This window comes from Segatella copri, from assembly GCF_019127135.1.
GTDB lineage: Bacteria > Bacteroidota > Bacteroidia > Bacteroidales > Bacteroidaceae > Prevotella.
Window position 1 is genome coordinate 1 of record NZ_JAHOEA010000032.1, and the last position, 46,640, is coordinate 46,640.

Annotated in this window: 37 protein-coding genes and 2 pseudogenes; 19 read left to right on the forward strand and 20 right to left on the reverse strand. The window is 47.5% G+C overall.

Annotated features, from left to right (window positions below; all coding sequences use genetic code 11):
* Positions 1-328: 328 nt before the first annotated feature.
* The 6 genes from KSW37_RS09460 to dapB form a co-directional block, all read right to left on the reverse strand.
* A complete protein-coding gene (locus tag KSW37_RS09460) occupies positions 329-2,788 on the reverse strand; it encodes a hypothetical protein (RefSeq protein WP_217312931.1) in 2,460 nt (819 codons plus the stop codon).
* A gap of 201 nt (positions 2,789-2,989) precedes the next feature.
* Positions 2,990-4,630, reverse strand: a complete 1,641-nt coding sequence (locus tag KSW37_RS09465) for a hypothetical protein (protein ID WP_217312930.1) — start codon at positions 4,628-4,630, stop codon at positions 2,990-2,992.
* Positions 4,631-5,279: 649 nt separating this feature from the next.
* Complete coding sequence (locus KSW37_RS09470; protein WP_217312929.1) at positions 5,280-5,990, reverse strand: WbqC family protein; 711 nt, start codon at positions 5,988-5,990, stop codon at positions 5,280-5,282.
* A 106-nt stretch (positions 5,991-6,096) separates the two neighbouring features.
* Positions 6,097-6,537 carry a S26 family signal peptidase gene (locus tag KSW37_RS09475; RefSeq protein WP_147350926.1) on the reverse strand — a complete coding sequence of 147 codons (441 nt, stop codon included), beginning with the start codon at positions 6,535-6,537 and terminating at the stop codon, positions 6,097-6,099.
* A 16-nt stretch (positions 6,538-6,553) separates the two neighbouring features.
* Positions 6,554-8,002, reverse strand: coding sequence for a signal peptidase I (lepB, locus tag KSW37_RS09480; RefSeq protein ID WP_217743446.1), 1,449 nt, complete (start codon positions 8,000-8,002; stop codon positions 6,554-6,556).
* A 9-nt stretch (positions 8,003-8,011) separates the two neighbouring features.
* A complete protein-coding gene (dapB, locus tag KSW37_RS09485) occupies positions 8,012-8,773 on the reverse strand; it encodes a 4-hydroxy-tetrahydrodipicolinate reductase (RefSeq protein ID WP_006848940.1) in 762 nt (253 codons plus the stop codon).
* 162 nt (positions 8,774-8,935) lie between these two features.
* Here dapB and KSW37_RS09490 point away from each other — a divergent pair, with 162 nt between their 5' ends.
* From KSW37_RS09490 to dusB, 4 genes are all read left to right on the forward strand, one after another.
* Positions 8,936-9,340: an acyl-CoA thioesterase gene (locus KSW37_RS09490; RefSeq protein WP_217743447.1), complete on the forward strand. Its 405-nt coding sequence runs from the start codon at positions 8,936-8,938 to the stop codon at positions 9,338-9,340.
* A 247-nt stretch (positions 9,341-9,587) separates the two neighbouring features.
* The gene (locus KSW37_RS09495) at positions 9,588-10,880 is read left to right on the forward strand and encodes a DUF2851 family protein (protein WP_118191777.1); all 1,293 of its coding nucleotides are present in this window, start codon (positions 9,588-9,590) and stop codon (positions 10,878-10,880) included.
* A 108-nt stretch (positions 10,881-10,988) separates the two neighbouring features.
* On the forward strand, positions 10,989-12,119 hold the full coding sequence (gene dprA / locus KSW37_RS09500) for a DNA-processing protein DprA (protein WP_217312926.1): 1,131 nt from the start codon (positions 10,989-10,991) through the stop codon (positions 12,117-12,119).
* A gap of 92 nt (positions 12,120-12,211) precedes the next feature.
* A complete protein-coding gene (gene dusB / locus KSW37_RS09505) occupies positions 12,212-13,201 on the forward strand; it encodes a tRNA dihydrouridine synthase DusB (protein WP_118065879.1) in 990 nt (329 codons plus the stop codon).
* A 156-nt stretch (positions 13,202-13,357) separates the two neighbouring features.
* Here dusB and ybeY read toward each other — a convergent pair whose 3' ends face one another.
* From ybeY to ruvB, 3 genes are read right to left on the reverse strand one after another with little or no spacing between them, the layout of a single operon-like run.
* Positions 13,358-13,792: an rRNA maturation RNase YbeY gene (ybeY, locus tag KSW37_RS09510; protein ID WP_006848933.1), complete on the reverse strand. Its 435-nt coding sequence runs from the start codon at positions 13,790-13,792 to the stop codon at positions 13,358-13,360.
* Between the two features lie 19 nt (positions 13,793-13,811).
* Positions 13,812-14,297, reverse strand: coding sequence for a pantetheine-phosphate adenylyltransferase (gene coaD, locus KSW37_RS09515; protein ID WP_217312925.1), 486 nt, complete (start codon positions 14,295-14,297; stop codon positions 13,812-13,814).
* Positions 14,298-14,349: 52 nt separating this feature from the next.
* A complete protein-coding gene (ruvB, locus tag KSW37_RS09520; RefSeq protein ID WP_117587145.1) occupies positions 14,350-15,384 on the reverse strand; it encodes a Holliday junction branch migration DNA helicase RuvB in 1,035 nt (344 codons plus the stop codon).
* Between the two features lie 3 nt (positions 15,385-15,387).
* Here ruvB and KSW37_RS09525 point away from each other — a divergent pair, with 3 nt between their 5' ends.
* Positions 15,388-15,555, forward strand: a complete 168-nt coding sequence (locus tag KSW37_RS09525) for a hypothetical protein (RefSeq protein WP_006848930.1) — start codon at positions 15,388-15,390, stop codon at positions 15,553-15,555.
* A 102-nt stretch (positions 15,556-15,657) separates the two neighbouring features.
* Positions 15,658-16,629: a bile acid:sodium symporter family protein gene (locus KSW37_RS09530; RefSeq protein ID WP_006848929.1), complete on the forward strand. Its 972-nt coding sequence runs from the start codon at positions 15,658-15,660 to the stop codon at positions 16,627-16,629.
* 236 nt (positions 16,630-16,865) lie between these two features.
* On the opposite strand, the gene KSW37_RS09535 is transcribed toward KSW37_RS09530, so the two are convergent.
* The 5 genes and pseudogenes from KSW37_RS09535 to KSW37_RS09555 all read right to left on the reverse strand — a co-directional run.
* Positions 16,866-18,449: a S41 family peptidase gene (locus KSW37_RS09535; RefSeq protein WP_217312924.1), complete on the reverse strand. Its 1,584-nt coding sequence runs from the start codon at positions 18,447-18,449 to the stop codon at positions 16,866-16,868.
* Between the two features lie 137 nt (positions 18,450-18,586).
* On the reverse strand, positions 18,587-20,476 hold the full coding sequence (locus KSW37_RS09540) for a DNA topoisomerase IV subunit B (protein WP_233400679.1): 1,890 nt from the start codon (positions 20,474-20,476) through the stop codon (positions 18,587-18,589).
* Between the two features lie 219 nt (positions 20,477-20,695).
* On the reverse strand, positions 20,696-21,847 hold the full coding sequence (locus KSW37_RS09545; protein ID WP_217312923.1) for an N-acetyltransferase: 1,152 nt from the start codon (positions 21,845-21,847) through the stop codon (positions 20,696-20,698).
* Positions 21,848-22,049: 202 nt separating this feature from the next.
* Positions 22,050-23,339 carry an acetylxylan esterase gene (locus tag KSW37_RS09550; protein WP_217313020.1) on the reverse strand — a complete coding sequence of 430 codons (1,290 nt, stop codon included), beginning with the start codon at positions 23,337-23,339 and terminating at the stop codon, positions 22,050-22,052.
* A gap of 290 nt (positions 23,340-23,629) precedes the next feature.
* Positions 23,630-23,794: pseudogene (locus KSW37_RS09555) on the reverse strand (IS1380 family transposase); the annotation flags it as partial.
* Between the two features lie 155 nt (positions 23,795-23,949).
* Between KSW37_RS09555 and KSW37_RS09560 the strand changes: the two are divergent.
* A complete protein-coding gene (locus tag KSW37_RS09560) occupies positions 23,950-25,485 on the forward strand; it encodes a carboxylesterase/lipase family protein (RefSeq protein ID WP_254368517.1) in 1,536 nt (511 codons plus the stop codon).
* A gap of 82 nt (positions 25,486-25,567) precedes the next feature.
* Here KSW37_RS09560 and KSW37_RS16005 read toward each other — a convergent pair.
* The 5 genes and pseudogenes from KSW37_RS16005 to KSW37_RS09580 form a co-directional block, all read right to left on the reverse strand.
* A pseudogene (locus tag KSW37_RS16005) lies at positions 25,568-25,667 on the reverse strand (ORF6N domain-containing protein); the annotation flags it as partial.
* A gap of 12 nt (positions 25,668-25,679) precedes the next feature.
* Positions 25,680-27,218 (reverse strand): THUMP-like domain-containing protein, encoded by a 1,539-nt coding sequence (locus KSW37_RS09565; protein ID WP_217312921.1) that lies wholly within the window; start codon positions 27,216-27,218, stop codon positions 25,680-25,682.
* A gap of 712 nt (positions 27,219-27,930) precedes the next feature.
* Positions 27,931-28,689, reverse strand: coding sequence for a succinate dehydrogenase/fumarate reductase iron-sulfur subunit (locus KSW37_RS09570; RefSeq protein WP_022120108.1), 759 nt, complete (start codon positions 28,687-28,689; stop codon positions 27,931-27,933).
* A 15-nt stretch (positions 28,690-28,704) separates the two neighbouring features.
* Positions 28,705-30,687, reverse strand: coding sequence for a fumarate reductase/succinate dehydrogenase flavoprotein subunit (locus KSW37_RS09575; protein WP_153073137.1), 1,983 nt, complete (start codon positions 30,685-30,687; stop codon positions 28,705-28,707).
* 32 nt (positions 30,688-30,719) lie between these two features.
* Positions 30,720-31,403: a fumarate reductase transmemBrane cytochrome b subunit gene (locus KSW37_RS09580; RefSeq protein ID WP_022120110.1), complete on the reverse strand. Its 684-nt coding sequence runs from the start codon at positions 31,401-31,403 to the stop codon at positions 30,720-30,722.
* Between the two features lie 231 nt (positions 31,404-31,634).
* On the opposite strand from KSW37_RS09580, the gene mnmG reads away from it, so the two are divergent.
* The 6 genes from mnmG to deoC all read left to right on the forward strand — a co-directional run bounded on the left by mnmG (position 31,635) and on the right by deoC (position 38,243).
* Positions 31,635-33,506: a tRNA uridine-5-carboxymethylaminomethyl(34) synthesis enzyme MnmG gene (mnmG, locus tag KSW37_RS09585; protein WP_217312920.1), complete on the forward strand. Its 1,872-nt coding sequence runs from the start codon at positions 31,635-31,637 to the stop codon at positions 33,504-33,506.
* Between the two features lie 251 nt (positions 33,507-33,757).
* Positions 33,758-34,288, forward strand: coding sequence for an adenine phosphoribosyltransferase (locus tag KSW37_RS09590; RefSeq protein ID WP_217312919.1), 531 nt, complete (start codon positions 33,758-33,760; stop codon positions 34,286-34,288).
* Between the two features lie 122 nt (positions 34,289-34,410).
* Positions 34,411-36,258 (forward strand): excinuclease ABC subunit UvrC, encoded by a 1,848-nt coding sequence (uvrC, locus tag KSW37_RS09595; protein WP_217312918.1) that lies wholly within the window; start codon positions 34,411-34,413, stop codon positions 36,256-36,258.
* 133 nt (positions 36,259-36,391) lie between these two features.
* Complete coding sequence (dtd, locus tag KSW37_RS09600; protein WP_117695101.1) at positions 36,392-36,844, forward strand: D-aminoacyl-tRNA deacylase; 453 nt, start codon at positions 36,392-36,394, stop codon at positions 36,842-36,844.
* A 49-nt stretch (positions 36,845-36,893) separates the two neighbouring features.
* Positions 36,894-37,253 (forward strand): nucleotide pyrophosphohydrolase, encoded by a 360-nt coding sequence (locus KSW37_RS09605; RefSeq protein ID WP_117729361.1) that lies wholly within the window; start codon positions 36,894-36,896, stop codon positions 37,251-37,253.
* Positions 37,254-37,307: 54 nt separating this feature from the next.
* Positions 37,308-38,243, forward strand: a complete 936-nt coding sequence (gene deoC / locus KSW37_RS09610; protein ID WP_117695096.1) for a deoxyribose-phosphate aldolase — start codon at positions 37,308-37,310, stop codon at positions 38,241-38,243.
* Positions 38,244-38,342: 99 nt separating this feature from the next.
* On the opposite strand, the gene KSW37_RS09615 is transcribed toward deoC, so the two are convergent.
* The gene (locus KSW37_RS09615) at positions 38,343-39,320 is read right to left on the reverse strand and encodes a polyprenyl synthetase family protein (protein WP_119237773.1); all 978 of its coding nucleotides are present in this window, start codon (positions 39,318-39,320) and stop codon (positions 38,343-38,345) included.
* Between the two features lie 107 nt (positions 39,321-39,427).
* Here KSW37_RS09615 and polA point away from each other — a divergent pair, with 107 nt between their 5' ends.
* The 6 genes from polA to KSW37_RS16160 form a co-directional block, all read left to right on the forward strand.
* Positions 39,428-42,190 (forward strand): DNA polymerase I, encoded by a 2,763-nt coding sequence (gene polA, locus KSW37_RS09620; protein WP_217312917.1) that lies wholly within the window; start codon positions 39,428-39,430, stop codon positions 42,188-42,190.
* Positions 42,191-42,551: 361 nt separating this feature from the next.
* Positions 42,552-42,716 (forward strand): rubredoxin, encoded by a 165-nt coding sequence (rd, locus tag KSW37_RS09625; RefSeq protein WP_022120120.1) that lies wholly within the window; start codon positions 42,552-42,554, stop codon positions 42,714-42,716.
* Positions 42,717-42,775: 59 nt separating this feature from the next.
* A complete protein-coding gene (locus KSW37_RS09630; protein ID WP_217312916.1) occupies positions 42,776-43,165 on the forward strand; it encodes a desulfoferrodoxin in 390 nt (129 codons plus the stop codon).
* Between the two features lie 140 nt (positions 43,166-43,305).
* Positions 43,306-44,373, forward strand: a complete 1,068-nt coding sequence (locus KSW37_RS09635) for a hypothetical protein (RefSeq protein WP_254368516.1) — start codon at positions 43,306-43,308, stop codon at positions 44,371-44,373.
* Positions 44,333-46,519, forward strand: a complete 2,187-nt coding sequence (locus KSW37_RS09640; RefSeq protein ID WP_217312915.1) for a hypothetical protein — start codon at positions 44,333-44,335, stop codon at positions 46,517-46,519. Before KSW37_RS09635 ends, KSW37_RS09640 begins: the two co-directional genes overlap by 41 nt.
* Positions 46,520-46,548: 29 nt before the next feature.
* The coding region (locus KSW37_RS16160) for a desulfoferrodoxin family protein (RefSeq protein ID WP_367397548.1) at positions 46,549-46,640 on the forward strand (92 nt) is incomplete at its 3' end.

Below are 46,640 nucleotides of genomic sequence, written 5' to 3' on the forward strand. Positions count from 1 at the left end.
ACAGAAATCTATCAAATATAGCCAATATCTGACTTCATTCTGTCTCAGGACACACTTTCTGGTGCAAAGGTACAACTTTTTGTGTGCGCACACAAACATTTTAGGAGAAATGTTTCAAAAAGCCCTTTTTTCTTGATTAAGGTCAAGGACATTTACATTCCCGTTACGAAAACGGGCTATTTTTAAAGCTTTTGCCCTTTCAGGGCGACAGGCGTACATCCATTATTACCCAGGGCGGTGCCCTGGGCTAGGAGCTTCTGCCCTTTCAGGGCGTGCGGCTAAAGCGTGAGGGACGTGGCATTTCACCACGCCCACTCCTTTTTCGCCGCTACGCAGCCACTCCTGGCGTTCCGTAGTGCCCATACTTGGCGATGAAACGGGCGGTCTTGGTGTAGGTGCCGTCCTCGTTCTTCATGATGAAACCACGCTTCTTCCAGTTGCACAGCAGGATGGCAAGTTTCGTCTTGGTGCCATGAACCTGACAGATGTTCTGAATCTCAGTCTTATCAAAGGTGTCATGAACGAAGAGAAGAAGATTGCTCACGCCCGGAGTATGACAGATAGAACGGCTATCTGCATCTATTGCCTCCTGCATCTGATTGCCGAAGAAACGCATCTTGCACCACAAATCATACTTCACGCTCCATACGATGAAATCCTCCATCGCCTTCTCCCACTTCTCGCCATTCGCCAGATAAAGCACCATTGCGCGGCGGAAACCATTCGCCAGACCACGCTTGGCAAACTCGGCGTAAGGCTTGTTGTAAGCCAACTGAGCCATCTCCATAATCTCATTCTCCAGGCGCTCGATAAGCTGGCGGGCCTTACGGCACTCCTTGAAACCGCTGGCTGCATTCAACTGCTGGATGTAAGGAGAAAGCTGCGACTTAAACTGCACATCATAACTGCCCACCTCCGGACGCGGAGCGAAATCGGGACGGATGATGGTGGCGAGCGACAGGCGGCTCACGGCTCCATCAGCCACCTCACGAACCGAGAAGAACTTCTGCGTAACGGCAATGGTGCTCGAAGCGTTCCAGTTGAAACGGGTCTTTACGCGGGCTGTAACACTCTTGGTGCCTACTCGCTCCTGACCGTCCTCAGAATTGTCCCAGCAGAGACGAATCAGCTGGCTAGGGTCGTTAAACTTCCTGAGCATGTCTACCTCGTCCATCTTGCAGTAGAGATAAGCATCGCCAGCCTTCTGCACATCGTCGAGACGCTGGATGTAGGCAGCGCGGGTAAGGTCGGGCGAAACGATGCGGATGCAGATGTCTTCCGGGCGCACAGGTTTCTTCTTATTGTCGCCCATGGTGTTCACCTCGTCCTTCCAGTCCTGCTCCTTCTGGCGGTTCACCTTATCCATCTGAACCAGGTCTTCGATGATGCAGTCAATTGGTCCGTTGACGAGCGATTTGCCTGACGACATGGCTGCAATGAGCAGATTCATTATCGCCGCCTCGTGCACCTGATTATCGGTGTAGCGGAAGGTTACGCCCTTGAGATGAGCGGCAAGCGGAGGGAAGACCGCCATCGCCACAGCTGGCTTGAAATCGGCTGGCACCTTGCTGGTGAGCAACTTGATGAGCTTAGGCAACCGGGCAGGCATCTGAGGCGGAACATCGGCATAGATTCCCGCCTTCTCGGTGGCCTGCTTGGCAAGATGATTCTTGCGGGCAGTCTCTACAGCCTGCTTTACCAAATCCGGAATCGCAGTAGACTGAGCCACCTTGCAGGCATTCTCTACTGTGGCGAACGCCTTCGCCTCGTCTTCTCCGAAGGTTTCTATTACCTGCTTGATCCAAGCCGCCTCACTATTACAGATGTATCTCAGCAGGCAGGCTTCACGATAAATGAAGTTGTTGCGGTTGCCGTGGACAGGAGCGCCGCCCATCAGCTCTACCAGCGCCTTCACAATCTCCTCGTAAGGAACGCCGTCGTAGGTCTGTTCATACTGCACGGCATTGGCAGCCCTTCTCGCCTTCTCCTCCTCGCTCTCGATGGGTTCGAAGTCTACATCCAGCGGACGTCCGTCAATATCCAGTCCTCTCTTGCGGTAAGCCTCACGGTATTCAGCCACAGCCTCCTTATCCAGGCGCTTGTACCAGTCATTGGCAGTATAAATCTGGCTTGCCGCATCGGTGATGAAGATAATGCGCTCTGGGGTTACGCAGCTAGGGTCTTCGGTGGCGTGGATGAGTTTGCAGAAGGCACTCTGAGCCTCAGCGATGGTCATTCCTACTGGGATGCGGATGTCGATGTGGGCCTTGTTGCGGGCTGAGCGCTCGATGTGGAGCACCTTTCCATTCCAGAGTTCGATGTCTTCGGCTGAGAAGATTTTTTCTCTGAAGAGCTTCTCTGTAGGCTCATCAAACATTCCGTTCAGCAGAAGGGCGTTCTTCACCGCCGGCTCAACCTCCTCAGGATTGTCAATGTCTACGGTTGTCTGGAAGGTGAAGGCCTCTGGGTCAATGAATTTCTGGGCGCGATGGTCTTCGAGGAAGTGGAAGTAGTGAGGTGAGCGGAAAGGCAGCTGCTTCTTGAGGTCAGAAATCTTCCGGTCGAGCTGCTGGTAGGTTTCACCCGCCTTCATCTCCTCCTGCTGGGCGGTGAGGTCACGAATCTGACCAACGAGCTGTGCGAGCCAAGGCTGCTTGGTAAGCTCGGTGTAGTAATCGAGGAGATGGGATGAAATCTGTCCCATGTTCGCTCTGCGGTTAGGGTTCATTGCGATGATTCGGCTGCTGAGCTGCTTGCATTCATCAAAGGTTAATGATTTTTGTGTCATAAATCTATATTTTTTTAGTTGTAAAAGACAGGCTCTTTGCAGAAACCTGCCGCCTTTCATTCAGAAAAGCGGTGCAAAGATAATAAAAAAAAGTGACATATGCAAGAGTTTACTCGAGCAAAAAAGCAGGGGTATAAAGAGGGGTATAAAAAGGTATAAAAGAATAAACAAAGGGTATAAGAGGGGTATATTAATACCCCGCTAGCTACCATCTCTCGTCATCATCTCGTCATCTTTCATGGTGTTCGAGGTTGGCACTTTCTCATCCACCAGTTTCGGCAAGATTTCCCTCAAGTTCACATTCTCCGAACAGGCTGTTGTTCCCAAAATCATCTTGAAAGCATTCACAATATCGCAATAACGATTGAATCTTTCCTTGCTTACCGAGCCCAACTCACCTGAATCAAGTTTCCACCATTCCAGAGCCGCATATTCGAAAGGTGCAGATTTCACCTGCGCAAGATCCTTCCATTTGCAGAGCGGAGCACGCTCCGTATTCTCCGGAGGTAGTTTTTCATACAGGTGGGCCAGATGTTTGCAGAAGGCTGTAGGAGCTCCCATATCGAATAGCCCCCACCCGTTTAAGAGTCGGAACACAGGGAACCAGTCGGATTGCTTTTTCACCAGCAATTCAGGACAGCCGTTTTTCTTATAAACCGCTATCTTCGGAATTACCAAATCAACCAGTTCCATGAATTTTTCTTTCTTCACTTCGTTCGAAGGCTTGGCACCCACCGCCTTCATCGCCTTCAGCGACTCCTCATCGCCGTGCTTGCCCCACTGCTTCACATCGTTCACCCTGCCGTTCATAATCATCAGCACGATGCCCGAGAGCAGCTGGAGCATCTTCTTTCTTGGCACACGCTTATAGAACACCTGACGGAGGAAATCTACCGGGTCGGCCTTGAATGTTGGGTAGAGATTGTGAGGGAAGGCGTGCAGCTGCTGTTCTATTACCGCCAGCTGGTCTTTATAATCATAGGTGCCCGTCTGCTTCTTCTTGATGGCATTCGGGGCCTCTACGAAGAAAGAATAGGCCGCACGCTCGCGGTAAGCCGAACTGGTGATGAATCCCATCTCGGTAAGCAGAACGGCCCGGAGGCGCTGCAGTTCATCATCATCTATCTGCTCCAGCTTATGAAGGATGCGGTTTCTGGCCTGCGTCATTTCGCGGGAATAATCGCTGCGCTGGATTTCGAGGAAACTGCAGAGCCGCTCTCTAGCCTCAGAAAGGCAATCAGAAAGTTCCTCGCGCAGCATCGCCTCAGTTTCTTTATCAAGAGAACTGTTCTCCGCCCCAGAAGAGGTTTTATCGGATACAGAAGAGCTCTTATCCGAAGCGCCTTCAGAGAGCGTATTCCTGAGGCGGATGATGCTGTTGATGACGCCTTCGAGCATCATGGTGCAGTCGCTGAAGCGGGTGAGCTGTTCGATGGGCAGCACAGGACCGGAGTATTGCCAGTCATCATAAATCTTATCATCATATATTTCGCGGCGCGCCTGCTCCATCTCCTCATCAGAAACATCAGAGAGCACCCTCACCATGAGCTGCAATCCAGCCTTATCGCCTTCATTCTTACTGTTGCAGCCTATGCACCGGGTGCGCAGGTTCCGCTCCTTGCGGGCGATGATGAGGGCGCGCACGTCCTCGCCTTCCAGGGCTGAAACATAGCCTATGAGCTGCTGTTTGTCATAAGCTTTCACCGCCAGCATGTCGAAGGTGTTGGCGTCATCGGGTACGAGGCAGATGGTTCTTCCCTCTGCTTCTTTAGCATACTCTACCTCATGGCCTTTCACGTCATTATGGGTGAGTCCTACGATATGGAATGTGAGATTCTTCATTTTATGGTGTTATTATTGTTTTTACGTTTGTTTGCAGTCAGGTTACAAAAGTAAGTTTTTTCGGTGAAACCACCAAGTATTCTTGTTTAAATTTCCTAAAAGAGGGGACGGAGAAGCCGAGGGGGTTAACAGGGTTAACAGTTAACAGCCGTTTTTTGCATGGTCCCCCTCGCGTACCTTATTATATAATAATATATATATACTTATTTTTATATAAGTGTGTGGATGGAAGTATGCATTTTTGGGGTGTTAACTGTTAACCTGTTAACCTTTCCCTCTCAGAACGCTCCTCTCCCATCAGAACGCCCTCCTCTCCCGATGCCTGTTAAAGAAGACTGGCTGAGCCTTGGCAGAAAAAAGCTCAAACTCCCTGCTACAGCCCGTTTTACGGGCTTATATGATGGCTGACACGAGGCATAAATGATGACTGAGGCGAGGCATAAATGATGGCTGGAAAGGGGGCTAAATGATGCCTCACGAGGGGATGGATAATGCATCGCGAGGGAAGAAATATTGCATTGCGACGGAACGGGGAATGCATCGCGATGCAGAAAAAAGGGCTTTAGAGCGGAAAACTATGAGTTGCGGGGCAGAAAACCATGAGTAAGTTTTGTTAACTAAAGAAAAGCAACAAGGCGATACTCTTCTCTTATAGGAAGAATATCGCCTCATTACCTTCATTAAAAAGGAGGTCAAGGATGCTCATATTGGGCTGAAAACCGTATTTCTGCCCGTAAACCTGGTAATAGCGCTTCGACTCGAATTCGGGGTCAGGGAGCGGTTTCTTGGGACGAATTGCATCGCGGAAATCCTTAATTGGAGTGTTGAGTGTTGAATGTTGAATGTTGAATTGGGCTTGCGCCTCAGGGCTATCGAATTGGCTTTCCCTTCGGTCGCCGAACGTTGTTTCTTCACTCTTCACTCTTCGTTCTTCACTTAAAACGTATTCGTCAGTAACGCTTATCTTCGGACGGATGTCGAGGAGCTCTATCATCTTCGCGGTTGTCTCCATGTTGAAATCGAAGAGAAACTCGTATTTCTTCTCGTAGAAGGGGCGGATGTCGTCCTGGTAATACTCGAAGAATGGGCTCTCGCCGTAGGCGGAAAGGAGCGCATTCCAGTGGACGTGGCGCCAGTTGGCGTGGTCGGAGATGCGGATGTCCTTCATCGACAGAGAGATGTCGTGATTGGTGGGGATGGTGAGCGAGAGGGGGCCGTTGGTGGTAGGGATGATCATACGGTTACGATAGGTTTGCTTGATAAAGCTCTCGTGGCGCTCTATCAGGCATTCATCGTAGCGGTTCAGCTTCTGGTACCACTGGATGGGGCCGAAATATGTGGAAGAAAGAAGGGCTTTCAATTTCTGCTTTGTTATGAAGGGTTAATGATGAAGAGGGGGGGGACGAGCGATGGAATCGCTCGGAACGGGGGCAGACGGGGGACAAGCTTCCGAAGGCGCGAGGGAGCTAGAACAGCTTATGGGCTTTGCCTATCATCTGGTGCTTATGAACGAGCTGCTGGCCGGTTGGCGTCTTCAAGAGATAGAAGCGGCAATCCTTGCAGCCGCAGCGCTTGCAGCAGATGGTTGGAATGACAAACTGCACGGTGTCAATGCGCAGCGTATCGCCCGGAAGCTTCTCTATCCTGCCTATGAAATGAGACTCGAAGACGCGCTTGCGGCGCTGGTTCTTGGGCTGGTAAACCACCGTATCGGTGAATACAACCACATCGCCACGCCCGAAATTTTCGCAGTCAATCCTGTTCACTATCACCCGGTTGCCTGCCTTCAGCTGGGGCGGAAGCCCACCCTGAGGCACCGAGAAGATAGTGAAAACATAGGTGCGCACTGCCCAAGCCAGGAGCAGCGACAACACCAATGCTATTAGGAATTTGACGGCAGTCTTCAATTCTTATTTCTTTTTCTTACTTAATATTGTCTACGAAAGTGAAGAGGCGATTCCAACGGATGCCCGAGAAGCCCGGATGATCAGGGCTGTGGCTCCACCAGATGAAGATAGGCTTGCCCACGATGTGGTCCTCAGGCACGAAACCCCAGTAGCGGCTGTCGGCTGAGTTGTGGCGGTTGTCGCCCATCATCCAGTAGTAGTCGAGCTTGAAGGTGTAGCTCTTCGCCTGCTTGCCGTTGATGAAGATGCGGCCAGCGTTGTCTACCTTCAGGTCGTTGCCCTCGTAAACCTTGATGCAGCGCTCGTATACAGGCAGGTTCTTCAGCGTCAGAGCGATGCTCTCGCCCTTCTTCGGAATCCAAACCGGACCGTAATTATCTCTTGTCCAGCCGGTATAGGCGTTGAGCGGATAGAGGTCGCCATAGGTTGCATCCGTATTGATAGAGATGCTCTCTACAAGGTTTCTGTTCGCCTTCAGCGCCATGTAAGCCTTCTTGGTGAGTGGAATCACGCCGCTCTGATTATACATCAGCAGGTCTTCGTTGGTGATTCCCAACTCATCGGCAAGGTCGATTGGGAACTCGCCCTTGAGCTTCATCTTATAAGTATACTGCACGTTGTCAGGCTCCTTATTCGCCTTTCCGTTCAGATAAACGATGCGGTTCTTGATCTGCAGGGTCTGTCCAGGCAAGCCTACGCATCGCTTTACATAGTTCTCGCGGCGGTCGGTAGGACGGCTGATGATGTCGCCATATTCGCCCGGCATACTGCTGATGTAGTTGCGTCCTGTAGCATAAACCTGCTCAAAATAGTGGCGCTGCTGCAATGGGTTCATCGCGCGCACATCCTTTTCCAGTCCGTTTTGCTGCATCAGCTGGTCGCCGATGCTGTAAACCATCTGATAGTAATCATTCGCCTGATAGCGCTCCTCATTGACGAGCGTATCGCCTGCAGGATAGTTGAACACAACGATGTCGTTGAGCTTCACGTTGCCCAATCCCTTCACGCGGCGGTAATCCCAGTGAGGCCACTCAATGTAGCTCTTCACGTTGACCAGCGGCATGGTGTGCTGGGTGAGCGGCATGGTGAGCGGAGTTTCAGGAATGCGAGGACCGTAGCTTACCTTGCTCACGAAGAGATAATCGCCCGTGAGGAGACTCTTTTCGAGAGAGGAAGACGGAATCACATAGTTCTGGAAGAAGAAGAGGTTGATGAAATAAACCGCTACGAGAGCGAACACCAGCGCATCTACCCAGCTCATGATGAAACGGATAGGACCTTCCTCATCCTTCCACCACTGCCAGTGAATCTTCTTGGTGATGTAAACGTCGAAGATGAACGGAACCACAATGAGTCCCAGCCAGCTTTCTACCCAAACCAGAAAGAGAAGATAGAGGGCGAGAACCACTGCGAACTTCACCCACTGTACCTTCATATTGAGTTTTTGTTTCTGTTTATCTATCATAACTTCTGCTTAGAACTTAAACAAATCTGATGTAGTGAGCAAGCCGGAATGGTTGGCTGTGAACTCAGCTGCGAGAACGGCTCCCAGGGCGAAGCCCTTGCGTGAGTGGGCACTGTGCTCAATGGTAATCATATCAGCATCGCTGTCGTACATCACGGCGTGGATTCCTGGAACCTCACCATCGCGTACGCAGTTGATAACCAAATCCTCATCGGTGATGTTTGCATCGCCCTCATCGTGATGGCCATCCTCAGTCCAATAGGTTACGCCACGCTTCCAATCCTTCTTACGGTCGATATTGTCGATGATTTCCTCGGCAAGAGTGATGGCTGTTCCTGATGGCGCATCGAGCTTATGCACGTGGTGGGTTTCCTGCATGCATACAGAGTACTGTGGGAAACCATTCATGATTTTAGCCAGATAGCGGTTTACGGCAGAGAAGATAGCCACACCGATGCTGAAGTTAGAGGCCCAGAAGAGGGTCTGCTTACCGTCGGCGCAGAGCTTTTCCACGTCTTCCTTATGGTCTTTCATCCAACCAGTAGAACCTGAAACCACCTTCACGTTGTGAGAGAAAGCCTTCAGATAGTTGCCGTAGGCGGCAGTAGGGTTGGTAAACTCAATGGCAACATCGGCAGAGCAGAACTCCGGGCTGTCGATGTCTTGAGGGTTATTCACGTCAATCTTACAAACGATTTCGTGGCCACGCTGCAGGGCGATCTCCTCGATCATGTGTCCCATCTTTCCGTAGCCGATCAAAGCAATTTTCATCTTTATCTATTTTTTTATTTGTTCTATTCGGCAAAAATACACATTTTTCTTCGAAAAACCTTGAAAAATCCTTGTTATTATAATAATAAATAGAAAATTTTGGTTATTTTTGCAGTGATTTAAGGCTTTTAGCCTCATTTAGTAACTAAAAAAGAGAAAATTATGAGCAGATATATATTTGAGACGAAGATGGAAGTAAGAGATTATGAGTGCGATATTGAGGGCATCGTGAACAATGCCAACTATCTGCACTACATGGAACATACCCGCCATCTCTTTCTGAAGGAATGCGGCCTCAGCTTTGCCGAAATGCACAACAAGGGCGTGGATGCTGTGGTGGCGAGAATGAACCTGCAATATAAGGTTCCGCTGCAATGCGATGATGAATTCTTCTCGCGTCTGTGGCTGGAGAAGCAGGGCGTGAGATATGTTTTCCATCAGGACATCTTCCGTGCCAAGGACGAGAAACTCTGCCTCAAGGCAACCGTAGAACTCGTCTGCCTCATCAACGGAAAGCTGAGCAACAGCGAGGACTACGACAAGGCATTCGAGAAATACTTTAGTTAAGTTAATAGTTGATAGTTTATAGTTAATAGGGGCATCCTTGCTGACAGGAAGATGATGCACCCCCAACTAAAAGGTTAACAGGTTAACAGTTAACAGCTGTTTTTTGCACCATTCCCTCAATAAACTATTATCTATAAGCTATCAACTATCCCGGGACTTTCACCCCCATGCGTCAAGGATTCCCCACACATCAAGAGGTCAAGCCCTATAAACTATTAACTATAAACTATAAACTAAACATAAGATTATGGAGCAACTCCTTCACTACGTGTGGAAGCACAAGCTCTTCCCACTCACCCCACTCACCACCACCTGGCACCAGGCTGTGGAAGTAATTGACCCCGGACTGCACAACCGCAATGCAGGGCCCGATTTCTTCAATGCCAAAATCAAACTCAACGGTACCCTATGGGTGGGAAACGTGGAGATTCATGACAAGGCAAGCGACTGGTATGTGCACGGACATGATAAGGATGAACGCTACGACAACGTCATCCTGCACGTTTGCGGAACCATCGATGTGGAGGCAAAGAACTCGAAAGGCGAACCCCTCGTGCAGTTGCAGCTCGACATCCCCGAAAACGTATCGAAGCATTATCAGGAACTGCTGAGCATCGACCAGTATCCTCCCTGCTACCAGATCATCCCATCGCTCACCCGCCTCACCGTGCACAGTTGGATGAGCGCCCTGCAAACCGAGCGCTTATCGCAGAAAACCGATGCAATAGAGGCGCGCGTAAAGCAATGTAACGGCGATTGGGAGAACGCCTACTTCGTGACCCTGGCGCGCAACTACGGGTTCGGAATCAACGGCGATGCCTTCGAGCAGTGGGCTTACCATCTGCCGCTGAGAGCCGTAGACCATCATCGCGACGACCTCTTCCAGATAGAAGCCATCTTTCTGGGGCAAGCCGGACTGCTGGAACTGAACACCATTCCCGAAAGATATCAGAAAGATGCGCTGAACGACGGATATTTCTCCCGATTGAGGAACGAATATCTCTATCTCTCGCATAAATTCTCACTGCAGCCGATGGATTACAAGCAGTGGCGCTTCCTGCGCCTGCGCCCGCAGAACTTCCCCCACATCCGCATCTCGCAGTTAGCCAATCTTTATTATAACCGCCGTGCGGGGCTGAGCCAGCTGCTCGGGGCAAGCACGGTGAAGGAGGCGAAGCAGGTGCTCTCAACCAGCGTTACGGAGTATTGGGAAACCCATTATACCTTCGGCAGCACGAGCATCCGGAACGAGAAGCATCTCTCCCCTTTCTCGCTCAATCTTCTCATCATCAACACCGTGGTTCCCATCCTCTTTGCCTACGGCAGGCACCGGGGCGAGGAGAAATACTGCGACCGCGCCTTCGACTTCCTGGAGGAACTGAAGGCCGAGAATAACCACATAGTAAGGATGTGGAAGGAATGCGGTCTGCCGGTAGAGAACGCTGGGGATAGCCAGGCGCTCATACAGCTGAAGAAGGAATACTGCGACAGGAAGGAATGCCTTCGCTGTCGCATCGGTTACGAATACTTGAAGAGATAAAGGGGGACGAGCGATGGAATCGCTCGGAACGGGGGCAAGAGGGAGCTATGCTTGCTGATTGCTGCTGCTTTATTCTTTTTTCATTTATTAATTATTATTTTTAAGATTATGGGTGACCAACAGGAAATATTAAATACTATACTTTTAACAAGGCTCAATTACTTCAGTCTGGCAGGAATGCTGGAGCTATACAGAAAGGTAGGCTCCGCTACGCTCATCCTGGAACACAAGAACAACCTAAGAGACATCCTCCCCGATGCCTCGGATAAACTCGTGAGCGCTATCCAGAACTGCGAAGAAGCCCGAAAACGCGCAGAGGAAGAACTGGAGTACGACATACGCTACGGAATAGAACCCATTCCGATGAACGACGACCGCTATCCGCAACGCCTCAAGGATTGCGATGACGCACCCCTCATCCTCTTCTATAAAGGCAACGCCAACCTCAACCAGCAGCGCGTCATCAACATCGTAGGAACCCGCCACTGCACGCCTTACGGCGAAGACCTCATCCGCCGCTTCATCACCGACCTGAAGCAGCTCTCACCCAACGTGCTCATCATGAGCGGACTTGCCTACGGAGTGGATATCGTGGCGCACCGCCAGGCACTCGCCAACGGCTACGAAACCATAGGTGTGCTGGCGCATGGCTTGGATGATCTCTACCCCCGTCAGCACCGGGAAACGGCGGCAAGAATGATAGAACAGGGCGGACTGCTCACCGAATTTCTTACCCGTACAAACGCGGATAAGATAAACTTCGTGCGCCGCAACCGCATCGTGGCAGGAATGTCGGATGCCTGCATCCTGATAGAGAGCGCAGCTCACGGCGGCGGTCTCATCACCTGCGATATTTCGCAATCCTACGGTAGGGACGTCTTCACCTTCCCGGGCAGGATAGGCGACCACTACAGCGAGGGCTGCAACAACCTCATCCGCAACAACGGTGCCACGCTCATCACCAGTGCCGAGGACTTTGTGAAGGACATGCGCTGGCAGGATGATGCAACCCTGATGCGAGCCAAGCAGCAAGGTATCGAGCGTAGCCTCTTCCCGGAATTATCGCCCGAGGAGCAACTCATCGTAGATGTCCTCTCCAAGACCAACGACCTGCAAGTGAATCTCATCTCCGTAAAGACGAATATCGACATTTCTCGCCTCACTTCCCTCCTCTTCACATTGGAGATGAAGGGAGTCATCAAGACCTTTGCAGGGGGAATGTATCATCTTTTGAAGTAGTATTTTCTTTATTTTCAGAAAAAAGCAGTAACTTTGCAGCCGCAAAAAAGAAGATATACATCATAGGAATAAGAAGATTTCACTCGAAACTCATGAAAATAGGAAATATAGAATTTGGGCCTCAGCCCCTCTTCCTCGCTCCGATGGAAGACGTAACAGATATTGGTTTTCGCATGCTCTGCAAGCGATTCGGAGCCGCCATGGTTTATACTGAGTTCGTATCGGCGGAAGCCTTGGTGAGAAGCATCAAGAGCACCGTCAGTAAACTTACGATAAGCGATGAAGAGCGCCCTGTGGGCATTCAGATTTACGGCAGAACCACCGAGGATATGGTGGAAGCTGCCAAAATCGTAGAACAGGCGAAGCCGGATGTGATTGATATTAACTTCGGTTGCCCGGTAAAGAAGGTTGCCGGAAAGGGTGCAGGAGCCGGAATGCTCCGAAATATCCCATTGATGCTGGATATTACAAGAGAAGTGGTAAAGGCGGTAAACGTGCCCGTAACCGTGAAAACCCGATTGGGATGGGATTGCGAGAACCTCATCATCACCGACCTTGCCGAGCAGCTACAGGATTGCGGAATCCAGGCGCTCACCATCCACGGCAGAACCCGTAGCCAGATGTACACCGGAGAAGCTGACTGGAGCCTCATAGGAGAGGTGAAGAACAATCCCCGCATCCATATTCCTATCATCGGCAACGGCGACATTACGACCCCGGAAGAAGCCAAGCTTGCCTTCGAAAGATACGGCGTAGATGCGGTAATGATTGGTAGAGCCACCTTCGGCAGACCATGGATTTTCAAGGAAATTCGTGATTATCTGGATAATACAGGCGCAACTCCATTAACCGTGGATGAGAAAATTGACCTTCTGGAGGAGCAGCTGCGCATCAACGTGGAGCGCATCGACGAATACAGAGGCATTCTCCACACCCGTCGTCACCTTGCTGCCTCCCCTATCTTCAAAGGCATTCCCGATTTCCGTCAGACGAGAATCGCCATGCTGAGAGCCACGACCGTGGAGGAACTGAAAGAAATATTGAAAGAATGCCGGGAGAGAATCAAGGCAATAGAAATCTAAACTTGCTTGCGGCGGAAGGCAAATCCGCCGAAACCATAAGATAAGTAAAGGGAGACTCCAACGATAATGGTTGAAATCTCCCTTTTTTTATTCGCAGTTAACAGGTTAACAGTTAACAGCTGTTTTTTTATACTTTTCCCTTAAAACTGGAGGATATTACTTCTTCAATATCGAAGCACCTTCGAGCAGGGCTAATGCCTTGTTCTCGTTCTCCTCCATGATTTCTCGCTCTCCAGGGCCTTTGTCATTGATTCCGCAGAGGTGCAGGATGCCATGGATGATGACGCGGTGAAGCTCATCATCGTAGGTCTTGCCAAACTGCTCGGCATTGGTGCGGACCGTATCCAGCGAAATCACGATGTCGCCGTTAATCACATCATCCTCATCATAATCGAAGGTGATGACATCGGTATAGTAATCATGACCCAGATACTCGTTGTTCACTTCGAGAATCTTCTCGTCATCTACAAACATATAGCCAATCTCACCCACCTTGCGGCCATGAGAGGCAGCTACCTTGCGAATCCAGGCACTGGTGTCGCGCTTCTTGATCTTTGGCATTTTCACGCCGTCTACATTGTATGTTATCATACGCTTCTTCCTCCTATTTTTATTTTATTTTTGGTAAAAATTCATCTACTTCTCTTCCGAAGAACCTCAATTCCCTAACCAGCGTTGAGCTGATGCTGCTGTATCTTGGGTCAGAAAACAGCAGGATGGTTTCTACGCCGCCCAACTGCTTATTGATGTCAGCCTGCTCTCTTTCGTACTCGAAATCCTTGGCAGAACGGACGCCACGAACCAGGAACCTGGCTCCCAGGCGATGCGCCAAATCGATGGTGAGATCATCGTAAGAAACCACCTCCAGGCGATAACCCTTAGATGCATCCTCCGCATCCACCAACTCCGAACATTCCTTCGGAAAAACAGCCTTAATATCCTCCACACGCTTCGAGATTTCCTCGCTGGCGTGCTTCAGCTTGCTCACCGCCACTGCAATCACGAGCTTGTCGAACAAGGGCAAGGCACGCTCAGCAATGTTCTGATGTCCTATCGTAAATGGGTCGAATGTACCCGTAAATATTCCGATTCTCATAAATGCCTATTCCTCAAAGGCGTTAGCCCAACTTAACATTTAACATTTAACATTATTCAAACAAATCTCCCTGCATAATATTGCTTGTATACGGATTTCTGCCGAGATGCTCGTAGGCAAGCGGCGTTGCCATTCTGCCTCGTGGCGTACGCTTGATGAAGCCCTCCATGATGAGGAACGGCTCATAAACCTCCTCTACGGTGCCGCCATCCTCGCCTATTGCCGTGGCAATGGTGCTTACGCCTACCGGACCGCCACGGAACTTGTCGATGATGGTGGTGAGAATCTTATTATCAATCTCATCCAAGCCATACTGGTCGATGTTGAGCGCCTTGAGAGCCATCTGGGCAATATCGTAAGTGATGGTTCCGTTGCCCTTTACCTGGGCGAAATCACGCACTCTTCTGAGCAGAGAGTTGGCGATACGAGGGGTTCCGCGCGAACGACGGGAGATTTCCACTGCCGCCTCATCCTCTATCGGCACCTTCAGGAGCATCGCACTTCGCTTGATAATCTTCTGAAGCGTAGCCGGGTCGTAATATTCGAGATGCAGATTGATTCCGAAACGGGCGCGCAGAGGAGCTGTAAGCAGACCGCTTCTCGTTGTCGCTCCCACGAGGGTAAACGGATTCAAGTCTATCTGGATGCTGCGAGCCGAAGGCCCCTTATCTATCATGATGTCGATGCGGTAATCCTCCATCGCCGAATAGAGATACTCCTCTACGACAGGCGAAAGACGGTGGATTTCATCGATAAAGAGCACATCGTTGGGCTCCAGCGAGGTAAGGATTCCCGCCAGATCGCCCGGCTTATCAAGCACAGGACCCGATGTAATCTTGAATCCTACGCCCAGTTCGTTGGCGATGATGTTGCTCAGCGTGGTCTTACCCAATCCCGGCGGACCGTGGAGGAGCGTATGGTCGAGCGGTTCGCCACGATATTTGGCAGCCTCAACAAAGACCTCGAGATTTTCTACCACGCCATTCTGTCCGCTGAAATCAGAAAACTTCAGCGGGCGCAGCGCCTTCTCGAATTCCTTTTCGGCAGGCGAAACCATTTCTTGTCTTATATCAAAATCTTCGTTCATTCTATGACTATTATCGATAATATGGGTGCAAAGTTACACATTTGTTGCGGAATTAAAGAAGAAAAGCCGAATTATTTTGCCCATGATTTTGCACAATCCCAAAAGATTCGTGCAGATTTGCAAGCGTTACCCTATAAAAATGTTATAATTTATCATTTTCTTGCAGAATAATTTGTTTATCCGATAGAAAAGACGTACTTTTGCACTCGATATTGAAAGCGAGGAAAGAAATAAATAAGAGAGAAATATCAGGATTTTAAAAGAAATAGAATTATGCTTAAGTTATTTCAAGGGCTCAGCAAGCTGCTGGCCAATTACACATCTATCTTCGTGATAGGTGTTGCAGTGTTCACATTCTTCTTCCCACATACCTTTGACTGGGTGCGCGGAACTACTCAGACCGTCATTCTCGGCATCATCATGCTCACTATGGGTCTGACCTTGACCACCAACGACTTCAAGATTCTGGCCCAGCGCCCGCTGGATGTCTTCATCGGAGCCTGTGCCCAGTTTATCATCATGCCTGGCGTGGCTTATACCCTGGTTCATGTGTGGCATCTTGATCCAGCCCTGGCACTCGGAATCCTGCTGGTAGGTTGCTGTCCGGGCGGCGTTTCGAGCAACATCATGAGTTATCTGTGTCATGGCGACGTTGCTTTCTCCGTAGGAATGACCTGCGCCTCTACCATTCTTGCACCGGTGATGACTCCGCTGCTGATGAAGATTACGGCAGGCGAGATTATCCATGTAGATGCTGTGGGAATGTTCATCAACATCCTCATCGTAACGATTATTCCTGTAGCCATCGGCTGCGCCCTCAACTATATTTACGGCAAGAAAGACTGCTTCCCTACCATCCAAAGTCTGATGCCGGGCATCAGCGTTACGTGTCTGGCAATCATCGTAGGCGGCGTGATTTCTACGGTTCATGATGACCTCGTAGCCCGCGGCTTATCGCTCTTCCTCTGGACTTTCGCCGTGGTTTTCTGCCACAATACGCTAGGTTACCTTCTGGGTTGGCTTGCCGGCAAATGTGCCGGATTCAATACTGCCAAGAAGCGTACCATCAGTATTGAGGTAGGAATGCAGAACGCCGGTCTTGCCACGGTACTTGCTGGCAACTTCTTCGCAGCCCAGCCTCTCGCCGTATTGCCTTGCGCCATCAGCTGCGCCTGGCACAGCATTTCCGGTACCATCCTTGCCGGAATCTATCTGAAATGGGACCATCTGCATGAGAAGAAGTAAATGAATTCGGAAAAGGATTTATGAATTCTAACAGAAGCAAAGATTGAGCAGCACGCCCTGAAAGGGCAGAAGCTCCTAGCCCAGGGCAGCGCCCTGGGTATAATGGGGATATAACGAAGTCGCCCTGTAAGGGCAAAAGCTTTCAAATACGAAGCTTCTGCCCTTTCAGGGCGTATTGCTTAAAACTCACCTCACGGGGTTAACAGGTTAACAGTTAACAGCCGATTTTTGGATAATTACTTTCCCGTAGTCAGCAGCTGCACGGCGCGCTGAACTATCTCATTGGTCTCGTTCCAAACCTGGAAGTATTGGCTCATATCCCAGATATCTCTTGCTACAAGGGCTTTCAGCTGCAGGGCGAGGTATTTCTTCGTCTGAGTTAATTCAGCCTCATCCTTCGGCTCTATCTTTTCCTTCTTGCCCTCGGCGATAATGCCTTCTATCAGCGAAGAAGGAACCTCGTAGGTGGCTAGGAACTTGTTGAAATCCTTATACTGGCTCTTGAGTTCCTTGCGATGCGCATCGATGAACTTCAGACTCTGGTTGATGACGATGCTCTTGGCAGCCAGCTGACGGTGCATCTTGGTGTACTTGGTTGTATCCAGCGGCACGAAATAATCTGGCATGATTCCACCACCACCATAAACCACACGATGCTTGCGCAAGGTATAATACTTCAGACTGTCTGAAAGATGGATGCTGTCCTGATTGGTGAACTCTCCATGCTTGTAACGCTTGTCCAAATCCATCGCATAATCCAATCTGTCACCTTTCTTGTAAGGCTTCTGGATGCATCTGCCGCTAGGCGTATAGTAATGGGCGATGGTGAGACGAATCTCGCTACCATCATCAAAGGTCAGCGGACGCTGCACCAATCCCTTGCCGAAGGTTCTGCGACCAACCACTACACCACGGTCCTGATCCTGGATGGCTCCGGAAACAATCTCGGCGGCAGAAGCGGTAAACTCGTTGGTGAGCACTACCACCTTGCCTTTGCGCCATCTGCCATTAGCCTGCGCCTTATATTCCTGGCGAGGCGCTGCACGACCACTGGTATAAACGATGAGATCACCCTTCTGCAGGAACTCGTTGGCAATCTGAGCCGCAGCCTGCAAATAACCGCCACCATTATCCTCAAGGTCGAAGATAAGGTCTTTCATTCCCTTCTTTTTCAGCGAATCCATCGCTATTGTAACCTCTTTATGACTGGTAAGGCCGAAACTTCCCAATCGGATGTATCCGATGCCCGGACGAATCATATAAGCCGCATCCATCGTAGTTACCGGAATCTTATCACGCTTTACCTTGAAGATAAGCTTGTCCTTGATGCCACGGCGCACGATGGTAAGGTTCACCGTGGTTCCCTTAGGACCACGAAGGCGCTTCATGATGTCTTCCTTGCTCATCTTGACGCCCGAAATGGCAGTATCGTTTACAGCCACGATGCGGTCACCGGCAATGATTCCCACCTTCTCAGAAGGTCCGTTCGTAACCGGCTGGATAACGAGCAGCGTATCATCAACCATGTTAAACTGCACGCCAATGCCATCAAAGCTGCCGTTCAGCGGCTCGTTCATCGCCTTGGTTTCCTTGGCTGTGGCGTAAGAAGAATGAGGGTCTAGCTTCTCGAGCATGCCTCGGATGGCGTCCTCTACGAGCTTATTCTCATCCACACTATCCACATAGAGATTGGTTATGGCGATTTCAGCCCTTCCCAACTTCTCTATCGGGCTGTTCTTGCCCATCTTGATGCGCAGCTGGGCACTGGCAGAAGTTACTGCCAGGAATGCCATGAGCGCAATAAATAGATATTTCTTCATTTCTTAAAACTTAAAGTTTATGAAAGAGAGAAATCCTTCAAGAGTTAACAGGTTAACAGTTAACAGCGCTTTTTTCAATGGTTACCCCCCGAAAGCACTTGAATTCTTCACTCTTCGTTCTTCACTCTTCACTTCATTTAATCCAGCGGTGCTGAGTCTTCCTCCGGAATATCCTCTTCTATTACCAGGTTTTCGATGATGAAGTTCTGTCGCTCCATCGTATTCTTACCCATATAATATTCCAGCAGCTTCTGAACCTGGTCGGTTTTATGCAGCGTAACCTGCTCCAATCGCATGTCAGGACCGATGAAATGGGCGAATTCATCAGGCGAAATCTCTCCTAAACCTTTGAATCGGGTGATTTCAGGATCAGGGCCCAAATCGCGAATCGCCTGCTGGCGCTCCTCATCGCTGTAACAGTAATGCGTGATGAAATCGCTCTTTTTCTCCTTACTTCCCAGTTTTGCATCGGCGTCAGCCACCGCCTGCTTGTTCTTGATCTTGGTTCGCTTGTTGCGCACACGGAACAATGGGGTTTGAAGCACGTAGACGTGACCCTTCTTGATGAGATCAGGGAAGAACTGTAGGAAGAAGGTAATGATGAGCAGTCGGATGTGCATTCCGTCGACATCCGCATCGGTTGCCACAATCACCTTGTTGTAACGCAAAGAATCCAAGCCATCCTCTATATCGAGAGCCGCCTGAAGCAGGTTGAACTCCTCGTTCTCATAAACCACCTTCTTGGTCAGACCGAAGCTGTTGAGCGGTTTACCACGCAGAGAGAACACCGCCTGGGTGTTCACATCGCGGCTCTTGGTGATGCTTCCGCTGGCAGAATCGCCCTCGGTGATGAAGATGGAACTCTCCTCCTTGCGCTCGTTCTTGGCGTCGCTGAAATGGATGCGGCAGTCGCGGAGCTTGCGGTTGTGGAGATTAGCCTTCTTGGCACGCTCACGGGCGAGTTTGGTAACGCCCGCCATCGCCTTGCGCTCGCGCTCGCTCTCCTTGATCTTGTTCTCCAGAATCTCAGCCACATCCTTGTGGATATGGAGATAGTTGTCTACTTCCTTCTTCAGGAAATCGCCTACATACTTATTGATGGTTTCGCCACCATTCGGAGTCATCGTGGTGCTGCCGAGCTTAATCTTGGTCTGACTCTCGAAGACCGGTTCTTCTACGTTGATGGCAATGGCAGCCACCAATCCGTTTCGGATGTCTACATACTCATACTTGCCGTAGAACTCCTTGATAGTCTTGGCAATATGCTCCTTGAAGGCACTCTGATGCGTACCTCCCTGGGTGGTGTGCTGACCATTGACAAAGGAATAATACTCCTCGCCATACTGGTTGGTATGGGTAAAAGCAATCTCGATGTCCTCGCCTTTCATGTGGACGATATCGTAGAGGCCTTCATTGGTCATATTATCGCTCAGCAAATCCTGCAGACCATGGCGGCTCAAGATGCGGCGGCCATTGTGCATGATGGTGAGTCCGGTGTTCAGATAAGTATAGTTGCGGAGCATCGTTTCCACGAAATCATCGTGGAAAGAATAGTTCTTGAAGAGTGTATTATCCGGCTCGAAGAAGATGAAGGTACCATTCTCGTCCTCGGTATCTTCCGTCGTGTCGCTCTTCAAGATACCTTTCTCGAACTTCAGATGGCGCACCTTGCCGTCGCGGTACGACTTTACCTCGAAGTGGGAACTGAGGGCATTGACCGCCTTCACACCCACACCATTCAGACCAACGCTCTTCTTGAACGCCTTGCTGTCGTACTTACCGCCGGTATTCAGCACGCTTACAGCCTCAACGAGTTTTCCCTGAGGAATACCACGGCCATAGTCGCGCACGCTGACACGCAGATTATCCTCGATATCGATTTCCAGACGGGCACCTGCACCCATCTTGAATTCATCGATAGAGTTGTCTACCACCTCCTTCAAGAGCACATAAATACCATCTTCCGGCAGATTTCCATCTCCCAGACGGCCGATGTACATACCCGGACGGGTACGCACATGCTCCATATCGCTCAAGTGGCGGATGTTATCATCGGTATACTCTACCGGCTGCTGCTCCTGAGGGGCATTGGCAAACTCATCTGCAGCATTCAATTCGCTGTTACTTAAGTTTTTTTCTTCAGACATGTTTTCCTCCTTAGTATTTCTTATTTATTTTCTTATAATATAGCAAATGATGTTGCAACATTCTGTTTGTCAGATCATTGCCAACACAACAATTGCTATTTACTTGATACTCTTAATATAGCAGTTGCGGCGCTTGTGAAGGATTGGATCCAAGACGCCCCATTGTCCCTGCACGGCAGCATTTTCTTCCATTTCTACCTGCGTTTCTCCCCACTCGATTCCATACTTCTGATAGATAGGAATCAGGTCGGCAAAGAGCAGCGCATTGGCACCCTTTGCACGGTATTCCGGCTGGATTCCGATGAGCAGAAGGTCGACAATCTTGGTTTTATGGAACTTGATGGCGCGCAGCAGATGCCACCAGCCAAAAGGAAGCAGCCTGCCCCTATGACACTTCTGCAGGGCTCTGGAAAGGGAAGGCATCGTAATACCGATACCTATCATCTTATGATCCTCGGTAGTCCAGTCTTCTATGGCTGTTACAAAGTTCAGGTCGAGCAAAGCCAGATACATCTTGATGTACTGGTCTATCTGTTTCTGTGAAAGTTCGGAATAACCATAGAGATGCTTGTATGTATCATTGATGAGGTCGAAAATCTTCTGCCCGTATCCACCCTGATAAATATCCTTACGGGTAAGTTTGCGGACATGGAGATTGTATCTTTTCTCTATCATCGCCGCTATCTTGGAATATTTCTCCGGGATGGTATCTGGCACCATCAGTTTATACTCTACATACTTATTATCTACGGTAAAACCCTCCAGAGCCTCGATGTGCTCCGGATAATATGAATAATTATAAATGGTAGGCATGGTGCCTAGCTGGTCAAAGCCCCAGGTAAGCATGCCTTCCGGATCCATATCGGTAAAACCCAGCGGGCCAACAATGTCTTCCATACCCTTCTCCTTACCGTATTTCTCTACAGCATCGAGAAGAGCCTTGGAAACCTCGCGGTCGTCAATGAAATCAATCCAGCCGAAACGGACCGATTTCCTGCCCCATTTGTTGTTTGCCTTATGATTGATAATGGCAGCGACGCGACCTGCAAGCTTGCCGTCCTTATAGGCAAGAAAATACTCAGCCTCGCAGAACTCGAACGCTGCGTTCTTGTCCTTGCTCAGAGTATTCATGTCGTCGCTGAAAAGATTAGGCACATCATATTCGTTGCCTTCGTAGAGGTCGTAATGGAAGTCGATGAACGTCTTCAAGTCCTTCTTTGTTTCGACCTTTTTAATTTCTATTAATGACATGATTTTCAAACTAGTTTGCAATATTATAAATGCAAAAGTAGCAATATTTTGGCAAATTACCAAATATTGCTACTTTTTTTGCAGTTTTTTAGGGGTTAAAAATTAATTACAGCCCCCAAACTAGCCTATATCACCCATTTAGTGGTGGTTTTGGCGGAATATCTTTACCTGATGAGATTGCTCGTTCCGGAAAAGGAATCTCTTACTTGATGAGATGCTCCTTGATCCAGACCATCTGCTGGTAATTGGTCTCGCTGGTAGTCCAGTGCTCATTGATTGGCGTGAGCAAGGCTTCCTTCTCACACTTCAGCGTATTCCATACCGCATAACTGGTTGTCGGCGGACAGGTTATGTCGTTGTAGCCCCAGGTAAGATAGGTTGGAACCGTTACCTTGCGGGCAAAGTTTACCACGTCATAATAAGCCATCGTGTTGAGACAGTCCTTATTCTTCAATATCTCATGATATTTGGTGAAATGAGGATAACCGCCCGTTCTTCCCTTCTCGACGTAGGCAGCCATGTCGCTGAGCGCCGGATGATTGGCAACACACTGGGTTACGCGCTTGTCTAAACCGGCTGCAATAATAGCCAAGGCTCCTCCCTGACTTCCGCCCTGCACAGCCACATTCTTTCCGTCCCACTCTGGGAGAGAGGTTAGGAAATCGATGCAGCGCACCAGTCCCTGATAAACATGGCGCATGTAGTAGCGGTTCTTATCTTCCAGTCCGTTAGACAGATATCCGCCGTTTGCATCGTTGAATCCCCTGCTTATTTCATTGAAGGTTTCGGTAGGGATGCGCGGGTCGAGACCATGAATTTCTATCTCGAAGCGGATGAATCCGTTCTCAGCGTAATATTTATTGCGCATAGGCTCCTTGATGGTCTTGATGCCGGCTCCTGGAGGTGTGAGAACCACAGGATGGCTACCCTGCTTGGCATTCTTGGGATAGAAGAGGTAGCCGTACATCGCATGACCTTTCTTATCTATCTGAAGTTTAACGAGATAACAGTCAATCTTATCTGTACAATATTCCTTGGCGAGTTCCTTGGTATAGCTCATCGGCACGTTCTTCAGTTCGTCCTTTGCCTGCTGCCAGAATGCATCGAAATCCTTAGGCTCCTGGGTATAAGGCTGAATCTTATCTACCGAGAATCCTACTTTGATATGATGCTGATAGGTCTTGCCATCAAGTTTATAGAATAATCTCAAATCGCGGAAGCCCGGTGTCTTTCGGGTTCCCATGTTCACGATGGCGCGCCCATTCTTCAGCTTGAAGCTTCCTTTCTTGTCAGCCTTCAGCATGTCATCGCCTATTTCATAGTTCACCTCGCCGTCACGGGGAATTCCATACTTATAGAAACTTACTTCCACCTTAGCTTGTTCGCCCGTCTTGTAGAGCCAGTCGGCATGGTCAGGCACGGTTAGCCAAAGATAATCACTGCGATAGGGATAGTTCTCCGCCATCACACTTAACACACTCGTCATGTTCATCGCCAGGATAAACAGAAGCGATAAATAGATTGTCCTTAATCTGTTCATAATTTTATAGTTTGTTTTTAAATTATAATATTCAACTATCATATATGAGCGCAAAAGTACAACATTCCATTGAGATAACAAAATGATTTCAAGGATATTTTTGTTCAAGATACCCTCAATAGGCATCTTGAACAAACAAATATCCTTCCCGATAGTTTTAAGCACTGGCGGAAAACTAACATTCTCCAAGGAATCACAATAAGAAAAAGCTCGATCATCTATTCTCTCCAACACTGGCGAGAAGTGCGAAGTGTCGGATGAAGCGAGAGATGCTTCATCAAATGAGTAGTGAAATTATGAGGGTGGAGTCGATTACAGAAGACAATATGGAGTCAAATTACTCCATGACCCGAAAATATTCCTCCAAAAGGAGTGAGTTTCTCAGATTTAATTTGTATCTTTGCCATGTCATATCAGAGTTTTGCTTGTTTTCTTTTCGCAACACTAAGATAAGTAAAAATTCTGACATGGCAAAATCCAGAGTAACTTTTTGTTGCTCAGGCGCTTAAAATATTTAATTGATAATAGTGTTGCGGAATTAATGGAATAACCTGAAATGAAATTGAAAAGACATCTACTGACAGCTGCCCTGACACTCTTTTGCCTATCGGCAGCTAACGCCCAACTGCTAAGAACAACAGTGGAGCAAGGAGAAATTGAAGGTGTGGAACATGAAGGATTCGCCCTATACAAGGGAATCCCATACGCTGAAGCACCAGTGGGCAACCTCAGATGGAAAGCCCCAGTGAGCAAGAAGCCTTGGAAGGGAGTATTCAAAGCAGATAAATGGGGAGACCGTCCACCACAGCCCATCGACCCTAACCAAAATGGTGGAGAGCTGGGCATGAGCGAGGACTGCCTATACCTCAGTGTGGAAACGCCAGCCAAGAGTAAGAATGACAAACTCCCTGTATTTGTGATGATTCATGGAGGAGCCTTTCTTACTGGCTCCTACAGTGGAACTCAGGAAAGCTTTGTCAAGGAAGGCATCATCTATTGCAGCATAGAATACCGCTTGGGAGCCTTGGGATTCATGGCGCATCCAAAGCTGAGTAAGGAATCAGGCAAGAACATATCTGGTAACTATGGCATCCTTGACCAGGTGATGGCCTTAAAATGGATTCACGACAATATCGCTGCCTTCGGTGGAGACCCAGACAAGATTACCATTGCTGGAGAATCTGCCGGTGGTATCTCGGTAAGTATACTATGCGCCTCTCCCCTTGCCAACGGACTCTTCCGAGGAGCCATCAGCGAAAGTGGTAGCTCCTTCTGGCCTGTGGGTGAAAGCAGAAATGGTAACACAGCCATGCTCACCACCAAAGCGGCAGAAGCAGGTGGACTTCTCCTTCAAAAGAAACTCAAGGCTAAGAACTTGAAGCAGCTAAGAAAAGTTCCGGCTATGGACATCGTGAAGAATACCGCCTTTGAGTCCTTTTGGCCGAACGTTGACGGCTACTCCATCACCGATGACCAGTATAAGCTCTATGAAAAGGGAAGCTACAATGATGTAAATGTCATCATAGGAACCAACAGCGACGAAGGAAGTATGTTTAGCCGCCCTGTCAGTGTAAGTGACTATGAGAAAAGAATCCATGAGACATATGGAAGTTGGGCAGATCAGGTTCTCAGTCTCTATCCTGCCAAGACAGAGGAAGAAACCTACTTCGCTCAATCCGACATTTTCCGTGATGGCTCCTTTGCATGGGGAACGTATGCCTGGGCTAACCTGCAGAGCAAGACCGGCAAGGGCAAGGTGTATATGTATTACTTTGACCAAGACTCAGAGAACACCATCGTGAAAAGCCGCAAGGGAGGAGCCAGCCATGTGGCAGAGATGCCATTCATCTATGGCTATAAGTTTGGCTCAGGAAAGATGACCGAGACGGAGCAGCACATGGAGCAAATCATGTCACGCTACTGGATCAACTTTACCAAGACTGGCAATCCAAATGGGAATAGCCTTCCTTTCTGGACTACCTACCAGGAAGGTAAACCAACGGTGATGATTATGAAGGAAGGACTGCATTTGGGTCCTGTTCAAAATCAAAAGCAAATGGACTTCTTCGAGAAGTTCTTCAAGGAAAAAAGAAAATAATACGTCAAGTTCCAAGTGGCATTTCTCCCACTTGGAACTTTTTCATTAAAGAGATAAAACGCCACATTGTTCACCATAAAATGGCGCATAGATACGAATGCTCGCATGATGCGGATGTTTGCTTCAACAGCAGTCGGAGACTTCAAAACTCCACTAAGCATAGCAACTCCTTGCTCTGTGAAAACTTACGTTTTCTAAGCTTTCTCCGTTATTACCAGCACATGGCTTTCGTCGCTCAATGTGGTGGCGAAGATATAGGTTTCGCCACCATCCTTCAGTTTCAATCGCTTGCGCAATTCTGCTACGGAGAGAGGGAAGTTGCGGGTAGCGATGTTCGCCTTGGTGATTCCTGACAGATGACGCTTCAACTCCTTCTTATTGAAAGAAGAGATGGCGATGATGCGGAAACTCCTACCTGGGAAGGCGGCGATAGGTTCACGGCTCACGAAAAGATGACTGTTCTTGGAAAGCATCCTTGCATCATATCGCTCGGAAAGAACACCGAAACAGCCGGCTTTCATCAACGAGGCATTCGGCTCGTAAAGATACTGCATCTCTTCAAGCGTGGATGGGGCAATCTTGACGGAAGAAGCCTCCATATCCGACTCTTCGCAGACGAAGGACTGGGCATCATTGACACAATAAATACGGAGATTCCCGGCATGTTTTACTTCTCCAGCTGCTCCATCTGCCGATGAAGCCTCCATTTTGCCCATATTTCGCGCTGAGAGCACTAACAGGAGTTCCTTGCACTCATTGTTCACGGAGATAATATGAACCTCTTGTACGCAGTTTAATTCGCTTACCGCGCGATGCCAGTCAAGCATCGGAGAGAGTTTGATGATGACGTAATCTGCCTTCGAAAGCATTTCTTCCTGCAAAAGGGTTACATCGGGCGTGCAATCTTTCAAAGATACAACTTTGTTGCCAGCATCGTCTCTACGGGCAGGATCTATGAAGATCAGCTTAAGACCAAGGTTGGTCTTAAGTAATGACTGAGACTGATCTTCAGTTATGCCTAAAGATTCTGATGCTGCAGCCTCTTTCTTTGAAACAAAAGAATGCAGCACCTCTATTCCGTCTCCATTCTTCACGATGGCGTTCTTCAAGCCCAACCGCCCGAAGTTTTCCTTCGCTGCTTCACAGAGATGAGCCTGACGCTCCACATACATCGACTTCACGCCCAATCGGGAAGCGATGTAAGAGAAGTCTACTCCGAAACCGCCGGTCAGGTCAACAAACCCGGTTTCTTCAGAAAAATCTCCTTCATGAGGTTCTTCTTTTATTTCATTAACATTTCTGTCTGCTTCTGTTAATATCTGTTGCTTTTTGCAAGTGGCTTCATTTTTGGCGAATTCTGAATCAACCGCCCCTTTGCCCGCAAATTCGCAATTTTCTGAAAGATGAAGATTTGAGGCGTTTTCACTCTCCTTCTCCTTTTCTTCTACGTTTTCGGATGATGAAGGAGACAAACCGAGCAGTCGCGCAGCGAGTTCAGCCTTATAAAGTGCCGTTTGCTCTGACGAACATTGCTCCATCGAAATATGAGGGGGATAGATGATGCCATCGATGCTTGCCCAACGGGGCAGTTTTACACGAGCCATCTTTCGCCCGCGAATCTGGTCGAGAGCGAAAGGCATATCTACCTCAGGATACTTGCTGCCGAGGAAAGCCAACTGGCGAACATCATCGTCCTGATGCTGGCGGATAAAATCGAGCGTTGCTTGGTTCATTATTTCTGTTGAGTGATTCGTCATTAAATTACTTATTCTTAATAACCGCAAAATTACGATATTCTGATGAGATTACAAAATATTTCTCAGAATATCTGATAATTTATGTCGGGATGCACCGAAAACAGGATGCTCTCGGCTATAATCTACCCTTTTTCCTGGCTATATGATTCTAACAGCAGGCATAAATAAATACATAACTATCGGAGATAGAACAACTGCCTAGGAAGAACAGCCGGCTAGTAGAAGGCAAACAGAAAGCTGGCAGAAGGCAAACAGCCGACTAGCGCAACAGAGGCTAGTCGGCTGTTCCTGTATAACAGTTTGCCAAACATCCTTTCTCTTATTTCAAGAGAAGCATGGTTGGCAGGAATATCGCACTCTACTCTTCACTCTTCACCTTTTCCGTATAAACAACTGAAACACAATATATTACATGGGTGAAAAGATATTCTGCACTCTTCACCCACTCTTCACCACTCTTCACCCTTTACGATATTGGGCAAGGTATAAACGCGGAACCGCTTAGCTGTCAACAGCCTAAAAAGGTGAAGGGCGGGTGAAGAGTAAAAAAGCACTCTTCACCCGCCCAACTTCCTATTCTTCAACCACTTACACACAAAAGGAGAAGAGTGAAGAGTTGTTGGGAAAATTCTCTCGCATCCGTAAAGATGCAGAGAGAAAATTCCGGTGTCTCAAAAGAAACGATGGATTAGTCAGCCAACTTAGCCTTCAAGAACTCACGGTTCAAGCGGGCGATGTTAGCGATAGACTCGTTCTTAGGACAAACAGCCTCGCAAGCACGAGTGTTTGTACAGTTACCGAATCCAAGCTCATCCATGCGTGCAATCATCTTCTTAGCACGGGCAGCAGCCTCTACACGACCCTGTGGGAGAAGTGCCAGCTGGCTAACCTTTGAGCTGACGAAGAGCATAGCAGAACCATTCTTACATGCAGCAACACAAGCACCGCAACCGATACATGTAGCGCAATCCATTGCCTCGTCTGCATTCTCCTTAGGAATCAGGATAGCGTTGGCATCCTGAGCCTGACCAGTACGGATGCTGGTGTAACCACCTGCCTGGATGATCTTGTCGAATGCTGAACGGTCTACCATACAGTCCTTGATGATAGGGAAACCAGCAGAACGCCAAGGCTCAACGGTGATAACGTCACCATCGTTAAAACGACGCATGTAGAGCTGACATGTTGTAGCACCACGCTCAGTCTTACCATGAGGTGTACCATTAATATAGAGAGAGCACATACCGCAGATACCCTCGCGGCAGTCGTGGTCGAAGACGAAAGGCTCCTGACCTGACTCGATGAGCTCCTCGTTCAAGATGTCGAGCATCTCGAGGAATGAGGTATCATCTGGGATGTTCTTCATCTCGTGTGTATCGAAGTGACCCTGTGCTGTAGGGCCGTCCTGCTTCCAATACTTAACTGTGAAACTTATATTTCTTGCCATTGTCTTGTTCGCTTTTTAATTCTTGTAATTTCTTGTCTGTACCTTAATTGCCTCATACTCGAGAGGTTCCTTGTTGAGCACTGGAGCAGTTGTATCGTTGCCCTGATACTCCCAGCAACCTACGTAGAAGAAGTGCTCGTCATCACGCTTTGCCTCGCCTTCCTCTGTCTGGTACTCCTCACGGAAGTGACCACCACAGCTCTCGTTGCGGTGCAATGCATCGTAAGCGATCAACTCGCCCATCAAGATGAAGTCACGCAAGTGGATAGCCTTATCCAACTCTACGTTCAAGCCTTCCTTCTTGCCAGGGATGAAGAGGTTCTTGTTGAATTCCTCGCGGAGAGCCTTCATCTTCTTCAAGCCTTCCTCAAGACCTTCCTTGGTACGACCCATACCTACGTGCTCCCAAAGGATGTGACCCAACTCCTTGTGGATAGAATCTACAGAGCGCTTGCCCTGGATACCCATCAGGCGGTCGATTTCCTTCTGAACACCTGCCTCTGCCTCTGCGAACTCTGGGAGATCGGTAGAGAGCTTTGGCCACAATGCCTGGTCGGCCAAGTAGTTCTGGATAGTGTATGGCAATACGAAGTAACCGTCAGCCAACCCCTGCATCAAAGCAGAAGCACCAAGACGGTTAGCACCGTGGTCAGAGAAGTTACACTCACCAATAGCGAAGAGACCTGGGATAGTGGTCATCAACTCGTAGTCTACCCAGATACCACCCATTGTATAGTGGATAGCAGGGAAGATCATCATTGGGTTGTAGTACTTCACGCCGTTAATCTCGTTAGCCAACTCACCTGGGTTAACGTCAGTAATCTCCTCATACATATCGAAGAGGTTGCCATAACGCTGCAGGATAACGTCGATACCGAGACGGTTGATAGACTCAGAGAAGTCGAGGAATACGGCAAGACCTGTGTTGTTAACACCGAAGCCCTTGTCGCAACGCTCCTTAGCTGCACGAGAAGCCACGTCACGAGGAACCAGGTTACCGAATGCTGGGTAACGGCGCTCCAAGTAGTAGTCGCGGTCTTCCTCAGGAATATCAGAACCCTTCTTTGTACCAGCCTGCAATGCCTTAGCATCCTCAATCTTCTTAGGAACCCAGATACGACCATCGTTACGGAGTGACTCTGACATCAAAGTCAACTTACTCTGGTTTGTACCGTGAACAGGGATACATGTAGGGTGAATCTGAACGTAAGATGGGTTAGCGAAGTCAGCACCCTTGCGGTAGCACTGGATAGCTGCTGTACAGTTACAACCCATTGCGTTTGTAGAAAGGAAGTAAGCGTTACCATAACCACCAGTAGCGATAACTACGGCGTTGGCAGAGAAACGCTCCAACTTACCTGTAATCAAATTCTTAGCGATGATACCACGAGCGTGACCGTCAACGATAACAATATCCTCCATCTCGTAACGGGTGAAGAGCTTAACCTTACCTGCCTCAACCATGCGACTCAAAGAAGAGTAAGCACCGAGGAGGAGCTGCTGACCTGTCTGACCCTTAGCATAGAATGTACGAGATACCTGAGCACCACCGAAAGAACGGTTAGCCAGCATACCACCGTACTCACGAGCGAAAGGAACGCCCTGAGCTACGCACTGGTCGATGATGTCGTTGCTCACCTCAGCCAAACGGTAAACGTTAGCCTCACGAGCACGGTAGTCACCACCCTTTACAGTATCGTAGAACAGACGATAAACAGAGTCACCATCATTCTGATAATTCTTAGCTGCATTGATACCACCCTGTGCTGCGATAGAGTGAGCACGACGTGGAGAGTCCTGGATGCAGAAGTTCAAAATGTTGAAGCCCATCTCGCCGAGAGAAGCAGCAGCAGAAGCACCTGCCAAACCTGTACCTACAACGATAACGTCGAGCTTTAACTTATTCTTTGGGTTAACCAAACGCTGGTGAGCCTTATAGTTGGTCCACTTCTCAGCAACTGGTCCTTCAGGTATTCTAGAATTTAATGTTTTTGCCATAATCTTTTTTAATACTTAAATGATTACACGAATTATGCGCAGCACAAAGATGGAGCGCAACCGAAAGCGAATGCCAATACAACTACGATGAAGAGGAGAAGCAGGATGGTAGAGTAAATCATACCGATCATCTTCCAACGGCAGAACCAAGTCTTACCGCTCCAACCGAGAGTCTGAATAGCACTCCAGAAACCGTGAGTGAGGTGGAACCAAAGAGCTACCAACCAGATGATGTAGAGGACTACAAATACTGGGTTAGCGAAGGTGTCCTGAATGAATGCGAAGCCGTCTGCTGGGCTGTGACCGAAGCTAGTACCCAAAAGCTCTGCAAACATCATGTTGTACCAGAAGTTAAAGAGGTGAAGCAACAAACCGAGAACGATGATGATACCGAGCACCAACATGTTCTGGCTAGCCCACTCTACTTTCTCTGGCTTTGCTGTTACCTCGTAACGCTGGTTACCGCGAGCACGACGGTTCTGTGCTGTCAGGATGAAAGCGTAAACGATGTGACAAACTGCCAAAGCTGCCAAACCCAAAGTTGCAACTACGGCGTACCAGTTAGCACCCAACAACTCGCAGATTGTGTTGTAAGCTTCTCCAGAGAAAAGCGCAACAACATTCATGCAACCGTGGAATGTCAAGAATAGAATAAGAGCGATACCAGTTACTGACATCACTACCTTTCTACCAATAGATGAATTGATTAACCACATAAATGATTGAAATTTAATTATTTAACTGTTTGAAACTAATTTATATTCCACACTTTTCGTCCCTGCAATACCTATTTTTTGGCATTCTGCAATCCTCATTTCTAGGTATATTTTCGCAAGTCTGCTGCAAAATTACTATATTTTAATGATTTATCAAAGTATTTTTGCTAAAATTTCGATTTTATTTCTTACTTTTGCCGAAAATTAGAAAAAATATAGATTAAACGAAGTATGAAATTCAATTATGACGTGCTCGTTATCGGTGGAGGACATGCCGGATGCGAGGCTGCTGCAGCCTCTGCAAACATGGGTGCCCAAACCTGTTTGATAACGATGGATATGAACAAGATTGGTCAGATGAGTTGCAACCCCGCCATCGGAGGTATTGCCAAGGGACAGATTGTGCGCGAAATCGATGCTTTGGGCGGACAGATGGGTATCGTAACGGATAAAACCGCCATCCAGTTCCGAATGCTCAACATCGGAAAGGGTCCTGCCGTATGGAGCCCCCGTGCCCAATGCGACAGAGGAAAGTTTATCTGGGAATGGAGAACCATCCTCGACCATACCGACAACCTCGACATCTGGCAAGACCAGGCAGACGAACTGCTCGTTGCTAACGGAGAGGCCATCGGCGTAAAAGCCATCTGGGGAGCCGAGTTCTACGCCAAGAGCATCATCATCACCGCAGGAACATTCCTGAACGGCCTGATGCATGTAGGAAGAAAGATGGTAGAAGGCGGAAGATGCGCCGAACCTGCCGTACACAACTTTACGGAGAGCATCACCCGATGGGGCATCACTACTGCCAGAATGAAAACCGGTACTCCGGTCAGAATCGACAAGCGAAGTGTTCATTTCGAAGATATGGAAGAACAGCCGGGCGACAGCGATTTCCACCAGTTCTCTTATATGGGCGAACATCGGGTTCTGAAACAATTGCCTTGCTGGACTTGCTACACCAACAAAAAGGTACACGAAACTTTAAAAAGCGGTCTCGCTGACTCACCTTTATATAATGGTCAGATTCAGAGCACCGGTCCACGTTACTGTCCGAGCATCGAAACCAAGCTCGTTACCTTCCCCGACAAAGACCAGCATCCGCTCTTCCTGGAGCCAGAAGGCGAAGATACGAACGAGATGTATCTGAACGGTTTTTCTTCAAGCATGCCGATGGAAATCCAGTTGAACGCTCTTCATGAGATTCCGGCATTGAGAGATGCGAAGATTTACAGACCGGGTTACGCCATCGAATACGATTACTTCGACCCTACCCAACTCAAACATTCACTGGAGTCGAAAATCATCAAAGGTCTCTTCTTTGCCGGACAGGTGAACGGAACCACCGGTTATGAAGAAGCAGGAGGTCAGGGAACCGTGGCAGGAATCAACGCAGCCCTGCATTGTGTCGGAGACAAGACATTTGAGATGAATCGCGACGAGAGTTATATCGGCGTACTCATCGATGACCTCACAACAAAGGGAGTTGACGAACCATACCGCATGTTTACCTCCAGAGCCGAATACCGCATTCTGCTCCGCCAGGACGATGCCGATGCCCGACTCACAGAAAAAGCATACGAACTCGGAATTGCCAAACGCGACCGTTACGACTGGTGGATAGAGAAAAAAGAAGCCATCGAAAGAATCATTGAATTCTGCGCCAACTATCCTATCAAGAAGGATGAGATAAATCCAAAACTGGAAGCACTCGGTACTACTCCACTTCGCGCCGGCTGCAAGCTCATCGACCTCATCGCTCGTCCGCACCTGAATCTCACGAATCTTTCGGAGATTATTCCGGACTTGAAGGCTGCGCTGGATGCACCAGCCAACCGAAAGGAAGAGATAACGGAAGCTGCAGAAATCAAGATGAAGTACAAAGGTTACATCGAACGAGAGCGTCTCATCGCCGATAAGATGCACCGTTTGGAGGACATCAAAATCAAGGGCCGTTTCAACTATTCCGATCTCCACGAAATCTCCACGGAAGGACGCCAGAAACTCGAGCGAATCGACCCGGAAACTTTGGCACAGGCAAGCCGAATTCCGGGCGTATCACCAAGCGACATCAACGTGATGCTTGTATTACTCGGAAGATAAGCCGTTTCACAGCGAAACACAAGGGAATAGCTAATGTTTCACGTGAAACAGGCTATTAGCAAAACATTTGATGCTCAACCGTTTAAGAAAGGTTGCATCAAGTGTTTTGCGGTTAAAGTAAAACTTCAGCAATTCGTGAAACAAAAGCTGATAAAATCAAGCAAAACGCAAAAACAAACGGGCAAAAAGCCCATTAAAAGAAACACAAAAAAAAAGAATAAAATAAGTATCAATTTAAAGCATAAAAAGTAATGAACAATCAGCTATTATTAGACAATCTGCGTTGCATTCCAGATTGGCCAATCAAGGGTGTAAACTTCCGCGATGTATCAACCCTTTTCAAGAATCCTGCATCTTTAAAAGAGATCAGCGATGAGATGTACGAACTCTACAAAGACAAAGGAATCACCAAGATTGTAGGCATCGAATCACGCGGTTTCGTAATGTCTTCAGCCCTCGCAATACGTCTCGGAGCCGGTGTAGTTTTATGCCGCAAACCAGGCAAACTTCCATGCAAAACCGTACAGGAAAGTTATGCTAAGGAATATGGTATCGACACCATCGAAATCCACGAAGATGCCATCAATGAGAACGACATCGTACTCCTCCACGATGACCTCCTCGCTACTGGCGGAACCATGAAAGCAGCATGCGATCTGGTAAAGAAATTCCATCCGAAAAAGGTATATGCCAACTTCATTATCGAACTCGTAAACGAGAATTTCGAAGGCAGAAAGTCCTTTGATCCAGACGTTGAAGTAACTACTTTATTGCAGTTATAAGCAGCAAAAATACTGCAAGAAATACTGCGAGAATGTAGCATGGAAGCAGTAAAAAACACTAGAGCGTTGCCGTTTCACGTGAAACAGTAACGCTCGTTTTCCCTTTAAAAACAAGTAAAAATATGACGAAACAAGAGAATGAGGAGCGCTTGGCAAGGCTTAAGAACATCGTTTTAAGTATGCCGGAGAAGCCAGGAAGCTACCAATATTACGACGAAAATCATACGATTATATATGTGGGAAAGGCGAAAAATCTGAAGAGAAGAGTATCTTCCTACTTCCATAAAGAGGTAGACAGATACAAGACAAAGGTGCTTGTTTCTAAGATTCACGACATATCTTATACGGTCGTAAACACAGAAGAAGACGCACTTTTGCTTGAAAACAGCCTGATCAAAAAGTATAATCCAAGATACAATGTCCTGCTGAAAGACGGCAAGACATACCCTTCTATATGCGTAACAAACGAGTATTTTCCACGCATTTTCAAGACTCGCCATATCAATAAAAAAGTGGGAACTTTCTTCGGTCCTTACCCTCATATCGGCAGCATGTATGCTGTTTTAGAGGTCATCAAGAAGCTCTATAAACCCCGAACCTGCAGAATGCCTATCACCAGAGAAGGCGTAGTTGAAGGCAGATACAAGCCGTGCCTGGAGTATCATATCCATAACTGCGGAGCACCCTGCATCAACAAGCAGAGCTATGAGGAATATCAGGAAAACATGCGCCAGGCACGTGAAATTCTGAAGGGAAACACGCGGGAAGTAAGCAAATATCTCTACGATTTGATGATGAAAAATGCCGAACTTCTACGTTTTGAAATAGCCGAAGAATATAAGAAAAAGTACCAATTACTGGATGAATTCGAGGCAAAAAGCGAGGTAGTAAGTCACACTATTACGGATGTTGATGTCTTTACTATCGTGAATGATGACGCCAACAAAAACGCCTTCATCAACTATATTCACGTAAAAAACGGCACCATCAACCAGAGCTTTACCTACGAGTATAAGCGCAAGCTGGAGGAGAGCGACGAGGAACTTCTGATTACTGCCATTCCAGAAATCAGAGAGCGTTTCCACTCCACTTCGAAGGAGATAATCGTGCCCTTCGAAATGGAATGGAAGCTGAAAGATGCAACCTTCTTCGTACCCCAGAGAGGTGACAAAAAGCATCTTCTGGAGCTGTCGGAAATGAACTGCAAGCAGTATAAATTCGACCGTCTGAAGCAGGCTGAAAAACTCAATCCGGAGCAGAAACAGACCCGATTGATGAAGGAATTGCAAGCCAAATTAAAGCTTCCGAAGATGCCTTACCAGATAGAATGTTTCGATAATTCCAACATATCCGGTACAGATGCCGTGGCAGGATGTATTGTATATAAAGGTATGAAACCATCCAGAAAAGACTATAGGAAATACAACATCAAGACGGTGGAAGGACCGGATGATTACGCATCCATGCAAGAGGTGGTAAGGCGCCGGTACAGTCGTATGATAGAGGAAGAATCAGCACTTCCAGACCTCATTATTACCGATGGCGGAAAGGGTCAGATGGACGTCGTCAGAGAGGTTATTGTTGACGAATTACACCTGGATATCCCTATCGCAGGACTTGCAAAAGACGACCGTCACAGAACCAACGAACTCCTCTTCGGATTCCCTCCTCAAACCATCGCCCTACCACCCGAAAGTGAGCTGTTCAAGGTGCTGACACAGATACAGGATGAGGTGCACAGATACGCTATCACCTTCCATCGCGACAAACGCAGCAAGCATGCTCTGCACTCCGAATTAGACGATATCAAAGGCATCGGTCCGAAAGCTAGAGAAGCACTTCTGAGCAAGTTTAAGAGCGTGAAAAAGATGAAAGAAGCATCATTGGAACAACTTTCAGAGGTATTAGGCCCACATAAGGCGGAAATTCTTGCAAAATATTTTGCAGAAAAAGGCGAGAATATGAAATAAAAGTTGTATATTTGCAGTTCAAACTATACTATATATAATATATAAACAATAACAGGGATTGAACAGAACAAAGCATTCCATAAATGCTATTCATAAAGTTCTATGTTCATCATTCAAAGTTCAAAGTAGTAATATGAGAATCGTAATACAGCGTGTCTCTCACGCCTCAGTTACCATAGAAGGAGAGGTTAAATCTGCCATCAGACAAGGCTATCTGATACTTCTGGGAATAGAGGAAAGCGACACTTCAGAAGACGTAGACTGGCTGGTCAGAAAGGTAATCGGACTCCGTGTTTTCGACGACGAAAACCATGTTATGAACCGCTCCATCATGGATATAAATGGTGAGATTCTGGTCATCAGCCAGTTCACCCTATTCGCCAGTTATAAGAAAGGAAACCGCCCAAGCTGGCTCAGAGCAGCCAAGCACGAAATCAGCGTTCCGCTCTATGAAGAGTTCTGCAAGAAGCTATCCGATGCACTCGGAAAGCCAGTAGGAACAGGCGAATTTGGTGCCGATATGAAGGTAGATTTACTGAACGATGGACCGGTAACCATCATGATGGATACTCACAACAAGGAATAATGCCCTACCCTGAAAGAAAGGCATCTTTCCCCATAAAAGAATTAGGAAGATGACAATAAAAGAAGCACAAGAAGCTGTAGATCAGTGGATTAAAGAATATGGCGTACGCTATTTCAGCGAACTGACCAATATGGCTTGCCTCACGGAAGAAGTGGGCGAACTGGCACGCGTCATTGCCCGAACATACGGTGACCAGAGTTTTAAGAAAGGCGAGAAACCTAACTTGGGCGAAGAGATGGCCGATGTTCTATGGGTGCTTATCTGCTTGGCTAACCAGACAGGGGTTGACTTGACAGAAGAACTTCAGAAGAGTTTTGACAAGAAGACCAGAAGGGATTCAGAAAGACATAAAAACAACCCAAAACTATCTGAGCATCAGGAAGATAAAGAACAAGATAACAAGAATTAAAATTGCTATTCATATAAAAACTTAACTTTAATAATTATATAAATAACATTAAGTATGAGCAGTATTAAAGAACAGGTTCTTGCACAGCAGGGACAGTATAAAGAGTCTGACGACAAGTATTTATCAGTTTTGAAGCAGTACAACTGCGACCTCAACGATGAGGAAGTAGCTGCTGCAGTAAAGAAGATTCTCGATGAGAAGGTAGCAGAGAACGAGACCATGGAGGTCAAGAAGTTCCTCTTCGGTAGCATCGAGTTGACTTCTCTCCATACAGAAGATACAGAAGAAAGTATCCTGAAGATGATTGAAAAGGTGAACCAGTTTGCCAAGGATTATCCTCAGCTTCCTCACGTAGCAACCGTATGTACCTACCCTAACTTTGCCGGTCTTATCAGCCAGAGTCTGGAGGTTGACGGCGTAGAAATCGCTGTAGTAAGCGGTAATTTCCCATCATCTCAGACCTTTATCGAGGTAAAGATCGCAGAAACCGCTATGGCTATCAAGGATGGTGCTACAGAGGTAGATATCGTAATGCCTGTAGGCAAGTTCTTCAGCGAAGATTACGAGGGCCTCTGCGATGATATTCAGGAACTCAAGGAAACATGCGGAGAGCATAAGATGAAGTGCATCCTGGAGACAGGCGACCTGAAGAATTGCAGCAACATCATGAAGGCTTCTATCCTCGCAATGTACTCAGGTTCAGACTATATCAAGACCTCAACAGGCAAGGAGAAGGTTTCTGCTACCCCAGAAGCAGCATACGTCATGTGCCAGGCAATCAAGGCATATTACGAGAAGACTGGTATCCAGATTGGCTTCAAGCCTGCAGGTGGTATCAATACCGTTCATGATGCCGTAGTTTACTACACCATCGTGAAGGAAGTTTTGGGCGAGAAATGGCTGACCAACCAGTGGTTGCGCCTCGGCACATCACGCCTGACCAACCTCCTCTTGAGCGAAATACTTGGCAAGGAGATTAAATACTTCTAAAGAAAAGTAACTGGTTATCAACAGAATACAAAAACGCAAAGGGTTGATTCTCTCTGAGAACCAACCCTTTTTATATTATGTTTTTCTGAAATTTTTATATTAAGCTTTTCTTTCAATCACAAAATCCAGGTAAGCCTTCAAGGCATTGTATATATCCTTATCCTCTACATAAGTATCGAGGAAATTCATGGCTTCGGCATGGAAATCCCACATGCGCTTATCCGCATATTCAATACCTCCGTTTTCCTTTGTAAATGCCACTAACTGAGCTATTTCGTCTGCCGTAACAGTATGAGCCTTAACCTTTCTGGCAAGCTTCATCATCTCCTCATCACCGGTAGACTTCAAAGCATATATTACAGGCAAAGTCAGTTTACCTTCAAGCATATCATTACCAGTAGGTTTACCTATCTCCTTGGAATCATAATAATCAAAGATATCATCACGGATCTGGAAGATAATGCCCAAGTTCTGACCGAATCGCTTCGCCTCTTCAATCTGCAGTTCTGAAGCATTGGCAGACATCGCACCGATACCGGCACAAGCCTCAAAGAGAGCAGCCGTTTTCTGCTTAATCACCTGATAATAAATATCTTCCGATATCTCTTCATTACTGATACTATTGAGCTGAAGAATCTCACCATTAGACAGGATACGTCCCAACTCAGCAAGATAACGTACGATTTCTTCTGAATGCGAATAAGATACATGAAGCAAGGCGGTGGAAAGAATGAAATCGCCCACAAGCACAGCCACCTTATTATTATAAGTAGCATTCACACTAGCCTGTCCGCGGCGCTCTCCACTCTCATCTACCACATCATCATGTACCAGCGAAGCGGTATGAAGAAGTTCCAGACCTACCGCAGAATGCTGGGTAACACTGGAAACCTTTCCAAAATTACGTGCCATCAACAAGATGAGTATAGGGCGCATACGTTTTCCAGCGCGCTGACGGATATGATCGAGCACCTGGGAAAGGAGGCCATCGCTATGCATGAGAGACTTGTTGAACAAATCTATAAAATCTGCTAATTCTGCCTCTATAGGCAGCTTGATAAGTGATAAATAGTCCATTATATGTGAGTAAATCTACTTAATTTCTGAAATTTGTTACAAAATTAATCAATTCTTCTTGAAATATCGCATTTTTTTAGTAATTTTACACCACAAAAATGAATATTATGGATAAATTGTTCCTTTTAGACGCGTATGCACTCATTTATAGGTCGTATTACGCCTTTATGAAAGCCCCTCGAATCAATTCGAAGGGACTCAATACTTCGTGTGTAATGGGGTTCTGCAATACCCTCAACGAGATACTTACCAAGGAGAAACCTACCCATATAGCGGTAGCTTTCGACCATGGCAAGACCTTCCGCCATGAAGCTTTTCCTGCATACAAAGCACAGCGTGAAGAGACACCGGAAGACATCAAACTCTCTGTACCAATCATCAAAAACATCCTGGAGGCTTACCATATCCCTATCCTGCAGGTAGATGGTTTCGAGGCAGATGATATCATCGGAACTGTTGCCTTGAAGGCGGGTGAAAAAGGCATAGAAACTTATATGCTCACGCCTGATAAGGATTATGCACAGCTGGTTCGTGACAATGTTTTCATGTTCCGTCCTCGTCATGGCGGCGGCTACGAAAAGTTGGGAGTGCAGGAAATTGAAGAGAAATACAATATCACTTCCCCACTCCAGGTTATCGACCTACTAGCTCTGATGGGCGACTCAGCTGATAACTTCCCAGGCTGTCCAGGTGTGGGAGAAAAGACTGCCATCAAACTCATCAACGAGTTCGGTAGCGTTGAAGGCCTCATCGAGAACTCTTCTCAGGTGAAAGGCAAGCTCCGCGAAAAAGTGGAGGGTGCAGTAGAAGATATCAGGATGTCAAAGTTCCTGGCAACCATCCGAACTGATGTTCCTGTAGAGATCAAGATGGAAGAATTGAAACGGGTAGAACCAGACAACACAAAATTGGATGAAATCTTCACCGAGTTGGAGTTTAAGTCGTTTGCCAACCGAGTTCTTAACAAACCTAAAAAGGTGCAAACAAAGCCTACAGGAGAACTCGATTTGTTTGGCGCACAGCCTGCCGATGGTCAGGAAGAGTCAAAAAAATCAAGTTTTGAGACCATTAAAACGACCGTTCACACATACAAACTCGTTGATTCAGAAGAAGATGCAAAAAAACTTCGTGACTATTTGTTTACATTCAAGATTCTCAGTCTAGACACAGAGACCACATCTACCGCTGCCATTTATGCAGAACTGGTAGGTTTGAGCTTTGCCGTAAAGGAGAAAGAGGCTTTCTACGTAGCAATTCCGGCAAATCGTGAAGAAGCCTTAAAAATCGTAAACATCTTCAAACCTCTCTACGAGAACCCGGAAATCTTGAAAGTGGGACAGAACATCAAATACGATTACGAGGTGTTGATGAACTACGGCATAGAGATTCAGGGCAAGATGTTCGATACGATGCTCGCCCACTATCTCATCCAGCCAGAGCTCTACCACAACATGGATTACCTCGCCGAAGTGTTCCTCAACTATCAGACCATCCACATCGAAGAGCTGATTGGTCCGAAGGGAAAGAACCAAAAGTCGATGCGCGATCTCGCCCCATCAGATATTTACGAATATGCTGCCGAAGATGCCGACATCACATTGAGATTGAAAAATGTGCTCGAACCGAAACTCAAAGAGATAGATTGTGAAGATCTGTTCTGGAATGTAGAAATGCCGCTGGTGCCGGTTCTCGCCCACATGGAGATGAACGGTGTGTGCATCGATACCGATACCCTGAAGGATACATCCGAGAAACTCACCAACCGTCTCAATGAGATTGAACATCATATCTACGAGTTGGCAGGAGAATCGTTTAACATCGCTTCCCCACGCCAGGTTGGAGAAATTCTCTTCGGAAAGATGAAGATTGTAGAGAAGCCTAAGAAGACGAAGACGGGCCAGTACGTAACAAGCGAAGAAGTTCTTCAGCAGCTGCGCAGCAAGAGTCCAATCATCGATGAGATACTGAACTACAGAGGTTTAAAGAAACTTTTGGGAACCTACATAGATGCCCTTCCAAAGCTTATCAACCCTCGCACCGGTCACATTCATGCCTCTTTCAACCAAGCCATCACAGCCACAGGACGTCTTTCTTCAAGTGATCCGAACCTGCAGAATATTCCTGTACGCGATGACGATGGTAAAGAGATACGCAGATGCTTCATCCCAGAACCAGGCTGCCTGTTCTTCTCTGCCGACTATTCACAGATAGAACTTCGCATCATGGCACACCTGAGCCAGGATCCGAACATGGTAGAAGCATTCCGCGAAGGCTCTGATATTCATGCAGCTACAGCTGCCAAGATTTGGCATGAAGACATCAAAGAAGTAACAGATGCACAGCGCAAGAAGGCAAAAACAGCCAACTTCGGCATCATCTACGGCATCACGACCTTCGGTCTTGCCCAGCGCATGAACATCGAAAACCGAGAGGCAAAGCAGATCATAGAAGACTACTTCCGCACCTTCCCTGGTGTTCAGGCTTACATGGAGAAGGCAAAGGAAATGGCAAGAGAGAAAGGATATGCCGAAACCCTCTTCCACCGCCGTCGCTACCTGCCAGACATCAACAGCAAGAATGGTACTGTACGAGGATTTGCCGAGCGCAATGCCATCAATGCCCCAATCCAGGGCTCTGAGGCAGACATCATCAAAGTGGCTATGATACGCATCTTCAACCGATTCAGAGCAGAAGGCATCAGGAGCAAGATGATTATCCAGGTGCATGACGAGCTCAACTTCTCCGTATATCCGGAAGAGAAGGAAAAGGTAGAGAAGATTGTAGTAGAAGAGATGCAGAATGCCTACCAGCTCAGTGTGCCTCTGGTTGCTGATGCCGGATGGGGAAACAACTGGCTAGAAGCACATTAGAAAAACCAGAAGGCGGCCGCAGAAGCCGCAAGGCAACTTAAATACAAAGAAGCTCGCAAGATACCAAACAATCATCTTGCGAGCTTTTCTTTTTCGAGATGTTTCACATGAAACAATCAAATCTTCTATCAAAACACCAATAAAAAGACAAATAACTCCTTTATTCACAAGTACATCTAGAAATCTTTCTTTATTTAGATTAAAAAGGATAATAAAATTATAATATTTTCAAATTTATTTGGTTCTTACAGAAATAAAGTGTATATTTGCATAGTAAATCAGAAAGATATGCAAACGCACCTGTCTGATTAAAAGTGAATAGATTACAGTAATCAATCAAATTAAGAAAGAAAGGAACATTATGAAGAAATATGTTTGCGACGTGTGTGGTTGGATTTATGATCCAGAAGTAGGTGATCCAGAGGGCGGCATCGCTCCAGGTACAGCATTCGAAGACATCCCAGATGATTGGGTTTGCCCTCTTTGCGGAGTAGGCAAGGAAGATTTCAGCCCTGTAGAGGAATAATCTGAATGAAATGCCTGATATTCTGGCAACACATTCATAAAATAATAGGAGGAACCATTATGACAAAGATTAGAGAAATCTACCGCTGCCAGATTTGTGGCAACGTAGTAGAAGTAGTAAACCCAGGAGCCGTGCTCAGTTGCTGTGGCGAACCGATGAAGCTGATGAAAGAAAACACCAGTGATGGCGCCAAAGAGAAGCACGTGCCTGTGATAGAACCTATTGAGGGCGGCTATCGAGTAACAGTAGGAAGTGTGGAGCATCCGATGCTCCCAGAGCATTACATCCAGTGGATAGAGCTGCTCACCCCTACCGATGTGCTCCGCCATGAGTTGAAACCGGGCGAAAAGCCAGAGGCCATCTTCATGACAAATGCTGATGCCAAGGATGTTACGGCTCGCGAATACTGCAATCTCCACGGATTGTGGAAGGGGGTAATTGAAGGATAAAAACCATCATACCAACAAAAGGTCTCATGTTGTCTTCCCAATGTAGGGAATATGACGTGAGACCTTTTTAACTTTATTTACATCTCGTTTCTTACCACATTCGCCAGGAAATATCTATCTTTGCAGACAAAACGCTATAGATGATGAGAAGAATATGGAATAATCTTACATCAATATCCTTGCTGCCAGCATTATTCACCTGCATCTGTCAGATTTCCTGTTCACAAGAAAAAGCAGCAGAAACCCTGCGCTCCGCCTACTATTGGAGTACAACATGGCAGATGGACAGCAGCAAGATGAACTTCATCCAGAAACACCATATCAAGCGACTCTACGTTAGATTCTTTGATGTGGTAAGGGATGCTGATGGAGAAATCATGCCCAATGCTACCCTGCAATTTGATACAACCGAAGAGAATATGACAGCCGAAGAAAAGGAGAAAGAATCTCTGATGCCGAAAGGAATGGAGATTATCCCCGTTGTCTATATCGTGAACGACTGTTTTAAAGCAAAAACCAAGACGAATCCTATCAGCAGCGACAAGTCGGACAGGAAATCTTCAGATGAAACACCCCGGCAACTCGCAGATAAGATTCTGAACCGCATCCTTCAGATGAACGAAGCCAATGACATCGAGAACGTAAAAGAGATTCAGATAGACTGCGACTGGACAGCATCAACGCAAGAAGCCTATTTTGAATTCCTCCATTATTTAAAGGAGAAAGCCAAAGACAAGCAGATACAGCTGTCAGCCACCATCCGGTTACACCAGCTCTCGATGACCCCACCCCCTGTGGATAGAGGCATCCTGATGATGTATAATACGGGCGATGTAAAACAGCTAAGCTGCCAAAAGCCGATACTCGACATGAAGGATGTGGCTCCTTACATCCAGCATCTGAGCAGTTATCCGTTACCGCTTTCTGCCGCCTATCCACTCTTTAGCTGGCGAGTCCTCTTTAGAGAAGGAAAATTCGTAAGCATCATGCATGCAGAAGATGATTTCCCAGTATTGCCAAGCGACAGCATCGTTGTAAGAAAGCCCGAAATGAGCGACATCATGGAAGCCGTCAGAAGCATCAATCACCAGAATGACGACATCAACAGCGAGGTTATTCTCTTCGACCTCAATACCGATAATATCAAACGATTTAACTCAGAAGATTATGAAAAGATTTTTAATCATAGGAGTGATAGCAGCATTTAGCATCCACTCCAACGCCTGCGTTGCCGAATACTCTGATCACAACTACTATATGTTCAGCGTATTCAATCGCGACCAGACTTCGCCGGCGTATCTCTACGACATCGCCAGCTACTGGCAGAAGTATGCCGGCAATACATCCTCCATCAACTTATCTTTCTACAAATGGAACAAGGAGGATATTCAGAAAGTAGCCCAAAGCAAGAAGGATGCAGGAATACTTTCTTACTTAAGAAATCTGAATGCCTACCTGGATGCCTGCGAGAAGCTGAATCCCAATGCCTGGAACTATGCCTCGAAGCAAGAACGACTGCAGATACAGCAATCGCTGACACGGCTCAACAATGCCTCCAAAATTTATAAAGGCACCCAACTCAAGAGCCAGTACGCCCTGCTCCGCATGCGTACCAACATGATGAAGGGATTCCACCAGCAGAACATCACCTATTGGAATGCCATTGCCTCCCGACTTCCGAAATCACCATGGCGAGAGGCGATGCGCAACATTTATGCCCGGGCTTTGTGGAAAACAGGAAAACATCAGCAGGCACTCGATATCTATGCCGAGCAGGGAGATATGGCAAGTATCAGGGTACTCGCCCGAAACTATCGCAATCTTGCGGGCATTCAGAGCACTTATCTCAAGAATCCGAATTCTGCAATGCTCACCTATCTGGTGCAGGATTTCGTGAACAACTGTCAGCAGACAATAGACAGTCGTTCCAAAGAACAGATAGACAAAGAGTGGATTGAGGAAATAGGCGCCAAGGTTATCTATCAGAAAGAAGCCCTCAACTTCATCACCTTTGCCAATAAGGTCATCGCCGAAGGCAAGACGCAGAGTCCTTGCCTATGGCGCTCTGCCACCGCCATGCTCCATTATCTCTATGGATATCAGCAGGAAGCATGGAAGGAGATTAATGAAGCTATCGCCCTGGATGGAACACAGCGAATGAAGAATAATGCAAGAGCCATCCGACTCCTGGTTTCTACCCGAAATGCACAGGTGGATAGCGATTATTCGCAATATCTGGTCGGCGAATTCAAATGGCTCAACGAGATGGCGAAGGGAGAAAACCCAAGAAAAGATGATTCCACCAATCCCGACATTCACTATGTAGAGGTGAAGGAGCGTGTGGCTTACCGTGCCCTGTACAATCGGTTTAAGACAATGGCAGACAAGGCAAAAAAGGAAGACCGGCAGGAAGCCGGCAGGGATTATGAAAGCATGGCCACAGCGATGTATGGCATGATGGATGCCTACATGCGAACCTTCTACAAGGATCAACAGGATGAAGAATACATCAGCCGTTATCTTTATTCATCAGAATACGCCCTTCGTCTCGACTCGCTCTCAGCGCAGCAGCTTGCCGATTACTATCGCTTCATCACATCTTCTCATCAGGATACCTTCGAGCAATACGTATGCCTGTCGCTCTATCGCAATGCCGATTTCTTCAAGGATATGATAGGCACCAAGTTTCTTGCCGAAGGCAATTTTGGTGAAGCTGCCCGCTGGCAGAAGGATGTATCCCTGAAGTTCATCAACAATCAGGCCATCAGTTTCTACGCCGAAAAGCGCAGCTACACTGTGCCTTACTGGTTCAACCACCAGAAGGTGAATGATTCGGATATGTGGAGCATCCAGGGCAGTTATGCTCACCTGAAGGAGAACCCTAAGTGGAAATTCTGCCAGGAGATGAACCAGCTTATCAGCCAATACAATGTGGCTCGTGAAGGCGAAGTCAGGGAGAAGCTTGCCTATGAGCTTGCCATCCGCTATTACCAGGCATCCTGCTATGGCGACTGCTGGTATCTTACCCATTATGGCAAGAGTGTAGCCGATAGTGCCCGCACAGGCGAAGCCGATTTCGCAGCTATCGCTCAAGACTATCTCAAGATAAGCAAGCAAAGCAGCAATCTTACGCTTCGCTATCATTCGCTCTATGCCCTCTCATCCATCGGCATTGACCCATGGTTTAAGATTACCTACGATGCTAACTGGAACGAGCAGAAGCTTCTACAGCCACAATCCACTCAATATCAGGCCATGATGGAATGGAGCAAGTTCTGTCATCAGCATCCGGAAATCGTGGATCAATATACCACCCGATGCGATGTATTGAAACAATTCGAAAAAAATCTCTAATCTCTTACCATTTTCCCGGCATTGGGAAAATGATACCTCTTGCTAAAGGTGCTCAGCGTGAAGCCAAGGATGTTACGGCTCGCGAATACTGCAATCTCCACGGATTGTGGAAGGGGGTAAT

What these genes read in the sequence shown, in the direction of transcription:
- KSW37_RS09460 (WP_217312931.1), bottom strand. Translation starts at nt 2,788, where the DNA reads ATGACACAAAAATCATTAACCTTTGATGAATGCAAGCAGCTCAGCAGC.
- KSW37_RS09465 (WP_217312930.1), bottom strand. Translation starts at nt 4,630, where the DNA reads ATGAAGAATCTCACATTCCATATCGTAGGACTCACCCATAATGACGTG.
- lepB (WP_217743446.1), bottom strand. Translation starts at nt 8,002, where the DNA reads ATGATAGATAAACAGAAACAAAAACTCAATATGAAGGTACAGTGGGTG.
- dapB (WP_006848940.1), bottom strand. Translation starts at nt 8,773, where the DNA reads ATGAAAATTGCTTTGATCGGCTACGGAAAGATGGGACACATGATCGAG.
- KSW37_RS09490 (WP_217743447.1), top strand. Translation starts at nt 8,936, where the DNA reads ATGAGCAGATATATATTTGAGACGAAGATGGAAGTAAGAGATTATGAG.
- KSW37_RS09495 (WP_118191777.1), top strand. Translation starts at nt 9,588, where the DNA reads ATGGAGCAACTCCTTCACTACGTGTGGAAGCACAAGCTCTTCCCACTC.
- dprA (WP_217312926.1), top strand. Translation starts at nt 10,989, where the DNA reads ATGGGTGACCAACAGGAAATATTAAATACTATACTTTTAACAAGGCTC.
- dusB (WP_118065879.1), top strand. Translation starts at nt 12,212, where the DNA reads ATGAAAATAGGAAATATAGAATTTGGGCCTCAGCCCCTCTTCCTCGCT.
- ybeY (WP_006848933.1), bottom strand. Translation starts at nt 13,792, where the DNA reads ATGATAACATACAATGTAGACGGCGTGAAAATGCCAAAGATCAAGAAG.
- coaD (WP_217312925.1), bottom strand. Translation starts at nt 14,297, where the DNA reads ATGAGAATCGGAATATTTACGGGTACATTCGACCCATTTACGATAGGA.
- ruvB (WP_117587145.1), bottom strand. Translation starts at nt 15,384, where the DNA reads ATGAACGAAGATTTTGATATAAGACAAGAAATGGTTTCGCCTGCCGAA.
- KSW37_RS09525 (WP_006848930.1), top strand. Translation starts at nt 15,388, where the DNA reads ATGACTATTATCGATAATATGGGTGCAAAGTTACACATTTGTTGCGGA.
- KSW37_RS09530 (WP_006848929.1), top strand. Translation starts at nt 15,658, where the DNA reads ATGCTTAAGTTATTTCAAGGGCTCAGCAAGCTGCTGGCCAATTACACA.
- KSW37_RS09535 (WP_217312924.1), bottom strand. Translation starts at nt 18,449, where the DNA reads ATGAAGAAATATCTATTTATTGCGCTCATGGCATTCCTGGCAGTAACT.
- KSW37_RS09540 (WP_233400679.1), bottom strand. Translation starts at nt 20,476, where the DNA reads ATGGAGCATGTGCGTACCCGTCCGGGTATGTACATCGGCCGTCTGGGA.
- KSW37_RS09545 (WP_217312923.1), bottom strand. Translation starts at nt 21,847, where the DNA reads ATGTCATTAATAGAAATTAAAAAGGTCGAAACAAAGAAGGACTTGAAG.
- KSW37_RS09550 (WP_217313020.1), bottom strand. Translation starts at nt 23,339, where the DNA reads ATGAACATGACGAGTGTGTTAAGTGTGATGGCGGAGAACTATCCCTAT.
- KSW37_RS09565 (WP_217312921.1), bottom strand. Translation starts at nt 27,218, where the DNA reads ATGAACCAAGCAACGCTCGATTTTATCCGCCAGCATCAGGACGATGAT.
- KSW37_RS09570 (WP_022120108.1), bottom strand. Translation starts at nt 28,689, where the DNA reads ATGGCAAGAAATATAAGTTTCACAGTTAAGTATTGGAAGCAGGACGGC.
- KSW37_RS09575 (WP_153073137.1), bottom strand. Translation starts at nt 30,687, where the DNA reads ATGGCAAAAACATTAAATTCTAGAATACCTGAAGGACCAGTTGCTGAG.
- KSW37_RS09580 (WP_022120110.1), bottom strand. Translation starts at nt 31,403, where the DNA reads ATGTGGTTAATCAATTCATCTATTGGTAGAAAGGTAGTGATGTCAGTA.
- mnmG (WP_217312920.1), top strand. Translation starts at nt 31,635, where the DNA reads ATGAAATTCAATTATGACGTGCTCGTTATCGGTGGAGGACATGCCGGA.
- KSW37_RS09590 (WP_217312919.1), top strand. Translation starts at nt 33,758, where the DNA reads ATGAACAATCAGCTATTATTAGACAATCTGCGTTGCATTCCAGATTGG.
- uvrC (WP_217312918.1), top strand. Translation starts at nt 34,411, where the DNA reads ATGACGAAACAAGAGAATGAGGAGCGCTTGGCAAGGCTTAAGAACATC.
- dtd (WP_117695101.1), top strand. Translation starts at nt 36,392, where the DNA reads ATGAGAATCGTAATACAGCGTGTCTCTCACGCCTCAGTTACCATAGAA.
- KSW37_RS09605 (WP_117729361.1), top strand. Translation starts at nt 36,894, where the DNA reads ATGACAATAAAAGAAGCACAAGAAGCTGTAGATCAGTGGATTAAAGAA.
- deoC (WP_117695096.1), top strand. Translation starts at nt 37,308, where the DNA reads ATGAGCAGTATTAAAGAACAGGTTCTTGCACAGCAGGGACAGTATAAA.
- KSW37_RS09615 (WP_119237773.1), bottom strand. Translation starts at nt 39,320, where the DNA reads ATGGACTATTTATCACTTATCAAGCTGCCTATAGAGGCAGAATTAGCA.
- polA (WP_217312917.1), top strand. Translation starts at nt 39,428, where the DNA reads ATGGATAAATTGTTCCTTTTAGACGCGTATGCACTCATTTATAGGTCG.
- rd (WP_022120120.1), top strand. Translation starts at nt 42,552, where the DNA reads ATGAAGAAATATGTTTGCGACGTGTGTGGTTGGATTTATGATCCAGAA.
- KSW37_RS09630 (WP_217312916.1), top strand. Translation starts at nt 42,776, where the DNA reads ATGACAAAGATTAGAGAAATCTACCGCTGCCAGATTTGTGGCAACGTA.
- KSW37_RS09635 (WP_254368516.1), top strand. Translation starts at nt 43,306, where the DNA reads ATGATGAGAAGAATATGGAATAATCTTACATCAATATCCTTGCTGCCA.
- KSW37_RS09640 (WP_217312915.1), top strand. Translation starts at nt 44,333, where the DNA reads ATGAAAAGATTTTTAATCATAGGAGTGATAGCAGCATTTAGCATCCAC.